This is a genomic window from Streptomyces sp. NPDC030183 (assembly GCF_055573455.1).
Map to the genome: position 1 here is coordinate 1 of NZ_JBVIBK010000014.1, position 56,321 is coordinate 56,321.

Annotated in this window: 45 protein-coding genes and 4 pseudogenes; 23 read left to right on the forward strand and 26 right to left on the reverse strand. The window is 72.8% G+C overall.

The annotated features are described in order from the left end of the window. Window positions 1–196: 196 nt before the first annotated feature. From ACZ4Z2_RS18195 to ACZ4Z2_RS18205, 3 genes are read right to left on the reverse strand one after another with little or no spacing between them, the layout of a single operon-like run. Window positions 197–1,375, reverse strand: a complete 1,179-nt coding sequence (locus ACZ4Z2_RS18195; RefSeq protein ID WP_468077115.1) for an ROK family transcriptional regulator — start codon at window positions 1,373–1,375, stop codon at window positions 197–199. 9 nt (window positions 1,376–1,384) lie between these two features. Continuing rightward, a complete protein-coding gene (locus tag ACZ4Z2_RS18200) occupies window positions 1,385–2,659 on the reverse strand; it encodes a phosphotransferase (protein WP_468077117.1) in 1,275 nt (424 codons plus the stop codon). Window positions 2,660–2,686: 27 nt separating this feature from the next. Then, window positions 2,687–4,021 carry an aspartate aminotransferase family protein gene (locus ACZ4Z2_RS18205; RefSeq protein ID WP_468077119.1) on the reverse strand — a complete coding sequence of 445 codons (1,335 nt, stop codon included), beginning with the start codon at window positions 4,019–4,021 and terminating at the stop codon, window positions 2,687–2,689. Between the two features lie 363 nt (window positions 4,022–4,384). Here ACZ4Z2_RS18205 and ACZ4Z2_RS18210 point away from each other — a divergent pair, with 363 nt between their 5' ends. Together ACZ4Z2_RS18210 and ACZ4Z2_RS18215 are read left to right on the forward strand one after the other, a co-directional pair. Continuing rightward, window positions 4,385–5,050, forward strand: coding sequence for a haloacid dehalogenase type II (locus ACZ4Z2_RS18210; RefSeq protein ID WP_468077121.1), 666 nt, complete (start codon window positions 4,385–4,387; stop codon window positions 5,048–5,050). A gap of 42 nt (window positions 5,051–5,092) precedes the next feature. Continuing rightward, window positions 5,093–6,385 carry an NAD(P)/FAD-dependent oxidoreductase gene (locus ACZ4Z2_RS18215; protein ID WP_468077123.1) on the forward strand — a complete coding sequence of 431 codons (1,293 nt, stop codon included), beginning with the start codon at window positions 5,093–5,095 and terminating at the stop codon, window positions 6,383–6,385. Window positions 6,386–6,407: 22 nt separating this feature from the next. On the opposite strand, the gene ACZ4Z2_RS18220 is transcribed toward ACZ4Z2_RS18215, so the two are convergent. Next, window positions 6,408–9,086, reverse strand: a complete 2,679-nt coding sequence (locus tag ACZ4Z2_RS18220; RefSeq protein ID WP_468077125.1) for a SpoIIE family protein phosphatase — start codon at window positions 9,084–9,086, stop codon at window positions 6,408–6,410. 193 nt (window positions 9,087–9,279) lie between these two features. Between ACZ4Z2_RS18220 and ACZ4Z2_RS18225 the strand changes: the two genes are divergently transcribed. Together ACZ4Z2_RS18225 and ACZ4Z2_RS18230 are read left to right on the forward strand one after the other, a co-directional pair. Beyond that, a complete protein-coding gene (locus ACZ4Z2_RS18225) occupies window positions 9,280–10,479 on the forward strand; it encodes a 4-hydroxybenzoate 3-monooxygenase (RefSeq protein WP_468077127.1) in 1,200 nt (399 codons plus the stop codon). Between the two features lie 226 nt (window positions 10,480–10,705). After that, window positions 10,706–12,403, forward strand: a complete 1,698-nt coding sequence (locus ACZ4Z2_RS18230; RefSeq protein WP_468077129.1) for a methyltransferase — start codon at window positions 10,706–10,708, stop codon at window positions 12,401–12,403. Window positions 12,404–12,436: 33 nt separating this feature from the next. Here ACZ4Z2_RS18230 and ACZ4Z2_RS18235 read toward each other — a convergent pair whose 3' ends face one another. Both ACZ4Z2_RS18235 and ACZ4Z2_RS18240 read right to left on the reverse strand, forming a co-directional pair. Continuing rightward, window positions 12,437–13,375 carry a DUF2207 domain-containing protein gene (locus tag ACZ4Z2_RS18235; protein ID WP_468077131.1) on the reverse strand — a complete coding sequence of 313 codons (939 nt, stop codon included), beginning with the start codon at window positions 13,373–13,375 and terminating at the stop codon, window positions 12,437–12,439. Window positions 13,376–13,695: 320 nt separating this feature from the next. Next, window positions 13,696–14,121, reverse strand: coding sequence for a DUF1707 SHOCT-like domain-containing protein (locus ACZ4Z2_RS18240; protein WP_468077133.1), 426 nt, complete (start codon window positions 14,119–14,121; stop codon window positions 13,696–13,698). Between the two features lie 92 nt (window positions 14,122–14,213). Here ACZ4Z2_RS18240 and ACZ4Z2_RS18245 point away from each other — a divergent pair, with 92 nt between their 5' ends. Further along, the gene (locus tag ACZ4Z2_RS18245; protein WP_468077135.1) at window positions 14,214–14,810 is read left to right on the forward strand and encodes a TetR/AcrR family transcriptional regulator; all 597 of its coding nucleotides are present in this window, start codon (window positions 14,214–14,216) and stop codon (window positions 14,808–14,810) included. 153 nt (window positions 14,811–14,963) lie between these two features. Next, a complete protein-coding gene (locus tag ACZ4Z2_RS18250; protein WP_468077137.1) occupies window positions 14,964–17,615 on the forward strand; it encodes an RICIN domain-containing protein in 2,652 nt (883 codons plus the stop codon). 79 nt (window positions 17,616–17,694) lie between these two features. On the opposite strand, the gene ACZ4Z2_RS18255 is transcribed toward ACZ4Z2_RS18250, so the two are convergent. Continuing rightward, the gene (locus tag ACZ4Z2_RS18255) at window positions 17,695–18,999 is read right to left on the reverse strand and encodes a DUF418 domain-containing protein (RefSeq protein WP_468077139.1); all 1,305 of its coding nucleotides are present in this window, start codon (window positions 18,997–18,999) and stop codon (window positions 17,695–17,697) included. 298 nt (window positions 19,000–19,297) lie between these two features. Between ACZ4Z2_RS18255 and ACZ4Z2_RS18260 the strand changes: the two genes are divergently transcribed. Continuing rightward, window positions 19,298–22,411 carry an FG-GAP repeat domain-containing protein gene (locus ACZ4Z2_RS18260; RefSeq protein WP_468077141.1) on the forward strand — a complete coding sequence of 1,038 codons (3,114 nt, stop codon included), beginning with the start codon at window positions 19,298–19,300 and terminating at the stop codon, window positions 22,409–22,411. Window positions 22,412–22,903: 492 nt separating this feature from the next. Here ACZ4Z2_RS18260 and ACZ4Z2_RS18265 read toward each other — a convergent pair whose 3' ends face one another. Next, entirely contained in the window at window positions 22,904–23,338 is a 435-nt protein-coding gene (locus ACZ4Z2_RS18265; protein WP_468077143.1) for a MarR family winged helix-turn-helix transcriptional regulator, read from the reverse strand. A 212-nt stretch (window positions 23,339–23,550) separates the two neighbouring features. On the opposite strand from ACZ4Z2_RS18265, the gene ACZ4Z2_RS18270 reads away from it, so the two are divergent. Next, complete coding sequence (locus ACZ4Z2_RS18270) at window positions 23,551–24,720, forward strand: PP2C family protein-serine/threonine phosphatase (protein ID WP_468077145.1); 1,170 nt, start codon at window positions 23,551–23,553, stop codon at window positions 24,718–24,720. Window positions 24,721–24,957: 237 nt separating this feature from the next. Continuing rightward, window positions 24,958–25,401, forward strand: coding sequence for an ATP-binding protein (locus ACZ4Z2_RS18275; RefSeq protein ID WP_468077147.1), 444 nt, complete (start codon window positions 24,958–24,960; stop codon window positions 25,399–25,401). Between the two features lie 543 nt (window positions 25,402–25,944). On the opposite strand, the pseudogene ACZ4Z2_RS18280 reads toward ACZ4Z2_RS18275, so the two are convergent. The 4 genes and pseudogenes from ACZ4Z2_RS18280 to ACZ4Z2_RS18295 form a co-directional block, all read right to left on the reverse strand. After that, a pseudogene (locus ACZ4Z2_RS18280) lies at window positions 25,945–26,409 on the reverse strand (MarR family winged helix-turn-helix transcriptional regulator); the annotation flags it as partial. Window positions 26,410–26,741: 332 nt separating this feature from the next. Further along, window positions 26,742–27,776: a hypothetical protein gene (locus tag ACZ4Z2_RS18285; protein WP_468077149.1), complete on the reverse strand. Its 1,035-nt coding sequence runs from the start codon at window positions 27,774–27,776 to the stop codon at window positions 26,742–26,744. 138 nt (window positions 27,777–27,914) lie between these two features. Then, a pseudogene (locus ACZ4Z2_RS18290) lies at window positions 27,915–28,340 on the reverse strand (RNA polymerase sigma factor); the annotation flags it as partial. Between the two features lie 192 nt (window positions 28,341–28,532). Continuing rightward, entirely contained in the window at window positions 28,533–29,249 is a 717-nt protein-coding gene (locus tag ACZ4Z2_RS18295) for a polysaccharide deacetylase family protein (RefSeq protein ID WP_468077151.1), read from the reverse strand. Window positions 29,250–29,493: 244 nt separating this feature from the next. Here ACZ4Z2_RS18295 and ACZ4Z2_RS18300 point away from each other — a divergent pair, with 244 nt between their 5' ends. From ACZ4Z2_RS18300 to ACZ4Z2_RS18320, 5 genes are all read left to right on the forward strand, one after another. After that, entirely contained in the window at window positions 29,494–30,213 is a 720-nt protein-coding gene (locus ACZ4Z2_RS18300; protein WP_468077153.1) for a DUF4232 domain-containing protein, read from the forward strand. 304 nt (window positions 30,214–30,517) lie between these two features. Further along, window positions 30,518–30,871, forward strand: a complete 354-nt coding sequence (locus ACZ4Z2_RS18305) for a hypothetical protein (RefSeq protein ID WP_468077155.1) — start codon at window positions 30,518–30,520, stop codon at window positions 30,869–30,871. A 733-nt stretch (window positions 30,872–31,604) separates the two neighbouring features. After that, a complete protein-coding gene (locus ACZ4Z2_RS18310; RefSeq protein ID WP_468077157.1) occupies window positions 31,605–31,943 on the forward strand; it encodes a helix-turn-helix domain-containing protein in 339 nt (112 codons plus the stop codon). Between the two features lie 229 nt (window positions 31,944–32,172). Next, window positions 32,173–32,376, forward strand: a complete 204-nt coding sequence (locus tag ACZ4Z2_RS18315; RefSeq protein WP_007383480.1) for a cold-shock protein — start codon at window positions 32,173–32,175, stop codon at window positions 32,374–32,376. Window positions 32,377–32,522: 146 nt separating this feature from the next. After that, window positions 32,523–34,208 carry a DEAD/DEAH box helicase gene (locus tag ACZ4Z2_RS18320; RefSeq protein ID WP_468077159.1) on the forward strand — a complete coding sequence of 562 codons (1,686 nt, stop codon included), beginning with the start codon at window positions 32,523–32,525 and terminating at the stop codon, window positions 34,206–34,208. Between the two features lie 357 nt (window positions 34,209–34,565). Here the strand turns inward: ACZ4Z2_RS18320 and ACZ4Z2_RS18325 are convergent, their stop codons facing one another. From ACZ4Z2_RS18325 to ACZ4Z2_RS18345, 5 genes are all read right to left on the reverse strand, one after another. Next, window positions 34,566–35,792: an NAD(P)/FAD-dependent oxidoreductase gene (locus ACZ4Z2_RS18325; protein WP_468077161.1), complete on the reverse strand. Its 1,227-nt coding sequence runs from the start codon at window positions 35,790–35,792 to the stop codon at window positions 34,566–34,568. 143 nt (window positions 35,793–35,935) lie between these two features. Next, entirely contained in the window at window positions 35,936–36,880 is a 945-nt protein-coding gene (locus ACZ4Z2_RS18330) for an RNA polymerase sigma-70 factor (protein ID WP_468077163.1), read from the reverse strand. A gap of 157 nt (window positions 36,881–37,037) precedes the next feature. Next, a complete protein-coding gene (locus ACZ4Z2_RS18335) occupies window positions 37,038–37,658 on the reverse strand; it encodes a hypothetical protein (protein WP_468077165.1) in 621 nt (206 codons plus the stop codon). A 130-nt stretch (window positions 37,659–37,788) separates the two neighbouring features. Further along, window positions 37,789–39,588: an ABC transporter permease subunit gene (locus tag ACZ4Z2_RS18340; protein ID WP_468077166.1), complete on the reverse strand. Its 1,800-nt coding sequence runs from the start codon at window positions 39,586–39,588 to the stop codon at window positions 37,789–37,791. Between the two features lie 6 nt (window positions 39,589–39,594). Beyond that, entirely contained in the window at window positions 39,595–41,115 is a 1,521-nt protein-coding gene (locus tag ACZ4Z2_RS18345; RefSeq protein ID WP_468077168.1) for an ABC transporter substrate-binding protein, read from the reverse strand. A gap of 264 nt (window positions 41,116–41,379) precedes the next feature. Between ACZ4Z2_RS18345 and ACZ4Z2_RS18350 the strand changes: the two are divergent. The 8 genes and pseudogenes from ACZ4Z2_RS18350 to ACZ4Z2_RS18385 form a co-directional block, all read left to right on the forward strand. Beyond that, window positions 41,380–41,607 (forward strand): annotated as a pseudogene (locus tag ACZ4Z2_RS18350) (DsbA family protein); the annotation flags it as partial. A gap of 172 nt (window positions 41,608–41,779) precedes the next feature. After that, window positions 41,780–41,883, forward strand: a pseudogene (locus ACZ4Z2_RS18355) (nuclear transport factor 2 family protein); the annotation flags it as partial. A 132-nt stretch (window positions 41,884–42,015) separates the two neighbouring features. Then, window positions 42,016–42,579, forward strand: coding sequence for an RNA polymerase sigma factor (locus ACZ4Z2_RS18360; protein WP_468077170.1), 564 nt, complete (start codon window positions 42,016–42,018; stop codon window positions 42,577–42,579). Continuing rightward, complete coding sequence (locus ACZ4Z2_RS18365; protein WP_468077172.1) at window positions 42,576–43,406, forward strand: zf-HC2 domain-containing protein; 831 nt, start codon at window positions 42,576–42,578, stop codon at window positions 43,404–43,406. The genes ACZ4Z2_RS18360 and ACZ4Z2_RS18365 overlap by 4 nt, the downstream gene beginning before the upstream one ends. Beyond that, window positions 43,403–44,233: an ABC transporter ATP-binding protein gene (locus tag ACZ4Z2_RS18370; protein WP_468077174.1), complete on the forward strand. Its 831-nt coding sequence runs from the start codon at window positions 43,403–43,405 to the stop codon at window positions 44,231–44,233. The genes ACZ4Z2_RS18365 and ACZ4Z2_RS18370 overlap by 4 nt, the downstream gene beginning before the upstream one ends. Then, a complete protein-coding gene (locus ACZ4Z2_RS18375) occupies window positions 44,230–45,609 on the forward strand; it encodes a hypothetical protein (RefSeq protein WP_468077176.1) in 1,380 nt (459 codons plus the stop codon). Before ACZ4Z2_RS18370 ends, ACZ4Z2_RS18375 begins: the two co-directional genes overlap by 4 nt. Beyond that, entirely contained in the window at window positions 45,606–46,178 is a 573-nt protein-coding gene (locus tag ACZ4Z2_RS18380) for a hypothetical protein (RefSeq protein WP_468077178.1), read from the forward strand. The genes ACZ4Z2_RS18375 and ACZ4Z2_RS18380 overlap by 4 nt, the downstream gene beginning before the upstream one ends. A gap of 112 nt (window positions 46,179–46,290) precedes the next feature. Next, complete coding sequence (locus ACZ4Z2_RS18385) at window positions 46,291–46,899, forward strand: tellurite resistance TerB family protein (protein ID WP_468077180.1); 609 nt, start codon at window positions 46,291–46,293, stop codon at window positions 46,897–46,899. 77 nt (window positions 46,900–46,976) lie between these two features. Here ACZ4Z2_RS18385 and ACZ4Z2_RS18390 read toward each other — a convergent pair whose 3' ends face one another. From ACZ4Z2_RS18390 to ACZ4Z2_RS18420, 7 genes are all read right to left on the reverse strand, one after another. Then, window positions 46,977–48,344, reverse strand: a complete 1,368-nt coding sequence (locus tag ACZ4Z2_RS18390; protein ID WP_468077182.1) for a tryptophanase — start codon at window positions 48,342–48,344, stop codon at window positions 46,977–46,979. Between the two features lie 30 nt (window positions 48,345–48,374). Further along, window positions 48,375–49,547, reverse strand: a complete 1,173-nt coding sequence (locus tag ACZ4Z2_RS18395; RefSeq protein ID WP_468077184.1) for a tryptophan dimethylallyltransferase family protein — start codon at window positions 49,545–49,547, stop codon at window positions 48,375–48,377. Window positions 49,548–49,836: 289 nt separating this feature from the next. Then, window positions 49,837–51,180 (reverse strand): cytochrome P450, encoded by a 1,344-nt coding sequence (locus ACZ4Z2_RS18400; protein ID WP_468077186.1) that lies wholly within the window; start codon window positions 51,178–51,180, stop codon window positions 49,837–49,839. A gap of 16 nt (window positions 51,181–51,196) precedes the next feature. After that, window positions 51,197–51,790 (reverse strand): GTP-binding protein, encoded by a 594-nt coding sequence (locus ACZ4Z2_RS18405; RefSeq protein ID WP_468077188.1) that lies wholly within the window; start codon window positions 51,788–51,790, stop codon window positions 51,197–51,199. Continuing rightward, on the reverse strand, window positions 51,765–52,142 hold the full coding sequence (locus tag ACZ4Z2_RS18410; protein WP_468077190.1) for a DUF742 domain-containing protein: 378 nt from the start codon (window positions 52,140–52,142) through the stop codon (window positions 51,765–51,767). Before ACZ4Z2_RS18410 ends, ACZ4Z2_RS18405 begins: the two co-directional genes overlap by 26 nt. Next, window positions 52,139–52,540 carry a roadblock/LC7 domain-containing protein gene (locus ACZ4Z2_RS18415; protein ID WP_468077192.1) on the reverse strand — a complete coding sequence of 134 codons (402 nt, stop codon included), beginning with the start codon at window positions 52,538–52,540 and terminating at the stop codon, window positions 52,139–52,141. The genes ACZ4Z2_RS18410 and ACZ4Z2_RS18415 overlap by 4 nt, the downstream gene beginning before the upstream one ends. Beyond that, on the reverse strand, window positions 52,537–53,745 hold the full coding sequence (locus ACZ4Z2_RS18420) for a sensor histidine kinase (RefSeq protein ID WP_468077194.1): 1,209 nt from the start codon (window positions 53,743–53,745) through the stop codon (window positions 52,537–52,539). The genes ACZ4Z2_RS18415 and ACZ4Z2_RS18420 overlap by 4 nt, the downstream gene beginning before the upstream one ends. A gap of 766 nt (window positions 53,746–54,511) precedes the next feature. On the opposite strand from ACZ4Z2_RS18420, the gene ACZ4Z2_RS18425 reads away from it, so the two are divergent. Further along, window positions 54,512–55,168 carry a maleylpyruvate isomerase N-terminal domain-containing protein gene (locus ACZ4Z2_RS18425; RefSeq protein ID WP_468077196.1) on the forward strand — a complete coding sequence of 219 codons (657 nt, stop codon included), beginning with the start codon at window positions 54,512–54,514 and terminating at the stop codon, window positions 55,166–55,168. 286 nt (window positions 55,169–55,454) lie between these two features. Here the strand turns inward: ACZ4Z2_RS18425 and ACZ4Z2_RS18430 are convergent, their stop codons facing one another. Then, window positions 55,455–55,859 (reverse strand): DUF6415 family natural product biosynthesis protein, encoded by a 405-nt coding sequence (locus ACZ4Z2_RS18430; protein WP_468077198.1) that lies wholly within the window; start codon window positions 55,857–55,859, stop codon window positions 55,455–55,457. Continuing rightward, window positions 55,856–56,080, reverse strand: coding sequence for a hypothetical protein (locus ACZ4Z2_RS18435; RefSeq protein ID WP_468077200.1), 225 nt, complete (start codon window positions 56,078–56,080; stop codon window positions 55,856–55,858). Before ACZ4Z2_RS18435 ends, ACZ4Z2_RS18430 begins: the two co-directional genes overlap by 4 nt. Window positions 56,081–56,321 lie beyond the last annotated feature (241 nt).

A 56,321-nucleotide genomic window follows, 5' to 3' on the forward strand; every position in this document is an offset into this window, starting at 1 on the left:
TCCCGCCGTCGCCCGAAGGGCGGCCCCGCGGCGTCAGGTGCGTGCTCTCGGCGTGCCGGGCCCTGACCCGTGTACTGGACGTACTCGGGTCAGGGCCCGGTGCGTCGAGAGCGCGTGCATGGCGTCGCGAGGTAGGTGGGAATTTGACGACAGGGCCTAGGCGCGAGCGCCCCTCCCCCGGCCGTACGACGTCCGCTCAGAACGCCGGCGCGGACTGCTCCTGTTGCCGTTGCCGGTCCTGGCTGCGGGCCCTGAGCAGCACGTCCCGCAGGTGGTTGTGCGTCATGGTCAGGGCCGCGGTCGCCGCGCCGCGCGCTGTCGACAGTCCCAGTACCTGGGGGGCGGTCGCGATCCGGGGGACGGTCGGCAAGGTGCGGTCGAGTCGTTTCCGTACCTCGGGGAGCACCTCTGCCACGAGGGGGCGCAGCCGTCCGACGAAGTAGACGGACTCGGGGTCGAGTGTCACGGCGACGACCTTCACGCCCGTGGTGATCGCCGTGGTGAACGCGTCGACCACCTCCGTCCGCGCTCGATCGTCCTGCGGCGTCCGCCACAAGTCCTCGACATGGGTGAGGTCCAGTCCGTGTGCGCGAGCGAACGTGAGGAGCCCCCGGGCGCTCAGCAGCCCGTCGAGGGTCTGGCCGTCGACGCCGGAGGAGAGAACACCGAAGTCGCCGAAGGCGGGAGTGCGGCCACGAGCCAGTTCGTGATCCGTGCAGGAGGCGAAGTTGAGGACGCTGCTGACGCTGAACAGAGCGGCGTTCCTGATGCTCGCGTCGTCCGCGAGCACCCCCAGCAGGGACGCGTTCGCGTCACTGTCGAAGGTCACCGGGGCACCGACGAGGTCCTCGACGGTTCGGTGGAGACCCGCGCCGGCGAAGGTCTTCATCGGGCCGGCGGGCCGGAAGACCTCGGTGCCGCCGCGGACCCGGGCGGGCAGGGCCGCGACGACCTGGCGCAGTGGCCCTCGTGCGGTCGCCCTGGCCTGGGAGATCAGGTCGACCAGCCACGCGCCGGCCGTGTCGGCGTCATCGTGCTCCACCGTCGGAACGGTCACCTGCCCGATCTCACGGCCCCGGAGATCGGTCACCAGCACACAGGTGGTCACGACGCCGAAGCTGATGCCCGCGACGTGCCCCGTCGTCGGGGGCAGATCGAGGTACGTCGACTTACGTCCGCGCCCGACGACGGCGTCCACTCCCCCGTCCACGACGAATCCGTCGGCGCGCAGTTCCTCGACCGCCCTCGACACCGTCGCCTTGCTCAGTCCCGTGAGCTCGATGAGTTCGTTCCGGGTCAACGGCGCGCGCGAGAGGACCACGTCGAGAACGCTCGCCTTGTTGTAGTCGCGTGGTGTGGGGTTGCTGCTGCTCACGTCTTGACCTTAGCGAGGCCCGCGGGCACCGCCGCGAGGCCCTTGGGCTCCGCCGCGAGGCCCCTGTTCGCTGCCGCGAAGACCTTGTTCGTCGGTTCGGCGGTCGTCGTGGCGGGCGTTCAGCATCGCGTCGACGACCTCGTCCCTGGCGACGGCCATGGCCCGCTCCACGTTGACCCAGTCGTCCTTGGCATGGTCGAGCAGGTAGTCGCGGCGCTCCGGAATCCGGTCCGCGCGCCAGTTGGTGATCAGCGCGCGCAAGGTGAGGCGCGCCAGGGCGGCGACCGGCAGGAGGGGCAGCTCGCTGTCCTTGATCGGCCGTACCTGCTCGTACCCCCTGACGAACGCGCGGGCCTCGCGCCAGGGATCCGACGGCGTGCGGCCCAGAAGATTCGCGAGCGGCACGGCGGGATCGAAGATCAGGGCGCTGCGCACGCAGTCCCCGAAGTCGATCACCCCCGTGACGTAGCCGTCCGCCCGGGGATCCACGACGACGTTGTAGGGGCTGTAGTCGCCGTGGATCACCTGGGTCTCCAGCTCGCCCAGCCTCGGTACGACGGCCTCGTCGAAGAGGTCGAAGACCTCCTGGGCCAGTCGACGGTGCGTGGCGTGGGGGGTGTACTCGACGAGTTCCCGCAGGTGGTGGAAGTGGCGGAGGTCCCAGACCAGGCGGCGTTCGTCCGCGGGGTGCCGGAACGTCCGCAGCGCCAGGTCCACCTGCCCGAGCATCCTGCCCGCCTCGGCGAGCTGCCGGGTGTCGAAGCTCGTTCGCGCCAGCACAGTGCCTTCGACGAAACCGAAGACGCGCAGGACTCTGACTCTGCCGTCCTCGGTCTCGATCGGTACGTGGTCGCCGCCGGCGGCGGTCGTCCTGACCCGCTGGACGGGGAGGTGCGGTGCTTCGGCTTCGAGGTGGCGCATCGCGGCCGTCTGCAGGGCCACGACGGCTTCCGCCTCGTCGGGAGGGGACACCTTGACCAGATGATCAGTGGTCCCCGCCGCAGCCCCCGCCCCCGTCCCGGTCCCCGCTTCCGTCCCTGCCCCTGCCCGTGCTCCTGCTCCTGCCCGTGCTCCTGCTCCTGCCCCTGCCCCCGTCCCCGTCCCCGGCCGGAGCCGGAAGGTGTCGTCCTTCTCGGTTGCCAGCCGCTCCAGATCTCCGCTCAGCCGGTAGTGCTGGGCGAGGAGTGTGTCCACCAGCGCCGGGTCGACGGGCTCATGGCCCGATGCCAGACCGCTCTCCTGGAACAGCTGCTGGACGACACGTGCGGAAGGTGAGGTGCTCATCGTCGGGTCCCTTCGGTTACCGGTCCGCTACAGGCGGGTCTTGGCGATCTCCGCGAAGGTCTCGAGGAATCGCGTCACATCGGCCGAGTCGAAGGCCAGCGGCGGCCGGATCTTGAGGACGTTGACCGCCTTCCCGGTGGAGCTGATGAGGATGCGGCGCTCGCGCATGTCGTTGACGACGTGCTCGGCGCGGGCGCGGTCCGGTTCCAGCGACTCCCGGTCCTTCACGAACTCGACGCCCAGGAACAGGCCACTGCCGCGGACCTCTGAGACGTAGGGGGAGTCGCGGGTGATCTCCTCCAGCCCGGCTCGCAGCGCCCGGCCGCTGTCGATGACCCGCTGCTGCACCTTCTCCGCCTCGAAGACGTCCAGTACCGCGGCTCCGGCGGCGATGGGTATCGAGCTGCCCGCGAAGGTGTTGAAGTAGCGGACGCTCTGGCCGAACTCGTCGCAGACCTCGGGCCGGAACACCACACCGGAGATCGGCATGCCGTTGCCCATGGGCTTGCCCATCGTGACGATGTCCGGCACCACCCCGTGGCGGCTGAAGCCCCACATCTCCCCGAGTCTGGCGAAGCCCGCCTGCACCTCGTCGGCGATGTAGAGGCCGCCCGCGGCGTGCACCTCCTCGGCCACGTCCCGCATGTACCCGACGGGGTCGGTGAAGATGCCGTCGCTGGAGTGCGCGCAGTCGGTGATGAGCGCCGCGAGCTTGTACCCGTGGCGCTCCAGGTCGTCGATCGCGCCGCGGACCTGGCCCCGCATGTACGCGGCCAGCGTCGAGCCGGCCGGGACGCGGCGTGGATCGGGGGCGTCGATGAGCCGGACGTTCGGCCCCAGCGGCGATCCGGTGCCCAGCGTCGGCGAGAAGCTCGCGACCTCCCGGGTGAGACCGTGGTAGGCCCAGCGGGTCACGATGATCCCCTCGCCGCCGGTGTGGAAGCGGGCCACGCGCACCGCCAGGTCGTTCGCCTCCGAGCCACTGCAGGCGAAGGTGATCCTGGACAGCTCTTCGGGGAACGTGGCGACAAGGCGCTCGGCGTAGTCGACGAGGGATTCCTGCACGTAGCGAGTATTGGTGTTGACCGCCCTCATCTGGCGGGACACGGCCTCGGCGACGTACGGGTGGGCGTGGCCGACGCACGGCACGTTGTTGTAGGCGTCGAGGTAGTCGTTGCCGTCCCGGTCGAACAGGTGAGCGCCTTGACCGGAGACGAACTCGACCGGCTCCCGGTAGACCAGGGTGTAGCCGGGACCCAGCACGTCCTGCCGCCGCTGGATGGTGGACCGCAACCGCTCAGGCAGTTCGCCGAGTACGGCCGGGTCGAACCGGCTGGGGTAGTTGACAAGCGCTCGACTCACTTCGGAAGTCATCGGCAGCTCTCACCTTCTGTCTCGCGGAGCGCGGGTCGTACCCGCTTGTGGTGCGGCAGCGTAGCACCCTTCCTTTCAGTTCCAAACTGAAACTTTTACGTTCCGAGCCTCTTGACTCACCTCCGCGCGACTGGCAATCTCGTGCCAGATTCCAGCATGACGTACCACAATGTGGCATGAAGGCTGGGCAGGCCGCAGTGGCGTCCGAGGGACGCGGCGACTCCCAGCCGGCCCCCGACGAGGCGCGCACCTTCGGCCGCCCCCTCTCCTCGGGACGCCCCTTCTCCTCGGGACGCCCTCTCCCCTCTCCCCTCCCGCTTCTTCGCAACGCCCGAATCGAGGCCGCACACCATGCGAGACATCGTCACCTTCGACGCCTACGGCACCCTGGTCGACTTCCAGATCGGCCCCACCGCCCTGAAGATCGTGGCCGACCGGCTCGACCTGGACAATCTGGATGTCGACGAGTTCCTCGACGACTTCCGCGTCATGCGCTTCCAGTCCGTCCTGGAGGCGTACCGCCCCTTCCACGAGGTCGTGCGCTCCAGCCTGCGGATGGCTATGCGTCTGCACGGTCTGGAGTACCGCCCGTCGGACGGCGACGCGCTCGTGGAGGCCGTCCCCGCCTTCGGCCCCCACCCGGAGGTCCCGGATGCGCTGCGTGCCCTGAAGAGCAAGTATGAGATCGCCATCATCTCCAACACGGACGACGACCTGATCGCCGGGAACATCGCGAAGATGGGCGTGGAGTGGGACTACGTCATCACCGCGCAGCAGGCGGGGGCGTACAAGCCGGACCTGCCGGCGTTCGAGCACGCGTTCAAGACGATAGGTGTCGAGCCGTCGCAGGTCATCCATGTCGCCCAGGGCTGGGAGTACGACCACATCCCGACCCGTGACCTCGGTCTGAAGCGCCGGGTGTGGATCAACCGCAGCGGCCGCCTCGGCAGCAGCGACTACATGCCGTACGACGAACTGCCCGACCTGTCGGGCCTGCCGGCCCTGCTCGGCTGCTGACCCGGCGTCACTCGGCCCGGAGAACACGGAGGACGTACGGCCATGAAGCAGATCCCCTACTGGCTCGACACCGCTCCCGCCCTGCCCGACCGGTCCGGAAAGGACCTGCCGGACGAGGCCGAGGTGGTGGTCATCGGCGGCGGCCTCACCGGACTGTCCACCGCCTACCACGCCGCCCGCAAGGGCGCCCGGGTCGTCCTCGTCGAGAAGGACAAGGTCGGCTCGGGCGCCTCAGGCCGCAACGGCAGCCACTGCAACCCCGGCATCACCATCAGCCCGGCCGAGGCGCGCAAACGCTACGGGACGGAGCGCGCCCGCGAGATCTACGACGCGTTCCGCGACGCGGTGGACCTCGTCGAGGAGCTCGCGGCCAAGGAGAAGATCGACTGCGACTTCCACCGTGCCGGGCGCCTCGGCGTCGCCTTCAAGCCCCGGCACTTCGACGCCATGCGGGCCAAGCAGCGGGAGCTGGCCGAGAACTTCGGCCACGACACGGTGCTGGTGCCCAAGAGCGAACTGCGTGCCGAGCTCGGTTCCGACTACTACCACGGCGCGCTGCTCGACCCGCTCGGCGCGGCCCTGCACGTCGGCAAGTTCGTCCATGGTCTGGCCGAGGCCGCCGAACGGGCCGGTGCGGAGATCCACGAACGGAACGCCGCCACGGGCCTGACGAAGGTCCCCGGCGGGGGCTTCCTCGTCGAGACCATGCGCGGCACCATCCGCGCGAAGCAGGTCATGGCGGCCACCGACGCCTACACCGACAAGGCGCTGCCCTGGTTCCGGAAGCGGTTGATCAACGTGGGCAGCTTCATCATCGTCACCGAACCGCTCGGCGAGGCGCGCGCTCGCGACGTCATTCCCCACGGACGTCTGGTGGTCGACTCCAAGAACGTCGGCCACTACATCCGCCTCACCCCCGACAACCGCCTCGCCTTCGGCGGCCGGGCCCGCTTCGCGCCCTCCAACCCGGCCTCCGACGCCAAGAGCGGGGACGTCCTGAAGCGGGAGATGACGGAGATCTTCCCGCAGCTGGCGGGGGTGCGTGTCGACTACGTGTGGGGCGGCATGGTCGGCTTCTCCTGGGACCGCCTCCCGCACGCGGGCGAGGCGCCGGGGGCCAAGGGCCTGTACTACTCCATGGGGTACTGCGGTCACGGAGTACAGATGGCCACCTACATGGGCCGGGCGGTCGCCGAGATGATGGACGGCCACCCGGAGGCCAACCCCCTGCGCGACCTCGGCTTCCCCAAGGTCCCCGTCCCCTTCTACAACGGCACCGCCTGGTTCCTGCCGTTCGGCGGCGCGTACTACAAGACCAAGGACCGCCTGCGCTGAACGACCGCCCGCGGCAGACCTCTCAGTGGGGCGGTAGCGGTTGTTCCGCCCAGATGACCTTCCCCTGGGGGGTGTACCTCGTGCCCCAGCGTTCTGTCAGCTGGGAGACCAGGAACAGGCCGCGGCCGCCCTCGTCGGTTGTTGCCGCGTAGCGCAGGTGGGGGGAGGTGCTGCTGCCGTCGGCGACCTCGCAGATCAGGGTGCGGTCGTGGATCAGCCGCAGGCGGATCGGCTCGCAGCCGTAGCGGACCGCGTTGGTGACGAGTTCACTCAGCACCAGTTCCATGCTGAAGCCCAGTTCCTCCAGCCCCCACTCGTCGAGCTTGTCGGTCGCCGCGGCGCGTACGCCGGCGACGGCGGCCGGGTCCGGTGGCACGTCCCACTCGGCGATCCGCTCCGCCGGCAGCGCGTGCGTGCGGGCGATGAGCAGCGCGACGTCGTCCGTGGGGCGTTCGGGCAGCAGGGAATCCAGCACCGCCCGGCAGCTCTCCTCCGGTGCGCGGTCGGGGTGGCCCGCCAGGGCCTTGCGCAGGAGTTCCATCCCCTCGTCGAGGTCGCGGCTGCGGTCCTCGACGAGGCCGTCGGTGTAGAGGACGAGCTGGGAGCCCTCGGCGATCTCCAGCTCCGCGGTCTGGAAGGGCATGCCGCCCAGGCCCAGTGGCGGTCCCGGCGGCAGATCGGGGAAGGTGACGTCTCCGTCGGGGTGGACCAGCGCCGGGGCCAGGTGCCCGGCGCGTGCCAGGGTGCAGCGGCGCGTCGTCGGATCGTAGATCGCGTAGAGGCAGGTGGCGCCCACGACGGCGGGGCTGTCCGTGCACGCCTCGTCCTGGTCGATGCGTCCGACCAGGTCGTCGAGATGGCTCAGCAGTTCGTCGGGCGGCAGGTCGAGCGTGGAGAAGTTGTGCACGGCGGTCCGCAGCCGTCCCATGGTCGCGGCGGCGTGCAGACCGTGGCCGACGACGTCGCCGACGACCAGCGCCACCCGGCTGCCCGGCAGGGGGATGACGTCGAACCAGTCCCCGCTGACCCCGGACTGCGCCGGGAGGTACCGGTAGCCGACGTCGAGGGCGCTCTGCTCGGGCAGGCCCCGCGGCAGCAGACTGCGCTGGAGGGTCACGGCGAGGGCGTGCTCGCGCGTGTACCGGCGGGCGTTGTCGATGCTGACCGCGGCACGCGCCACCAGCTCCTCCGCCAGGGACAGCTCCTCCTGGTCGAAGGGGTCGTGTTCCTTGGAGCGCCAGAAGTTGACCATGCCCAGGACGACACCGCGGGCCTGGATGGGGGCCGCGATGAGCGAGTGGATGCCGTAGTCGACGATCCGCTCGGTGCGTTCGGGGTCCTGCAGATGCCAGCCCGTCGCGGTCGACAGGTCGGCGACCAGTTCCGAGCGGCCGGAGCCGTAACCGCGGGCCTGGGGCGTGGAGGGCAGGAAGTCGATCAGCCGGCCCTTCTCGTAGAGCGGCTGGTCCTCGCGGATGCCGCACACGGCGACGCGTCGCATGTTCTTCGCCGTGGCCGCCGGTTCCTCGCCGTGCAGGACGGCGTCGGCGAGGTCCACGGTGACGAAGTCGGCGAAGCGGGGGACGGCGATCCGGGCGAGTTCCTCGGCGGTCCGGACCACGTCCAGGGTCGTGCCGATGCCCAGTCCGGCGTCGTAGAGCAGCTTCAGCCGCTCACCCGTGATCTCGGCCCGCCCGGAGACGGCCCTCAGCTCGGTGGAGTCGCGCAGTGTCACCACGGTGCCCCGGGGGCCTCCGCCGCGGTCGGTGGGCCGCTGGTTGACCACCAGCAGCCGGGGCCCGGCCAGGTGCACCTCGTCGGCGGCCTCGCGGCCGGAGCCGAGCAGCGACGCCATCTCGGGTTCCAGGGACGGCAGCTCGGCGACCTGCCTGCCCTCCGCGTCCGGGGGCAGTTCCAGGAGCCGCCGGGCCTCGTCGTTGGCCAGCAGCAGCCGGCCCTCGTCGCTGACGATGAGCACGCCTTCGCGCACGGAGTGCAGGACCGCGTCGTGGTGCTCGTACATGCGGGACATCTCGTTCGGGGCGAGGCTGTGGGTCTGCCGTCGCAGCCGTCTGCCGACGAGCGCCGTGGCGGCCGTGGCGACTCCGAGCGCGCCGGCCCCGGCGGTCAGGATGATCGGGATCTGGCGGTCCACCAGGCTGGAGACGTTCTTGACCTTCAGCCCGGCGGAGGCGAGGGCCACCACCTCGCCCCGGGTGTCCCGGATGGGCACGGTCGCCTGGACCTCGTCACCGAGGGGGCCGTGCACGCTCTCGGTGTAGACCTTGCCGGCCAGCGACGGGCCGATCTCTCCCACGAACCGCTTCCCGATGCGGTCCGGCATGGGATGGGTGTAGCGGATGCCCTGGGTGTCCATCACCACGACGAAGTCGACGCCCGCCGACTTGCGGCCCGCCTCGGTGAGCGGCTGGAGGATCTTCGCGGGGTCGGGGGCCTGGAGGGCGGACAGCACACCCGGGGAATGCGCGAACGTCTGCGCGACGGCTATGGATCTCCGTTTGGCCTCGGCGCTGGTGTGCCGCTGCGACTGCATGACGAGAGCGAAGACGGCGAATGCCACGAGGAGCACCACCAGCGCCACCTGGAGGAGGAAGATCTGCCCCGCGACACTCCGCGTGTTCCTCCGCACCAGCGACCACAGTGACGATATGTGACTCACCCGGACAAAACGGTCCTTCATCCGGCCTTTGTAACATCCCTCCCCCGGATAGTCACGGGCCCGCCCAGGAAGCGGACCGTACCGAACGGTGATCGGCCCACCTCGCCGGTCACCCCTCGTCAGCGGCCCTCTCTCCTACGTCACTGCCACCACCCTCCTCATTCAGGTGATTTTCGTTCAGTAGGGCACTTCACGGCATCTACTATCCCGTGTCGTGACAGACAGGAAGATCCGGAAAGCGACCGATGTGCTCATCCTCGGCGCCGGACCGGCCGGGCTCGTGCTCGGCAATCTCCTCCAGGACAGCGGCATCGACTGCGTCGTCCTGGAACGCGCCGAGCCCGCGCACCTCCGGACCCGGGCACGCGCCGGATTCCTGGCCGCCGGCACCGTACGGATCCTGGAGCGGCACGGGCTGGCCGACGGGCTGCACCGGCGCGGACAGGCGCACAGCACCTGCGAGTTCCGCACCATGGACGGCCGGTTCCGGCTGGACTACGGCCGGCTCGGGCGCGGTGAGCGGCACACCGTCTATCCCCAGCAGGAGCTGGTCACCGATCTGCTGACGCGGTTCACGGAGCGCGGCGGTCGGGTCGAGTGCGGCACCGAGGCCGTGGCCGTGCTCGACGCCGACACCGACCGGCCCTCGGTGACCGTGCGCGAGACGGACGGGCGGCCCGGCACCTGGCGGGCACGGTACGTGGCCGGGTGCGACGGACGGCACGGGGCGGCACGGCGGTCGCTGCCGGCCGGGTCGGTGCGCCGGCACCACCACGACCACGGCGTGACCTGGCTCGGACTGCTTGCCGAGGCCCCGCCCAGCCTGGACGCCGTCGGCTACGCCGTGCACGAGCGGGGCTTCGCCGGGCACATGGCCCGCACGAGCGAGATCACCCGCTACTACCTGCAGTGCGAGCGCGGCACCTCGGCCGGCGCCTGGCCGGAGGACCGGATCTGGGACGAGCTGGATCTGCGGATGCGGGCGACCGAGTACGGCCCGCTGCGCCGGGGGCGTGTCGCGCAGCGGGCCGTCGTCGACCTGGAGTCCGATGTGCTCGAACCCCTGCGGCACGGGGCGCTGTTCCTGGCGGGCGACGCCGCCGGTCTCATCAGCCCGTCGGCGGCGAAGGGCGCCAACCTCGCCGTCCTGGAGGCGTCGCTCCTCGCCCGCGCCCTCGCCGACGACCTCCTCCACGGCGACTCCGAAGGACTCGACACGTACTCCGCGCGGTGTCTGACGTACATCTGGCGGGCCCAGGAGTTCTCCCACTGGATGATCGGGCTGCTGCACGGCCCGTCCGGCTGGGACGGCGCCTCGCTGTTCCACAACGCCCTGCGGCGCTCCCGCCTCGCCTCACTGCGTACGTCGCGCACCCATCAGGACTGGTTCGCCGAGCGCTACGTCGGCGTGTGAGGGCGAGGCCCCGGCTTCCGGTCTCCGGCTTCCGGCTTCCGGCTTCCGGCTTCCGGCTTCCGAGTCGGCTCCCACGCCGGCCCGGCACCCTCGTCCGCTGACTCCCCTTTTCCGGCTTCCACCCCTCACTTCGGCTTCCACCCCTCACTTCGGCTTCCACCCCGTCCTTCGGCTTCCCCCTTCCGCTTTCGCCTCCGCCTCCCCGTATCTGAATGAGGACCCCGCAATGATCACGATGTTGTCGGGCGACACGTCCCGCCTGCTCGCGACCGTCGACTTCGTCAAGGAGCAGGACACCGCCACACTGCTCCCGCTCCTGCTGCCCGGGCTCGACGGCCCGGAGCTGCGCGTGCTCGTGGAGCACTGCCGCTTCTCCCATGCCGCGCTGCTCGTCTTCCCGTCGGACGAGGCGGAGCTGGCGGCCATGCTCACCGACTGCGGGCTCGTCGGGGTCGCGCCGCGGCAGCCGAGCGTGGTCGTCCGCGAGCGGCTGGCCCTGCGGCACCGGCGGCCGGCGGCCGAGCTGGACGTCGGCATCGTGCGGCGCGCCGTGGCCGGAGCCGACGGGGCGCACCGCATGGTCGAGGTGTTCGCGCTGACCGCGCCGCCGGGGTCGGGCCTGGACGCCGTCGCCGCGCACGAACGGGAGCGGCAGCACGAGACCCACGTCGGCTTCGACGTCGTGGCGCCGGACCCGCTGGTGCTGCGGGGCCTGTGCGCGACCTTCGCGCGCTACGGAGCCACCCCGGACGGCGGCGGCTACAACCCGCACGAGGACGGCACCGTCTTCTACTTCGGCGCGCCCGCCGAGGCCAAGGCCGGGTACCGGCGCGTGGAGCTGTACGTCCCCGGTGATCACCGCGACCTGCTCGCCGCCCATCTCGACGCGCATCGCCTCCGCCGGCCCGCTGAAACGCTCCTGCGCCTGCTGACCGGGGCGTGGACGACGCAGGCGCTGAGCACGTTCGCCCAGCTGCGGGTGCCCGACGCCATGGACGGCGAACGTGCGGTCGGCGTGGACGAACTGGCCCGGGAGGTCGGCGCGCGACCGCGGAACCTGGCGACGCTGCTGCGCTACCTCGTGATGCTGGGCGCGGTGGCGGAGGGCCGTGACGGCTTCCGGCTCACGGAGGTGGGCGCGCTGCTGCGCGCGGACGCCGCGGGGTCGATGCGGGCGCTGGCGCTGATGTACGGCGGACCGTTCTACGCGTCCTTCGCCGGGCTCGGGCACACCGTGCGCACCGGGGAGGTCGCCTTCGAGCACCTCTTCGGGGAGAACCACTTCGACCACTTCGCCCGCGACCCCCGGCTCGCGGAACTCTTCGACCAGTCGATGGCCGCGGGAGCCGCGATGTTCGACCCGGTGCCCGCGCATCCGGCGCTCACCGCCGCCGCCGAGGCGCCCGGCGGGGCCACCGTGGTCGATGTCGCCGGTGGCAACGGGGAGTTGCTGGGCCGTGTCCTGGCCGCGCACCCCCGTCTGAACGGGGTCCTGCTGGAGCGTCCGCACGCCGTCGATGCGGCCCGCGGCCGACTTGCCGAGGCGGGTCTCGGCGACCGGTGCGCCTTCGTGGCCGGTGACTTCGCGGACGTGCCCGGGGGCGGCGACGTCTACGTCCTGTCGCGTGTGCTGCACGACTGGGACGACGAGCGCTGCCGCGAGATCCTGCGCCACTGCGCCCGCGCGATGCCCGACCACGCCGATCTGCTCGTCGTCGAGCGGGTCCTGCCCTCCGACGGCTCGGTGTCGCTGGCCACCGCCTGGGACCTCCACATGATGTGCAACGTCGGCGGACGCGAACGGCGTGCCGATCACTACGGCCGGCTGTTCGCCGACGCGGGCCTCACCCTGGTGGACCTGTCCCCGCTGCCCCTGGACGGCCATGTGCTGCGCGTCCGGAAGGCCCGGCCGGACGCGGTGTGAGGTGTGCCGGGCCCCTCGGCCGCCCCGCCCTCCTCACCCGCTGAAGTCGGCCCGGAGGCGCATGCGTTGCCCGGCGGCCCTGTTCTCGGTGCGCAGGTCGGCGCCCGCGGCGACGGCGGCGGCGAAACCGGGCGTGTGCGCGGAGAAGTGGTGGTACGCCTCGTTCCCGAAGACGGCGAAGGCGACCGCGGCCTCGTCGGGGGCGTAGGGCTCCGACGCGGCCCGCCGCGCCGGGTCCAGGTGCGCGTGGCGGGCGCGCGCCTGGCGGACCACCTGCGCGCCGCGTTCCGTCAGGACCGGCAGCCGCAGCTCGGCGGGGCTGCCGGTCGCCGTCATGGTGAGCCCCCAGGCGACGACGACCATCGCGATCGTGGTCCATCCCGCCACCAGGGCGTACCGCCAGTCCAGGAACACGTACGTCTCCAGCGCGGCGAGCGGCAGGCTCAGTGCGGCGACCGCCCAACACCACACCGGGCGGGGCGGGGTGAAGTCGACGTACTCCCCCCTGCTCCGCAAGTACCCCTCGTTCAGGAGCTGTTGGGCCGTGGGGTGCATGACGCTCCGCGGGTCCGCGGAGGCGGGGTTCCGGTGGGCCGCACAGGTGCTGAGCTCGCGTTCCGCGTAGGTCGGGCCGGGCGGGCAGGCGCGTCGGCGGGGCGGGCACCGCAGGGTCGGTGTCCCGTCATGGTCGGTGGCCGGTTCCAGGACTCCGCGCGCGACCATGTCGACGAGGACGGTGCCGAAGGCGCGGAGGGTGCCGCCGTCCCCCTGGGCGAGGACGGCGACCGCGGCGATCCCCAGCCGGAGGTCCTCGTCCGGGACGGCGTCGTCCCCCTCCGGTCGCGCGGCGCGATGGCGGGCGAGGACCCGCGCGACCGCTCGTGCGTGGACCCGGTGGTCGAGCGACAGGGCGCCCACCACGAGGGCCGCGTACCCCACGACGGTGCCGGCCCACGCCAACCAAACGATCATCCCGACAGTGTCGAGGACATGACCAGTCAGCGACAAGACATCGACACGTGCCTCGTCGAAACGGGATGGATGGTCAACGCCCCTGCTCAGCCTGCCGGTTGAGGGTGCGCGTCCCCCACCTCGAACCGAAGGCGACGGCGCCACGGGACAGGCCGGCCACCGTCGCGTACGCCCGCGCACCGCCGGGAGGTCGAGCCACCGTCGCGTACGCCCGCGCACCGCCGGGAGGTCGAGCCGCCGCCCCATACGCCCGCGCACCGCCCCGAAGGCCGGCCGCCGCCCATTCGCCCGCGTACCGCCGGGCGGCGGCCGTCACGGTTTCACTCGTCCCTGTTCCCCGTCTCGCCACGCGGCCAGACCGCGATGGCGATCAGGACGGCCGCCCACACCCCCAGCGGCGTGACCGGCCAGTAGTACGTCAGCTCTCCCTCCCGCGCGCACTCCGCGCCCCAGATCGCGGACATGATCACCGCGCCGCCGAGCCAGTAGCGCCATTCGGCCAGCCACTGCCGGAGATCCTTGCGGTCCTGCTCGGCGCGGGTCGGCGCGGACTCGGGCAAGTCGGCCACCAGCGGGGCGAGTTCGGCGGCCGTGCGTGCCCTCAGGGCGACTTCCGCGCGGGCGGCGTGCTCGTGCGGATCGAGCCGCCCCTCGGCCAACGCCGTGGCCAGCACGGCGAGCGTCTCGTCACGGTCCCGGTCCGAGACCCGCACGGCCGGCACCGCGTGCTCCTGTCGGTCGTCCACCACCGTCCCCCTTCTTCACCGTTCCGCATCCGACCGGATGACCGGACGAGGCTTTAGAATACGACTGTATTCCAATGAGGGGAGCCCGAGCGATGCCCAGGACGGTCGACAGGGAGGAGCAGCGCCGGCACATCGGCGCGGCCCTGCTCCGGCTGGTTACCGAGCGCGGTCTCGACGAGGTGAGCGTGCGCACCGTGGCCGCCGCCGCGGGCCGCTCCCCCGGGGCCGTGCAGAAGTACTTCCGCACCAAGGAGGAGATGCTCGTCTTCGCCGCCGAACTGGCCGGTGAGCGCGTCGAACGCCGGATGGCCGGCGTGGACGCCGCCCTGCCCCTGCGCCGCGCGCTGCGCGAACTGATCCTGACGGCGCTGCCCGTGGACGAGGAGCGGCGCGCCGAGGCCACCGCGCAGCTCGCCTTCGCCGTCCACGCGGCCCACCACCCCCGGCTGGCCGCGATCCGGCGCCGGGTCGACGAGGACATCCGGCAGGCACTGGCCGCCTGGCTGGAATCGGCGGGGCACGGGGCCCGGGCGACGGCCGTCGCCGACGCCGTGATCGCCCTGTCCGACGGCCTCGCCCTGCGCATGCTGTACGCCCCGCGGGAGCACGAGCTCCTGCTCACCGCCCTGGACCACGCCCTGGACGCCCTGCTCCCGGAAGACCCGTCCACGAGGTGCCCCGAGGAGTGATCCGAGAAGCGATCCGAGAAGTGATCCGAAAAAAGTTTTTGGATCATGGCAACCCTTCGCGACGCCGGTGACCACAAGGGAGCGGATCCGGTCGGTTCCGGTGCCCGGGTCCGCCCTTCTCTCGTGAACGGCATGCAAGGAGATCCTCCCCCCATGAACACCCCCAAGCACGGCGGACGCCGCGGGCGTCACCGCCGTCGCTGGACCGCGACCGCACTCTTCGTCGGCGCGCCCCTCGCCGTCGTGCCGTACCTCCTGTTCACGCAGGAGGACTCGCAGGCCGCGACGGTCGACGGCAACGCCTTCTACAAGCTCGTCTCCGTGGGCAGCGGCAAGGTGCTGGACGTCAACGGCTTCTCCACCGCCACCGGCACCCGTATCCAGCAGTGGACCGACCAGGGCACCGCCAACCAGCAGTGGCGGCTGAAGCCCGCCGGGGGCGGCTACTACGAGCTGGTGAACCGCAACAGCGGCAAGGTGCTGGGCATCAAGGGCAACTCGACCGCCCAGTCGGCCGCCGCCGAACAGCAGACCGACAGCTCCGCCACCTCCCAGGAGTGGCGGATCGACGACGTGAGCGGCTCCGACGCCGTCACCTTCACCTCCCGCCGGAGCGGCAAGGTCCTGGACGTCTCCGGGGGCGCCCGGAGCGACGGCGCGGCGGTCATCCAGTATTCCGGCGCGGGCGGCGCCAACCAGCAGTGGAAGCTGGTGAAGGTGGGCGGGACCGGGGCGTCCGGGACCGACGGCACACAGGCCAAGGCCAAGGCCGGACCGTACTCGTGGAAGAACGCCCAGGTGGTGGGCGGCGGTTACGTCACCGGTCTGGTGTTCAACCAGAAGGAGAAGGGCCTGCTGTACGCGCGCACCGACATGGGTGGCGCCTACCGCTGGGACACCGGGGCCGAGCAGTGGATCCCGCTGACCGACTGGCTCGGCGAGAAGGACTGGAACCTGCTGGGCATCGACTCGCTGGCCACGGACCCCGTCGACCCCGACCGGCTCTACCTCGGGGCGGGCACCTACACCAACGACTGGGCGGGCAACGGCGCGATCCTGCGCTCCACCGACCGGGGCCGCACCTTCAAGCGCACCGCGCTGCCCTTCAAGCTGGGCGGCAACGAGGACGGCCGCGGCGCGGGCGAACGCCTGGTGGTGGACCCCGCCGACAACGGCAACCTGCTGCTGGGCACCCGGAAGAACGGGTTGTGGCGCAGCACCGACCACGGCGCGACCTGGAAGCAGGTCTCCTCGTTCCCCGTCAAGGACGGGGCGGGCACCGGCGCCGGCATCTCCTTCGTGACGTACGGCAAGGCCGGCAGCGGGACGATCTACGTCGGCGTCAACGACAAGTCCACCTCCCTCTACCGCTCCACCGACGGCGGCGCCACCTGGCAGGCCGTGTCCGGGCAGCCCACCGGCCAGCTCCCGCAGCACGGTGTGCTCTCCGGTGACGGCTCGCTGTACCTGACGTACACCAACGCCCTCGGACCCAACGGCGTGACCGGCGGCTCGGTGTGGAAGTACACGCCGGGCGGCGGGACCTGGAAGAACATCTCCCCCTCCCAGGGCAGTTACGGCTTCTCGGGTCTGGCCGTCGACCCGCGCAAGCCGTCCACGGTGATGGTCACCACCCTCGGCCGCTGGTGGCCCGAGGACGAGATCTACCGGAGCACCGACGGCGGCGCCACCTGGAAGGCGCTGGCCGACAAGTCGAAGCGCAGCGCCTCCGCCGCCCCTTACGTCGGCACCCACACCGGGCACTGGATGACCGCCCTGGCCATCGACCCCTTCGACTCCGGGCACGCGCTGTACGGCACCGGCAACGGCATCCTGCGCAGCAAGGACGCCAACGCCTCCGACAGCGGCGGCACCAGCCACTGGGCCATGGGCGCCCGGGGGCTGGAGGAGACCGCGCTGCTGGACGCGATCGCCCCGCCCGGCGGCGCCGCCGTCATCACCGCCATGGGCGACCAGGGAGGCTTCCGGCACGACTCCCTGACCAAGGTGCCCTCCGGTCGGCTGAAGAACCCGATGATGACCAACAGCACCGACATCGACTTCGCGCAGTCGAAGCCGTCGATGATGGTCCGCGTGGGCCGTGGCGGCGCGCAGGACGGCGCCTACTCCACCGACGGCGGCGCCAGCTGGAAGGGCTTCAAGTCGGAGCCGGTGCCCTCTGCCCAGGACGGCCACATCGCGCTCTCGGCGGACGGCTCCACCATCGTCTGGACCGAGGCCGGTGAGGCCCCGTACCGCTCGACCGACAACGGGGCCGGCTGGTCGAGGGTCGGCGGCCTGGGCAACGGCGCCGTGGTCGTCGCCGACCGCTCCTCCGCGAAGACCTTCTACTCGCTGTCCGGCGGCACGCTCTACGCCAGCACCGACGGCGGTGCCACCTTCTCCGCCCGCGCCGGCGGTCTGCCCTCGGGCCGGCTCACGGCCGTTCCCGGGGTCGCCGGGGACCTGTGGATCTCCGGCAACGGCAAGGGGCTGCTGCACTCCACGGACGGCGGTCGCACCTTCACCACGCTCAAGTCGGTGCAGTCGGCGTCCGCCCTCGGCTTCGGCAAGGCCAAGCCGGGCACCGACTACCAGGCGCTCTACCTGATCGGCACGGTCAAGGACGTCACCGGCGTCTTCCGCTCCACCGACAAGGGCGCCTCGTGGGTCCGCGTCAACGACGACGCCCACCAGTGGGGCGCGATCGGCGGCGTCGGCGTCATCACCGGCGACCCCGACACCTTCGGCCGTGTCTACGTCGGCACCAACGGACGCGGCCTCCAGTACGGCGACCCGTCCTGATCCGGCACCCCGGCGGGGCCGTGGGCGCACGCGCCCGCCGCCCCGCCGGGGGTCGGCCCCCGGGCACCCGCCCGGGGGTTCACCGGACGCGACGCGCCGGCCCGGTGGCGTGGTTGAGCAGGTGCTCCAGCGGCCCGCGGCGGAAGAAGCGCGACCAGAGCGCCGCGAACAGGGTGGCGCCGAGGACGAACGCGAGCAGCAGTCCGGCCGAGGCGGACCGCGGTGGCGTGGCCGCCTCCCCGGGCAGGGCGAGGATCACCAGGATGTGGCCCACGTAGAGGGTCAGGGACATGGTGCCGACGGCGATGACCGGCGCCGCCGCCCGGCGCAGCACCGGCAGCCGGTCCAACGCGACCGTCAGGCACAGCAGTACGGTGATCGCGATCCCGATGCTGCCGATGAGGTCGAACGTGGAACCGGTGTGCGGCTCGGCCGCCAGCAGCCCCCAGGCGTCGGGGCCCCACAGCCCGCCGCCGACCGGCATGTCGAAGGCGTCCGCCGCGGCGCCGGCGTCCTTCAGGGCGTCGAAGTCCTCCAGGTCGGGCATCCGGGCCGCGATCTCCTCGTCGCCGCCGGTCAGCCGCAGCACCAGCCACGACACGCCGTACCCGAAGGCGATCAGCGCGGGACCGACCACGGCCAGCCGCCGCCGCACCGCGCCGGACGACAGATCCAGCCGGCCCAGCGCCATGCCGGTGACCACGAAGGTCATCCAGGTGATCGCCGGGTAGAGACCGGTGAGGAAGAGGTCGAGCACGCCCACCCCGGAGAGCCGGGCGAGCGGGTCGTACGCGTCGATGGTCTCCACCGTGGACGGGCTGAGCAGCGCCCGCAGACCGTGGGCGAGTTGCGGGGTGACGAACGCGAGCGCGACGGCGACGACCGCGAGCGTCCTGGCCCGCAGCCGCAGCAGGGGCAGGGCCAGCAGGAAGTACACGGCGTAGAAGTTGAGGATGCCGGCGCCGCCGAAGGCGGTCATGGCCAGCGCGGTGCCCAGCACCAGCAGGATCGCGGCACGGATGACGATCCTGGCCCGCGCCTGTCGGCCCGCCGTTCCGGTCTTCGGCTCCGGGCGGCCGGCGATCAGCGTCAGCGAGAACCCGGCGAGGGTGGCGAACAGGGCCGACGCCCGGCCGCTCGCCAGGCCCAGGAACCAGTCGCCGACCCCGCCGCCGGGCGTGGGGAAGGGGCCGACGTGCACGGCGAACATGCCGAACACGGCCAGGGCGCGGGCGAGGTCCACCCCGACGAGCCGCGCGAGCGGCGCGGCCCCCGCCGAGGCCCCGGCGGCCCCCGTCGCCGCTGGGCCGCCCTCCGGCGCGGCGGCTCCGGGGGTGGACACGTGTCGTGAGCGCGCCTTCTCGGCGCTGTCGGTCTCGGTCACCGGGGCAACGTTGCCGAGCGCCGGGAGCGGCCGACCACCCGACGGGGCACGGGAGTTCCCCCGCCGACCGACCCCTTTCACCCCGCCGGCCGGCGGGGGCGGGACCCGCGTGGGCCTCCGGCCAGGGGTGCGGCACTTCCCAACTGGAGCGAGCGGCCGGGACCGCGAGGCCGCCGAGCGCGCCCGGACGAGCGGGTCCCCTTCCCACCTGCGGGAACCCCCTTCCGCTGTCCTCTCCCCCTGATAGGATCCGGCCATTTGTGCGAGGGTACGAGCCCTCGCCGGGGAGGGAACCTACGTGGGCAGACACGCCCCGGGACGGGGCGGGCCGGCCGCCGCCGTCTCCTCGTTGGCGGTCCTCGTGGCCGCGACCGCCGTCGCCCTGTCGACCGGCGGCGGCTCCGCCGAAGCGACCGACGGCGACACCACCGCGATCACCCTGGTCGACCCGAGCACCACCACACCGCGCACCGACCGGCCGTACGTGGCCGGCGACAGCGGCTTCCTGCACCGGCAGACCGGCCGGGAGGGGATGCTGTGGACGGACTACGCCACGGGCCGCACGGTCACGGTCAAGAGGGGCGACGGCAGCGTGTACGTCCCCGTCTCGACCTGCTCCCTCACCGCCGAGTGCCGCACCTCGTGGTTCGGGTCGGACAGTGACGTGGTCGCGCTGGGGCCGGCCTCGCTGACGTACTCGTCGACCGTGACCCTCTGGGACCCGGCCACCCGCACCACCCGGAGCCTGAGCTGGAACGGCTCCACCACCGACGGCTACTACCGCGGCATGGCCGGGGACACGGTCGTCACCGGCCGCGCCCTGATCGACGTCGTCGACGGCGTCAAGCGCGTGCGCAAGGTGACCGGTGAGCCGACGAACCTCCAGGACAAGGAGGTCGTCGCCACGGACGCCGAGGGTGTGCTGTGGACGCGCGGCGGCACGATCGACTACATCGACGTCGAGTCGGCCGTGAACGCCCACGCGTTCACCGACACGACCGCCGCCGATTTCCACGTCATGAGCGAGGACCACGTCGGCTGGTACGACAAGGACACCGCCGTACTGCATCTGAAGTCCCGCGCCGACCTCTCCGCCGCCGAGCGGGTCGTCACGCTGCCCTCCCACCCGGGCGCGCTCGACGGCGCCCCGGTGCTGGTCGGCCACTGGCTGCTGCTCCCGCTGGCCTCCGACGCGCTCGGCTCCCGGCTGGTCGCCGTCGACGTGGACGACCCCTCGGTGCAGCAGACCGTGCTGGCGAGCGCCGGCGCGTACACCCTGGCGGCGGGTGACAGGAGCGCCCTGGTCAGCGGCGGCACCGACGCCAACGACTGGTGGGTGCAGCGGGTGACCCAGGCCGAGGACGGCTCGCTGAAGGTGACGAAGGTCCGGCAGGCCCCCGCGCTGGAGCACACCAAGACGGGCATCGCGCTCAGCCGCGGCAGCCTGCGCGTCGCCGAGGACGACCCCGCCGCCGTCGCGGACACCACGTCCGTACGTACCCTCACCACCGACAACGCCGCGACGCTGACGGCGTCCGAGGCCACGGCGAGCGGTTCCGTCCGCTCCGCCCTCTGCCCCTATGAGGGCGTCACCTGCTCGGCGCTGTGGGGCAACCTCGACGCCCACGACGTGTACCTCGACTCGGGCGGCGGCACCGACGAGGGCGAGTCCCTCGGCGACGACCGGCTGGTGGAGATCGGCGGCCACAACCTGGACTTCGGCGGGCAGGGCGGCCGCATCGTCGACGTCTCCGACGACTACGCCGTGTTCGACTCCGGCGGCGCCACCCCGCAGCAGTACGTCGGCGAGTTCGGCCAGGGCCAGAAGCTGAAGCGTTCGGTGCGCGCGGCGGCCCTGAACGGCTCCACCCTCTGGAGCGCCACCACCACCGCGGGCAGGCTCACCTCGTACAGCGTCCCGCTGGGGAAGACGCTCTCCACGGTGACCGTGCCGGGTCTGGCCTGCGTGCCGAGCGAACTCCAGGCGGCGGGCCGCTGGGTGTACTGGGCCTGCGGGACGGACTCGGCGGGCGTGTACGACACCGGGGCGGGGACGTCGAACGCGGTCACCCCCGGTGACGTGCTCCTCGGTGACGGCTTCACCGTCCGCCACGACCACGGCGCGGGCACGCTGGTCCTCACCGAGGCGGCCACCGGCACCACCCGCACCATCGCCTCGGACCTGGCCGACCGGGGCCTGAGCGCGGACCGCCGCTACCGGTGGACGGTCGACGAGTACACCGGGCTGGTCGCCTGGTTCGACGACTACGAGCGCACCCACGTCACCACCACGGGCATCGCCCCGTCCGCGGTGACGGCCTTCGAGTCGTCGGCCGGCAGCCATGTCGGCCCCGGTATGCCCTTCGAGGGCCAGTGGGTGCTGTCCCGTCCGGTCACCTCCTGGTCGCTCACCTTCGCCTCGGTGCAGAGCGGCCCGAACGGCAAGGCCACCCGCACCCTCACCGGCGGCGCGACCCCGGGCCGGGTCGCGGCCACCTGGGACGGCAGGACCGCGAGCGGGGCCCACTTCCCCAACGGCCACTTCACCTGGACCCTCGCGGCGACCGGCCTCGGCACGGCGGCGGCGGTCACGGTGAACACCGGCGAGGGCTTTCTCCAGCGCGGGGCCGCCGTGCGCCGCGACTTCGTCAGCCCCGAGGGCCCCGACGGCCGCGGCGACCTGCTCACCCTCAACTCCTCCGGCGGGCTGACCTTCCACAGCGGCACCGGCACGGGCAGGCTCGGCGACAAGTACACGGGCACCGGCTGGCCGACGACCGTCAAGGCGGTCCCCTTCGGCGATCTGAGCGGTGACCGCTGCAACGACGTCCTCGTGCGTTACAGCAGCGGCGCGCTGCGGCTCTACAAGCCGGGCTGCGGGGCGGCGGTCAAGCCGTCGACGTCGTACACGACCCTCGCGACCAGCGGCTGGACGCAGTACGACGTCCTGACGTCGCCCGGCGACGTGAGCGGCGACGGCCGCCCGGACCTGATCACGAGGAACTCCTCCACCGGAGCGGTCTACCTCATGAAGGGCACCGGCGACGGCAAGCTCGCCTCCCGGGTGAAGCTCTACGACAACTGGAAGGGCTACAAGAAGATCGTCGGCGCCGGCGACCTCACCGGCGACGGCAGGGCGGACCTGCTGGCCCAGGACGCGTCGAACACCCTGTACCGCTACGACGGCAAGGGCGACGGCACGTTCGCGGCCCGCGTCAAGGTGCTGTCGAACTGGGGTGGCTCGTACAACGCGATCGTCGGTGTCGGCGACCTCACGGACGACGGACGCCCGGACCTGGTCGCCCGCGACACCAACGGCGACCTGTGGCGCAACAGCGGCGACGGCAAGGGCTCGTTCGGGGCCCGGACCCGGATCGCGACCGGGTGGAGCGGCTACAAGTCCCTCTCCTAGGCCCTGTCGTCACATTCCCGCCGTCGCCCGAAGGGCGGCCCCGCGGCGTCAGGTGCGTGCTCTCGGCGTGCCGGGCCCTGACCCGTGTACTGGACGTACTCGGGTCGGGGCCCGGTGCGTCGAGAGCGCGTGCATGGCGTCGCGGGGTAGGTGGGAATTTGACGACAGGGCCTAGGCCGAGCGGGCGGACGACGGCCGGGGCCGGCGGGTGGACGGAGACGTTCCGTCACCGCCGGCCCCGGCCGTTCGTCGCTCGTTCGGGAGACAAGGCCCACAGGCACGGCAGAACACGTCCTTCTCGGGGTACCCGTACGGCTGCGAGCGACGACGGACCCAAACTGTTGTCGTTTGACAATAATAGCCGTGAGACAACAAAGTAACCGTGTCGGACGTGCACGGGGAAGGACATGGGATGCTCCGGTGGACGGAGACCGCTCCGTGCGCTCGGCGTCGCAGACAGGCGACGGTGCCGACGGCCTCGCACAGGACCGCTCAGGCGGTCCGGCTGCCGGCGTCCGGGGCGTCGTCGTGGATCTGCGTGGCCGCGGTGGCGCAGAAGGACTCCAGCCCCTCCAGCAAGGCGGTCCGCTTCGCGGCGGGCATGTCCGCCAGCACCTTCCGCAGCTCCCGCTCCCTGCGTGCCCTCAGGTCGGCGAGGAAGGCGCGGCCCCGGCCGCTGAGGTGCAGCCGCACCTCGCGCCGGTCCTCCGGGCTCACCACCCGCTCGATGAACCCCGCCGCGTGCAACCGGTCGCACAGCCGGCTCGTGGACGGCGGCGTCGACGCCAGTGTCTCGGCGAGGGTGCGCAGGTTGATGCCGTCCTGGTGCTCGAGTATGTGGAGGACACGCAGCTGGGACGCCGAAGTGGGCGCGGTGGAGGCACGGCCCCACACGACTTCCAGCAGCTCGACGGCCGTCGTGGTCACACGCGCGACCTCGTCAGGCTCTGGGCGGCGGCGGAAGGCAGTCACGGTCACACTCTCGCAGGCGCTGGGCTGACTGTCAGCGTACTAGGCCCGCACGCGGCCATGGAGGAGGCCGTGAAGGCCCCGAGCACCCCGTGCGCGACCCCGTCCGGAATCCCGGCCTCGTCGCGGAGGCACGCACCCCGCGGAGAAAGATTGGTGTATCGCCCGTCATGAAGAGATTCCTGGCCGCCGAGCGCGCGCTGCGCACCGCGGCTCCCCACGATTTGCTCGCCGCCGTGCGTTCCGTACTGGCCGAGCAGTACGGGGCGGAGGAGACCGAGCTGCTGCTGGCCGACTACAGCCTGACCGTGCTCCAGCCGGTGTCGGCCCTGCCGCACACCCTGGAGCCGGTGTCGGTGCACAACACCACGGTCGGCCGGGCCTTCGGTTCGCAGAAGCCGTACCGCGAGGAGCGGCCCGACGGACGCACGCGCCTCCATCTGCCGGTGAGCGTGCGCGGTGACCGGCTCGGCGTCCTGTCCGTCACACTGCCCGGCGACGCCGCGCGGGAATGGGAGGCGGAGCTCGCCGAGATCGCCGACGTCCTCGGACACGAGGTGCTCGTCGCCGAGCGGGACACCGACCTCTATCTGCAGACGCGCCGCAAGGACCGGCTGACCCTCGCCGCCGAGATGCAGTGGCAGCTGCTGCCCGGCCGCTCCTGCTCCCGCCCCGAGTACGACCTCGGAGCGCAGCTGGAGCCCGCGTACGCCATCTTCGGCGACAACTTCGACTGGTCCGCCACCGCCGACCGGCTGACGCTGTACGTCACCAACGGCATGGGCGAGGGCATAGAGGCGTCGCTGCTGACGAACCTGGCCATCAACGCCCTGCGCAACGCCCGGCGGGCCGGCATCTCCATCGCCGACCAGGCCGCCCTGGCGGACCAGGCCGTCTACGCCCACTACCGGGGGCGCTGCTATCTGTCCGTCCTGATGTTCGACTTCGACCTGGTCACGGGGCACGCGAGCGTCGTGGACGCGGGCTCGCCGCAGCTGCTGCGGCTGCGCTCCGGCACGGTGGAGCGTGTCACGTTCGACGCGCAGCTCCCGCTCGGCATGTTCGAGGAGACCGACTACGTGGCCCAGGACTTCCACGTCCGGCCCGGCGACCGGCTCGTCTTCGTCAGCGACGGCGTCCACGAGGTGGCCTCGCCCAAGGGGGAGGCCTACGGGGACACGGCCCTCGCGCGCGCCATCCACTCCACCCGGCTGCTGCCCGCGGCGGAGGTGCCTCGCGCCATCCTGCGGGAACTGACCGGCCACCGCGGCGAGGCACTGCCGGACGACGACGCGCTCGTCGTCTGCCTGGACTGGCGCGGGCGGCAGGCGGCCCCCTGACCAGCGGAACAACCTCCTTGCGACGCGACCGCGTTGTCCCCTCCCCGGCCCCGCGCTACTGTTGCCAGGCGGCAATAATTGCCTGATGGCTTGCCTTCCGGTCGGCCGCGGGGCGCGCGGCAGGAGAGACGCACGTGACGGAGAAGACGACGTTCCGCACGGAGGCCGCCGACACCGGCTGCCCCCGTGCCGTCGCCGGGGCGAGTCCTCGGTGACCGGCGCCTCCCGGGGCGCGTGATGTCGGCACCGCGCACCCCGGCCACGCGCCTTCCCATCGCCTCGGACGCCGATCTGGCCTGGGTGCGCCGGCAGGTGCGCCACTCCGCGGCCGCCGTGGGGTTCGGGCTGGTCCAGCAGACGAAACTGGTGACGGTGGCCAGCGAACTCGCCCGGAACACCCTCGTCCACGGGGGCGGCGGGCACGCGGAGATCACGACGCTGGACGAGGGCGGCCGACGCGGGCTGCGGCTGTCCTTCGTCGACACCGGCCAGGGCATCCGCGACGTCGACCTGGCCATGAGCGACGGCTACACCACCGGCGGCGGCCTGGGCATGGGCCTGAGCGGCGCCAGACGCCTGGTCCAGGACTTCACCCTGCACAGCCACCCCGACACAGGCACCACGGTCACGGTGACGGAATGGCTCCCGGCCCTCCCGCCCCCTCGCCCAAGCCCACCCTGACCAACGCCCGCGGCTCCGGACGAGGCGGGGCGGGTGAAGCGCGGGGGCGCGGGTTGCCGGGGGCGGGGTTGCGGGGGGCGGGCTTGCCGGTGGGCGGAGTTGCCGGAGGCGGAGTTGCCGGAGGCGGAGTTGCCGGGGGCGGGATTGCCGGGGGGCAGGAGGCCGCGGCAGGACGGTCGGTTCGTCGGCGCTGGGCGTCAGGCAGTGGGCCGTCGGTGTCCCGAGCTGCGTCGCCCGCGCCGACGGCGCCCTGCGATGCGCCCCGGGGCGGCGCCTGACGCTCCACCGGCCGGGTCGTCGGCGCTCGGGTCGGCCGGGCGGCCGGGGCGGCCGCGAGGCCGGGGCGTTGCGGTCGGGTCGACGGGGGCGTCAGGTCAGGGGGCCGTCGGTGTCGGGGGTTTCCTCGGCCGGGGCGACGGCGTCCGGGGCGGTGCTCCGCCGGGCGGCGTCCGGGGCGATGCCTTCGGGGGGCGAGGCGCGCGGGGCTTCACGGGCCGGGGTGATGTTCCGCCGGGCGGCGGGCGGGTCGGTGGACGAGGTGGTGTCCTGGGCCGAGAGGAAGGCTCGCATTCCTCGGGTCAGGGCTTCGCGTTCGGTGGGGCGCATCGCTGCCAGGACCTCGGCCAGGGCGTGGGAGCGGTTCGAGGCGACCTCGTCCAGGATCTGCCGCCCGTGTCCCGTGAGGTTCAGCTGCACCTCGCGCCGCCGGTGCGGATGCATCACCCGCTCGACCAGCCCCGCCGCCTCCAGCCGGTCGCAGAGGCGGCTGGCGGTCGGCAGTCCTATCTCCATCCCCTCCGCGAGAGCCGTGAGGTTGAGCCCCGGCCCGGACTCCAGGATGCGCAGCGCCCGCAGCTGATGGGGCGACAGACGCAGACTCGCCCCCTGACCGGCCGTCGCCCACAGGTGGGCCAGGCTGTCCACGGCATCGGCGATCTGCAGCGCGAGGGGCAGAGCATCGCCCGTTCCCCTCACCCCGTCGTCCCCGAAGCCGCTGAGACGAGTCACGAACCCATCGCTTTCAGCAATCGCCTGACCATACGGACACCACCCTCCTGGAACGCGGTACCCGAACGGCCGCCGGGCAAGCACGGCGAATCCCCGGCCGGGCGGCGGGCGCAGGGGCCGTCCGCCGGAGCAGCCGCACCGGCGCGGCGGCCCCGCGCGCGAGGCCGACCGGTCGGGCACCGCCCCGGCATTGTCGCCCCAGCCACCGCCCCAGGCTCAGTAACCGGCAGCCATCAGACCCTCGGTCGGCGTCCCAAGTTCGGTAACCGGCAGGCACCGGCCCCTCGGTCGCCCCGGGGTCAGGCCTCGTCCTCCCAGTGGCGCCCCCAGGCTCAGTCGCCGCCCCCGCCTCCGCCGTCGCCGCCGCCGTCCCCTCCGCCGTCCGAGCCCCAGCCGTCGCCGCCGCCGGACTCGTTGTCGTCGCCGCCCGTGCCCAGGTTGCTGAACCACGGGCGGTCCCAGTCCTCGTCGAGGGCGACGGGCTCCCGGTCGTCCGCCGTACGCCGCGCCGGGCGGAACCGCGCGAGCCCCGTCGTGTCGCCGAGCCCGAAGGCGACGGCGAACGCCTGCGCCATCACGGCGTCCAGCGGGTCCCGGCTCTCGTAGCGCACCGGGGACAGCGGCAGCAGCACCGCGTCCGGGTCCGGCGCCGGCCGGCGCGGGGGACGCGACAGCAGGGCGACCCGCCGTTCGTCGCACAGCAGCCACGAGCTCAGCGCGTCCTCGCGCCGCAGCACCCACCGCCGCCCGGCCAGCCGCACCTCCACGGAACTCCTCGACCGGCGCAGCTTCTTGTGCAACGCGGGCGCCGCGGTGTCCTCGCCGACCGTCAGACGCAGTCCCTTCGACGGGTCGGACGCGTCGGGCCGGTACCCGTACGGGGCACGGATCCGTACGACCGGGGCGTGCGGCCCCCAGACGTCCACCCGCACCAGACGCCGGTCCACGGCGACGACGACGGGTCCGGCCGGCCCCGGCGCGACCCGCCGCGCGATCCACAGCGGTACGCCCTCGGCCCGGGCCCGCTCCGCCAGGACGGCCACCCCGCCCGGCCCACCGCACCGGCGCAGCGCCAACTCCCCCAACTGCCGCGCGAACTCGGCGGCCTGCCGCACCCGCACCGGCGCGGCGGTCCCGGTGACGCGGGTCACCGGGACGACCCCGGGCCCCTCCGCGAGCCGCGCCAGCGGCCGCTCCGTACCGCCGCCCCCGAGCCAGCACCCGCGCTGGTACGCCTCCGCCATGGCCCCGAGGTTCAGCTCGGTCAACGGCGTGGTCCTGCCGCCCCTCCGCAGCAGGTCCTCGGTCAACTCCACGGTCCGCGCGAGCGGATTCCACGACCGCTCGCTGTACAGAACCCCGCTCACACTTCCCCCGTACCCATCCGTCCGTCCGGCGGAGCCAGCCTCACACACCCGGGCGCGCGTCCTGTCACCGTCCGGTCAGGACGACGTCACGAGTCCGACCGTGTGCCCGCCGGAGGCCGGACGCAGCCCGCTCAGCGGAACGCAGAGCGCGATGACCTCGCGCTCCGGGCGGCGCAGTGACGCGAGGGCGGTGAGCGCCGTCGCGAGGCGCCGCCGGCCGTCGAGCCGGTCGGCCACCTCCTCGGCGTGGTCGGGGACGGAGAGTTCGGCCGCCGCGGCGGCCTGGGCAGCCGCCCGGTAGCGCCGGTTGCTCCGGTACTGGTTGCGCGCGGTGTTGGTGGCGATGCCCAGCAGCCAGGGCCGCAGGAAACCGCCCTCCGGTTCCACCTTGTCGCGCAGCCGCCACGCCTCCATGAACGTCGCGGCCATCACGTCCTCGGCGGTGGACCAGTCGGCGGTCAGCCGGAAGGCGTGGTTGTAGACCGCGCGGGCGCAGGCGTCGAAGAGCTCGGCGAACGCGCTCGGATCCCCGGCCCGTATCCGGGTACGCAAATGAGTGCTCACCTCAATGAGCTGTCCGGCGCCCCGCACCGACTTCCCGTGACCCGCGCCACACTCGTCCGTCGGCGGCGGTATCGGCCCGACACCGCGCGACGCAGCATCGCACACGGCTGACACACCCACGGCTGAGACGCCGGGAGTCGCCGCGCCGACGGCTGCGTCGCTCGGCCGCGCGGTGAGGGCAGGGACGTCAGGTCACGGGCGGTAGGCGGCGCGGTTGTGGTACGTGACCTTGCTCGCGGCGAGCTTGGTCGGGGCGAAGAGTTGGTCGACGGTGACGAAGTGGAAGCCGCGCGCCCTGAGGGCCCGGATGATGCCCGGGACGGCGTCCACCGTCGTCCGGTGGATGTCGTGCAGGAGGACGATGTCGCCGGGCCGGGTCTCGGCGTTGACCGTCCTGACCAGACGGGCACTGTCGCGGTACTTCCAGTCCAGGGTGTCGACGCTCCAGTGCACCAGCGGCCGGGCCGCGGCGCCGCGGACGGTCGCGTTGTGGGCGCCGTAGGGCGCGCGGACGGTGGTGGGCTTCTTGCCGGTGGCCTGCTTGATCGCGGCGTCGGTACGGGAGAACTGCGACGCGACCTTCGCGGCGCTCAGCTTGGTCAGATCGGCGTGGTCCCAGCTGTGGTTGCCTATCTGGTGGCCGGCCAGCGACGTGTCGCGCAGCGTCGTCGGGTATCTCTGGGCGTTCTTGCCGACGACGTAGAAGGTGGCTCTGACGTCCCGCTCCTTCAGGATGTCCAGCAGACGCCGGGTGTCGGTGACGGGGCCGTCGTCGAAGGTGAGCGCGACGCACTTCACCTTGCGGCAGTCGACGGCCGGGGGTGCGGCGGAGGCGGTCGTGACGGTGCCGGCCAGTGTGGTGCCGCACAGGGCGGCGGTGACGGCCGAGGTGACGAGGCGTCGGTGCATCGGGTCCCCCAAGGGCAGTGAGTTGCCCTGTAGGACCAGCCCGCCTGGGCCGTGGATGCACGGGTGTGCGATTTCGGCTGAATGTGGTGTGCGCCGGGCCAAAGGGGGCACCATTTCCGGCCATTGGCGCTGTCACACTGTCACAGACCTGTTCGAGGACGGCCCTCTCTCGCTACGCGGGGGCGGAAACATGTCCCCCATGGGGCACCATCACCGGAACGTTCCGACTCTTGGGGGGCTTCCGATGGTTCACGCAGTTCGCGCACGACGCACCACCGCCGCACTCGCCGCTCTCTCGCTGGGCGTCCTCGCGCTGACCGCGTGCAAGGGGGACGGCGACCAGGACGCGGCCGCCCCGAGCGCGACGGCGAGCGCGTCCGTCCCGGCCAAGGACAAGGGCAAGGGCAAGGGCAAGGGCTCGGGCGGGGGCGCCGGCAAGGACAAGGACACCGACGCGCCCGCCACGGACACCCCCGGCGGTGGTGGCAGCGGCAGTGGCGGTTCCTCCGGGGGCGACGGCACCCCCGAGGCGTCGGAGCCCGCCGGTGACGACGACCAGGACGGCGGTGTCGGCATGTGCGAGACGACCGACCTGAGTTACAAGGTCACGGTCGCCTCCAAGCCGGTCAACCACGCGCTGCTGACCGCCACCAACAACAGCGGCGACCCCTGTCTGCTGCCGGCCGACGAACTGGTCGTCACGATCCCGGGGCTCGACGGCGCCGCCGAGCACATGGGCCCCGCCGGGGAGGACTGGCTCCTGAAGGCCGGCGAGAAGGCGTACGCCGGGATCCTGTTCTCCCGCGCGGACACCGCGGGCGGCAAGAGCGCGGACAAGGTGGAGATCGCCCTCACCGCCGCCGAGAGCCCGGCCACCGTGCCGATCGCCGGCGGCCCCGTCACGGTCAACGACGGCCAGGTCACCAGCTTCTTCGGCACGGCCGAGGACGCGCTGACGTACTGACCCCACCGCCCCCCTCCCACCGCCTGACGATCACAGCGGCTGGCTGGGCCGACTGGTGAAGATGCGAGGGAGGCCGCGGCGACCGGCCAGACGTGGGCTCGGGGGGCGGGGGCCACGGCCGTGGGACGGGCCGGGGGCGTCCGGTGGGCGGCGGCCCGGGGCCGGGCCCGGCCGACGGCTGCGCGGCGGGCCGGATGTCGTGGTCGGGCGGGCGGACGGGGTTCCGGGGCTTCGGTCGGGTGAGGGGCTCAGGGGTACCTTGGACGTACTGGCAGGGGGGCGGTAGTGGAGGGCGGTGGCGTCCATGCGTATGAGGGACGGCCGCGTCGATGACGTCGACAGCACCCCCGAGGTCCGGTGGGCCCCGCACGTGGGTGCCGGGCTCGCCGAGGTGCGGGTCGTCGCGGCGGACCCCGCCACGGCCCAGCGGGTCGCCCGTGTCCTGCGCCGGGTGTTCCCCTGCGACGAACCCCGCAGCTACCCCACGGGCGCGGACGGACGCGGCACCCTGCTCCACCTGACCGTCGACACCCGCCCCGCCACCGGCTCCCCGCACGAGGCCGCACCGTGGCTGTACAGCAGCCGCTCCCAGGGCGAACGCACCCACGTCGACGAGCCCTGCTGCACGGACGCCGCACGAGCCACGCCGGACACGTAGCCGCCCGGCGAGCGCCGGACCGTGGGCACGGACGGCGAGTCCGGACCGACGGGCAACGGACGGCGGGAAACGGACCGGCGCGCAGCCGCCCGGCGGGCACCGGACCGGCGGGCAACGGACGGCGAGTCCGGACCGACGGGCAACGGACGGCGGGAAACGGACCGGCGCGCAGCCGCCCGGCGGGCACCGGACCGACGGGCAACGGACGGCGAGTACCGGACCGGCGGGCAGCCGCCCGGCGGGCAACGGACCGGCGGGCAACGGACCGGCGGGCACCGGACCGGCGGGCACCGGACCGGCCGGCAGCCGCCCGGCGGGTACCGGACCGACGGGTGACGGACGGCGGGCACCGGACCGACGGGCAGCCGCCCGGCGGGTACCGGACCGACGGGTGCCGGACGGCGGGCACCGGACCGACGGGCAGCCGCCCGGCGAGTACCGGACCGACGGGTGCCGGACGGGGAGGCCGGTCGGGGTTGGGCGGCGGGGCTGGGCGGCGGGCTGGGCCGTTCGGGGTGTTGTGTGTCTCGGGGCGGGGTGGGGGCGGCGGGACGCGGCGTCGTGAAAGTCTGTTGTCGCGGGGACACATCTGTGGGGTTGCCGGAGCTAGGGTTGTCGCACGAGGCAGCCGGTGGACGACCCCGGTGCCGGAGCGCGCGCGGAGCACGGGTGCCGCGTCGTCGCCCCGGGCCCGCGTCAGGGCCCCTCCCCGCGTCCCCGAAACGAAGGTGCCATGCCCGCTGAGAACGCCCGCGCCGCCGGGAATCTCGACGACGACGACTACCCCGCCTACACCATGGGGCGTGCCGCCGACGTTCTCGGCACCACCCCCGCCTTCCTCCGCGCCCTCGGCGAGGCCGAGCTGATCACCCCGCTGCGTTCGGAGGGCGGTCACCGCCGCTACTCCCGCCGTCAGTTGCGCGTCGCCGCCCGCGCCCGCGAACTCGTCGACCAGGGCACGCCCATCGAGGCCGCCTGCCGCATCATCTCCCTGGAGGACCAGCTCGACACTGCCCTCCGCCTCAACCGGGACATGCACCGGAGGCTGGGCGAACACGGCGCGGATACCTAGTCCCGCCGATACAGAATTACGGGCCACGGCCGGTCGAGAATTCCCGCGCGTCGCCAAAAACACACGGGGTGCTGCGGCCCTGCCTGTGTTAGCGTGATAGCAGTTGCGTTTTGGTTGCCGGAGATTTGTTTCTTTGCAGAGCTTTCCGGATCTTTCCGGAGGGGTGATCATCGCGGCGACTCGGATCCGTAAAGTGCGGATCCGGCACTGCCCCCGAGGGAGATTCAATATGGCATCTGGCACCGTGAAGTGGTTCAACGCGGAAAAGGGCTTCGGCTTCATCGAGCAGGACGGCGGCGGCGCTGACGTGTTCGCCCACTACTCGAACATCGCCACCAGCGGCTTCCGCGAGCTTCAGGAAGGCCAGAAGGTTACCTTCGACGTCACGCAGGGCCAGAAGGGCCCCCAGGCCGAGAACATCGTTCCCGCCTGACGCTGACGCGAACTGAACGACTGAGGCCCGCACTCTTGGGGGTGCGGGCCTTTTCGCATTTTCTTCGGCTCATTCTTGCGAATCCTCGCGCGGCCCCTGCCGCCGGACGGAATTCCTCGATACGCCGCATCGAGGAGGGTTCCTTCATGAACCGCACCCGTCGGGGTCATGGCGGCTCCGGCCGCCTCCGCACGGAGACCGACACCAACCGATCCACCGGCGGCGGCCGCGGCCGCCGCTTCCGCGCGCAGGACGCGGGCCGGAAGCAGGCCCGCCCCTCCGGTACGCGCAAGAGCGGCGCGGCAGCGCGCTCCGCCGCCCGCCCGCAGGAGTTCACCCTGCCGGTCACCCTCACCGAGCCGCTGCCCGCGGTCGACTCCTTCACCGAACTCGACCTGCCGGCCCGTCTGCTGACCGCGCTCGGCGCCGAAGGCGTCACCACGCCGTTCCCCATCCAGGCGGCCACCCTGCCGAACGCGCTGGCCGGCCGCGACGTGCTCGGCCGGGGCCGTACGGGCTCGGGCAAGACGCTCGCCTTCGGTCTGGCCGTCCTGGCCCGGCTGAACGGACAGCGGGCCCAGCCCCGGCAGCCGCTCGCCCTGGTCCTCGTCCCGACCCGGGAACTGGCCCAGCAGGTCACCGACGCGCTCACCCCCTACGCCCGCGCGCTGCGGCTGCGGCTCGCCACCGTGGTGGGCGGCATGTCCATCGGCCGCCAGGCGAGCGCGCTGCGGGGCGGCGCCGAGGTCGTCATCGCCACGCCCGGCCGTCTCAAGGACCTCATAGAACGCGGCGACTGCCAGCTCGACCAGGTCACGGTCACCGTCCTCGACGAGGCCGACCAGATGGCCGACATGGGCTTCATGCCGCAGGTCACCGCGCTGCTCGACCAGGTCGACGCCGACGGCCAGCGGCTGCTGTTCTCGGCCACCCTGGACCGCAACATCGACCTCCTGGTCCGCCGCTACCTGCACGACCCCGTGGTCCACTCGGTCGACCCGTCCGCGGGCGCCGTCAGCACCATGGAGCACCATCTGCTCCACGTCCAGGACGACGACAAGCACGCCACCGCCACCGAGATCGCCGCGCGCGACGGGCGAGTGATCATGTTCCTGGACACCAAGCGGGCCGCCGACCGGCTGGCCAAGCACCTGCTCTCCGTCGGGGTCCGCGCCTCGGCGCTGCACGGCGGGAAGTCCCAGCCCCAGCGCAACCGGACACTCGCGGGCTTCAAGGACGGGCAGGTCACGGTGCTGGTGGCCACGAACGTCGCCGCCCGCGGCATCCATGTCGACGACCTCGACCTCGTCGTGAACGTCGACCCGCCCGGCGACCACAAGGACTATCTGCACCGCGGCGGCCGTACCGCGCGCGCCGGCGAGTCGGGCACCGTCGTCACCCTCGTCCTGCCGCACCAGCGCCGCGAGATGGACCGGCTGATGGCCGACGCCGGCATCACGCCGCGCTCCGCGCGGGTCCGCCCCGGCGAGCCCGAACTGCACCGCATCACCGGCGCCCGCACCCCGTCCGGCGTGCCCGTCACCCTCGCGCTCACCGTCCCGGCACCGGCCGCCGCACCGAGCGGCCGTAAGGGCACGTCCGGCCGCGCCGGCACCCGCCGGACCGGCGGACGCGGCAGAACCGACCGCTCGGCGACCAGCCCCGGCACCGCCTCCGGCACCGGCACCGGCGGGGGCAAGGGAACTGCCCGGACCGGCGGTGGCCGAGACGGAACCGCCCGGAGCGGGAGCGGCCGCGAGGGAACGGCGCGGAGCCGTGGCGGGCGGGGTGCCGGACGCGGTCGGCGGCCGGCATCCGGGAACGACTCGTAGCCCGGCCACTTCCGGAGGCGTGCGCCCACAGCCGTGGGCTGCCCCGTGATGCGGTCGGGGAAGTGATCACCGGGCGGGAGCCGGCTTGACGTCACCACCGGTGAGATGCGCCGGGCACTGACCCGGCTCGCTTCGCCCGGCTCGGGTTCGCCCGCCACGACGCCTCCCGCCGCTCCCGCCGCTCCCGCCGCTCCCGCCGCTCCCGCCGCTCCCGCCACAACGCCGCCCCCGTCGCTTCCGCAACGAGTCCCCCGCCCCCTCCGCCGGCGGACGACGGCCCGCCCGCTGACCGGCCCCGCGCCCCGAGAACCGCTGGCGCCGGGGCCGCGTCGTCCGGGGCCGGCCGTGCCGTGCGGCTCAGGCCGCTGCCTCGGTGGTTCGCTCCGTCTGGGCCGCCCTGTCGACCCGCACGGTTCCGGTCGGCTGCTGCGCCGTCCGGCGGCGGCGGACCGGCATGCCGACGGTCGGGTGGGCGACGCCCCAGGCCGCGCCCTTGCAGATGAGCTCCTTGTAGAGGGCGGCGAGGCGGCCGGTGAGGGCCTTGGGCAGGGCCTGGTCGTCCGCCGTGACGAACTGGATCAGGCCCTCCTTCCGGCCGAGCGAGACGCACTGCTGGAAGTAGCGGATGCCCACCTTCGGGGGCTCGGCGCCGGTCAGCCGGGCCGCGATGGCGTCGGCGGCCTGCCACGCGGCGGGGACGCCCGAGGCGCACGACATCCGCAGCGGCTTGTCGCCGGGCCCCATCGCCAGGGCCGCGTCACCGATGGCGTACACCTCGGGGTGCGACACCGAGCGCATGGTCGAGTCGACGACGATCTGGCCCGTGTCCGACACCTCCAACGCGGTGGCCCGCGCGATCGGGTGGACGGCGAAGCCGGTGGCCCACACGGTGACCGCGGCCGGGACGGACGCGCCGTCGGTCAGGACGCGGTCGGCCTCGACGGCGGTGACGGCGGCGTGCTCGTGCACGGTGATGCCCAGCTTGCCGAAGACCTTCCGCAGATGGCCGCGGCCCTTCTCGGAGAGCCAGTCGCCGAAGCCGCCGCGGGCCACGAGGGCGACGTCGAGGTCCGGGCGGCTCTCGGCGATCTCGGTCGCCGCCTCCAGGCCGGTGAGTCCGCCGCCGACGACGACCACGGGCTGTCCCGCGTCCAGCCGGGCCAGCCGCTCGCGCAGCCGGAGCGCACCGGCGCGGCCGGAGATGTCGTGGGCGTGCTCGGCGGTGCCGGGGACGCCCTGCGGGTTCCAGCCGCTGCCGAGGGCGTACACGAGGGTGTCGTACTCCAGTTCCCGCTCGCCGGCGCCGTTCGCGTCGACGACGGCGACGGTCCTGCGGTCCACGTCGACGGCGGCGACCTTCCCGAGCCGCACCTCGACGCCGGTGCCCGCGAACATCTCGTCGAAGGGACGGGGCCTGAGCTCCTGGCCGACCGCCAGCTGGTGCAGGCGGACCCGCTCGACGAAGTCGGGCTCGGCGTTGACGAGGGTGATGGCGACGTCGTCGCGGTGCAGTCGCTTGGCGAGGCGCCCTGCGGCGGTGGCTCCGGTGTAGCCGGCTCCGAGAACGATGATGCGGTGCTGCATGTCCTGCTCCTGTCTGCGCGGGTCCGACGCTCTGCCTTGCTCGGTCACGCCCCTTGAACCGGGCGGCCCGCGGTTTCCTGACAGGAATGGGATGTGAACCAGGTCACACCAGATCGCACCAGGTCACACCCTCATGGCGCGCCTCAGAACGCGTGGAACAGGGGCTCCCCGTGCTCGGTCGTCGCCCAGACCTCCGTCGCGCGTTCCAGCTTGTCGGGGTTGACCTGGCTGCGGAACGCGACGATGCCCTCCGCGTCGATCTCCAGGCAGATCACGCCGACGACCCGGCCGTCCACGACCGCCAGGATCGCGGGGCCGCCGTTGGCCGTCGTGACGTGGATCGCGGGCGAACCGCCGACCATGGCCCGCTTGACGGGGGCCGGCTTGAACAGGCCGCGCATGAACTTCGCGACCGCGAGGGCGCCCTCGAACGCCTTGGCGCGGGCCGGGACCTTCCCGCCGCCGTCGCCGACCGCGATGGCGTCCGCGGTGAGCAGCTTGACCAGCGGCTCGGTCTTCCCGCTGGTGGCGGCCGCGAGGAACTCCTCGACGATCCGCCGGGCCGCCGCCTCGTCGATCTCCGTACGGGTCTTGCCGGCCGCGACGTGCTTCTTGGCTCGGTGGAAGATCTGCTGGCTGGCGGCCTCACTGAGGTCGAGGATCTCGGCGATCTCCCGGTGCGGGTAGTCGAACGCCTCCTTCAGCACGTACACCGCCCGCTCGTTGGGGGTGAGGCGCTCCAGCAGGGTGAGGACCGCGAACGAGACGGACTCGCGCTGTTCGGCGGTGTCCGCGGGGCCGAGCATCGGGTCCCCGGCGAGCAGCGGCTCCGGCAGCCACTGGCCCACGTAGGTCTCCCGGCGGGCGCGGGCGGAGGTGAGCTGGTTGAGGCACAGGTTGGTGAGCACCTTCGTCAGCCATGCCTCGGGGACCTCGATCCGGTCGATGTCGGCCTCCTGCCAGCGCAGGAACGTCTCCTGCACGGCGTCCTCGGCCTCGCTCGCCGAGCCGAGCAGCCGATAGGCGATCGCCTCCAGACGGGGCCTCGCCGCCTCGAACCGGTCCACGTCGTCCATCGTCAACGCCATGTCCCGGATCCTAGGCGGTGTCCGGCGCCCGGCGCGCGTGACGGACGCCTCAGGGCCGCTCACGCGCGGGAGTGGACCGGACGTCCCGTCAGGGCGAGTGGCTGCGCGCGGTGTGCCACGACAACGGAGCGGACCTGTTCGGACTGTGAGCGGCGGGTCAGGCGCGGCGCCGGGTGCCCATCGCGTACGCGAGTCCGTACGCGGCGGCCGCGGCGAGGACGAGGCCGAGGGGCGAGAACAGGTCGACCCCGCCGCCGGCTTCGTCGGTCCACCACGCCTTGGCCGGGAAGAACGGCTCGTAGGTCAGCAGGTCCCAGGCGGCGGTGGGCGTCGACTCGACCGCGTGGATCAGGGGCAGGGAGTTGGTGTAGCCGAAGAAGGCGCCGAGCACGGCGATGACGGCCGCGCCGGTCCGCGCGCCGTTGGAGCGGCCGCCCACCAGCCCCGCGAGGAGGCCGACGACGGCCCCGTTGAGCAGGGCGTGCCCGAGGTAGAGGGCATTGGCGGTGGTGAGCGTCTGGTCCCTGTAGGTGGCGATGTTGAGGACGGTGTAGAGCAGCGCCACGACGAACGAGGCGAGCAGCCCGAGGAGGACGGCGCCCACCGGGTGGCCCCCGCCGTTCGGGCGCGGTCCGAGGGGTTGCGGCGCGAACGGCGGTGCCTGGTAGGGCCCGTTGACCGGCTGCGGCCCGTACCCGGGCGGCACCGGCGGCTGCTGCGGCGGTACGGGCTGCCCGTACGGCTGGTAGGGGTGCTGCGGCGGCGGTGGCTGGTTCATGGTGGTCCCCCGGTGCGAACTGGCTGGAACCGCAAGCTATCAACGGGATCGGTGGGGACCCGTCGGAGCCGCGGGCGGACCTTGTGAAGGACAGCCCGCGGACTGCGGGAGAACTTGCTTGTGGGGTGGGTCAGTTCGGCTTGTTGTCGGTCTTGGGGGGTCGTGCCGGGCGGCGGGCGGGGGTGCGGTGGCCCGTGGCCGTGCCGGCGACCGTGAGGACCGCGAAGAGGACCAGGGCGGCGGCGGGGGCGAGGACGGTCCAGGGGGCCAGTTCGGCGTAGGGCTGGTTCTCGGACAGCAGGCGGCCCCACTCCGGGGTGGGCGGTTGTTCGCCGAGGCCGAGGAAGCCCAGGGAGGCCAGGACCAGGACCGTCGTCGGCAGGCGCAGCAGGGCGTTGCGCAGCAGGGCGGGCAGGACCGCCGGGAGCAGGTGGTGGCGCAGGAGGTAGCCGGGTCCGGCGCCGAAGGAGACGGAGGCGAGCAGGTGGCCGCTGGCCCGTTCCTGTTCGAGGAGGGCGGAGGTCTGGGCGGCGTAGGGGGTCCAGCCCACGAGGCACACGGCGCAGGCGGCGCCCCACACGGAGGGGCCGGTGACCGCCGTCGTGAGGAGGCCCGCGAGAACGGCCGGCAGGGTCGACACCACTTCGGTGAGGCCCGCGCCCACCTGGGTGGCCGTGCCGATCAGCAGGCCGAGGAGGGCGCTGACGGCGGTGACGGCGAGGGCGACGGAGGCGGTGCGCAGCGCGCCGTGGCCGAGGCGGGCCAGCAGGTCCCGGCCGAGCGAGTCGGTGCCCAGGGGGTGGTCGGGGGACGGGGGCAGCAGCCGGGCGGCGGTGTCCACGTGGAGGGGGTCGCGCAGCAGCCCGGCCACGACCAGGGTGAGCAGGGCGAGCGCGCAGCAGCCGATGATCCAGGGCAGGGAGCGGGGGCGGGGCAGCGCGGGCGGGTGCAGCGCGGGCAGGGCGCCGTCGCGCAGGGCCGGGCCGAGCAGGGCGCGGCGCAGCGCCTGGATCAGCAGGCCCGCGCCGACGCCGAGGAGGACCAGGGCCAGGGTCGCCGTCTGCAGGGGCGGCAGGTCCTGGGCGATGGCGGCCTCCAGGGCGAGCCGGCCGAGACCCGGGATGTCGAAGATCTTCTCCACGGCGACGGCGCCGCCGACCAGGGCGACCACGGTCGGCAGCAGCTGCGGGAGCACCCCGGACAGCGCGCGGCGCAGTGCCGTGCGGGCGATCCGGCCGGGCGGGAGGCCGTAGGCGCGCCAGGTGCGGGCCCAGGACTCGTGGAACGCGGCGGGCAGCGACTGGTCGAGCAGTCCCCCGATCATCGCGCCGGAGGGCACGCCGAGGGCGAGGGCGGGCAGCACCATCGACGACGGGCCGGTCCAGCCCTGCGACGGGAACCAGCCCAGCCACACCCCGCAGACCATGGCGAGCAGGGAGGCGAGGAGGAACTTGGGCAGTGCGGCGAGGACGGCCGCCGCGGTGCCCGACGGGCCCCGGCGCAGCCGCTGCCGTGACCCGAGGTACAGGGTGCGGGCGCTGACCAGGGCGGCCACCGCGACGGTGACCGCCAGCGCGCCCAGCGTCAGGGTGAGCGAGACCGCGAAGGCGGTGGTGACCTGCGGCAGGACGGGTTCGCCGGACACCCACGACGTGCCCGCGTCGCCGCGCGCCAGCCCCTCCAGCCATTGTCCGAGGTGGACGAACGGCCCCTCGTCGAAGCCGAGTCGATCCCGTACGGCGGCCAACTGGGCCGGGGTGGGGTCCTGATCGGCGGAGCGGGCGCGCAGGACGGTCAGCGCGGGGTCGTTGCCGGACAGCCAGGGAAGGAAGGCGACGGCGGTCAGCAGGGCGGTGGCGGCGGCGATCCGGCCGGCCCCCGCCCGCCACCGGGTCGGCAGGCCCCGGTCGCCGGCCGGAGTGACGCTCATCGGCGGCTACTTGAGCCGGGTGTCGAGGTCGACGAGGGACCGCTCGCGGGGGTCGAGGAGGACGCCCTCGACGTCGTCGGCGATGCCCAGCACGGCCTTCTCGTGGACCAGCGGGACGACGGCGTCGGTGCGCAGGATCTCCGCCTCGGCCCGCATGACCTTCTTGTGCCGCTCGGCGGTGTCGCCCTCCTCGGCGGCCGCCTCGATGGCCCGGTCGACCTTCGGGTCCTTCAGGCCGGCGATGTTGTAGACGCCGTCGCTGGTGAAGTCGCTGGCGAGGTAGGCGACCGGGTCGCCGGTGTCGAGGAGCGTGACCCGGGAGAAGACGAGCGCGTCGTACTTGCCGGCGAGGAGGTCGGCCTCCATCTGTGTGTACTCGCGGACGTCCTGCTTCACGGTGAACCCGGCCTTCTCCAGCTGCTGCTGGAGGACGGTCGCGGCCTCGGGGAGTTCGGCGCGGTTGGTGTAGGCGGCCAGTCGCAGGGTCCTGCCCTTCGTCTCCTTCCGCACCTGCGCGGTGGTCGCGGCCTTCGCCCGGCCGGTGACCTCCACACGGTCGGCGGCGGCCCAGGGCACGGCGGGCCCGAACAGGCCCTCGGCCTGGTCGGCGTAGCCGCCGAAGACGGAGTCGACGAGGACGCCGCCGTCCACGGCCTCGCGGGCGGCGGCGCGCAGGGAGGCGTCGGTGAACAGGCCGCTCGCGGTGTTGAGGACCAGGCTGTCGGTGCGCACGGACGGCACCTCGTGGCGGGTGCTCTTGTCGAGGAGTTTCGCCTGGGCGGTGGGGATCCACTCGGCGATGTCGACGTCGCCGCCGCGCAGGGCGCTCGCGCGGGCGGTGCCGTCGGCTATCCAGCTGACGTCGAGGCCGGGCGCCTTGGCCTTGCCGCCCCAGTAGCCGTCGTAGCGGTCGAGGGTGGCCTTGGTCTTGCCGGTGAGCTTGGTGATCTCGAACGGGCCGGTGCCGGTCCCGATCGGGCTGACGGTGCCGTCCTTCTTGTACGCCTTCGGGGAGAGGATGCCGAGGGCGGGGCTGGCGAGCCGCAGCGGGAGGACGGGGTCGGCGGTCTTCGTGGTGAGGGTGAGGGTGTCGGCGTCGTCGGCCTTCGCGGTCAGGGTGACGTCGCTGAGGACGCGGGGCTTGGTCTCCGCCTCGTTCGCGTGGTCGAGGGCGTTGACCACGTTGTCGGCGGTGACCTCGGTGCCGTCCTGGAAGGTGGCCCTGCGCAGCTGGAAGGTCCAGGTGGTGGCGTTCTTCCGGGTCCAGGACCTGGCGAGGGCGGGGGTGGCGGCGCCGTTCTTGTCGAGCGCGGTGAGGCCCTCGGCGACGGAGAGCTTGCTGAGGACGGTGGCGTCGTTGCTGTACGGCGACAGGGCCTGCACCGGCGGCACGGCGAGGGCGATGCGCAACCGGCCGCCCGATCCGGCCCCGTCCGCCTCCGGGCCGCCGTCGCCCGGTGCGAAGCATCCGGCCAGCAGGGGGCTGAGGGCGAGCGCCGCGATGAAGCCGCGGGAGGTGGTGCGCATGCTGGGTCCTGTCGTGCGAGGGGGCGGGCGCGCCCCGCCGCGGGCGGGCCGACGACAGGGCCGGGCCAGCTTATAAGGCAAGGCTTACCGAATCCCCAACGGGTGGGTGAATTCTCAACGATCGAGACCGACATGGCCTGCGGCCGGCTTCGGCGGACTCCGACCCTGCCGGGCGGGCGGGACAGTGCCGGGCGTTCGCGGTGGGGCCCTCCTGACGCGGACGGCGTCCGTGCCGCGACCAGGTAGTCCGGCGCCGGCCCGGGGCTGGCCGCCGCGGCCGGGCTCGACGCCGACGCCGTGGTCACCGCGTTCGAGGCGCCAGAAGCGGCTGCCGCCGCCGAGGCCGACTTCCGCCGGACGGCCGCACTCGGCGTCACCGGCTTCCCCACCCTGCTCGCGGTCGACGGCCGTGAGGTCACCGTCCTGGCCCACGGCCGCGCCACCGCCGACCAGATCGACCACCGTCTGACGCCCCTGACGGCCGGGCGCTGATCCCCGGGGCCGGGCCCCAGCGGTCCAGGCCCCGCCCCCACCTCACGACCGAACGGGCTCGACGCCCACCCCACCGAAATCGACACGCATCCGCCAGGTCCGATGCCCACCTGCCTGAACCCCCGCCGACGGCCCGACGAATCGCCGTCGGTCGCTCGCCGTTCCGTACCCGGTCGACGTCCGCGTGCCCCATCACTCGTCGTACGCGGCGGCCTCGTCGTCCGCTTCGAGCAGTTCGTCGACACGGCCCTCGTCCGCGCGGCCATGACCGGCTGAGACCACCACCATCCACCAGCCCCGCGGGGTGTTCGTCGGCCGCGCCCTCCCCCGAGGGTGCGGCCGCTCGCGTGTGTGACGGGGATCACTCCGCAGGGAAAACCCGTCGCCGGGGGCGGGCGTCTGAGGGGTGTGAGATCAGTCAGGAAGGCACGGGGCGGCGAGCCGGACGAGGAACGTCTCGTGCGGCTGGTGGCCCGTGGTGATCGCGCGGCGTTCGAGGAGCTGTACCGCCGTACCGCGCCGTGGCTCGCGGTACGGCTGCGGCGGCGCTGCGCGGACGAGCAGATCGTCGCCGAGGTCATGCAGGAGACGTATCTGGCGGTGTGGCGCGCGGCGGGCGCGTTCGCCGGGTCGGCGGTCGGCGGCACCGCCGTCGGCTGGCTGTGGACGATCGCGGCGCGCCGCCTCGTCGACGCGTTCCGGCGCCGGGCCCACCACGCGCAGCCGCCGCCGACCGCCGCCCTCCCCCACGCGGCGCCCGCCGCCGAGGAGGAGGCGCTCGCGGCCACCGTCGGCGGCGACGTCGGGGACGCGCTGCGGCTCCTCGCCCCGGAGCTGCGACAGGTACTGCAGGCGATGGTGCTCGACGGGCTGTCCGTCCGGGAGACCGCCGTCCTGCTCGGGCTGCCCGAGGGCACCGTCAAGACCCGGGCCCGCCGGGCCCGGATCGCGATGCGGAAGGCACTGGCATGAGCGTGGAACACGCGTCGGCGCGGATCATCGAGTCCTACGCGCACGGCGGCACCGGCCTCGCCGCCGACGAGGTGTGGGCCGTGGAGGCCCACCTGGAGGCGTGCCCGGTCTGCCGGAACCGGTTGTCCGCCGCCGTCGGCGCCGGGGTGCCCGCGGTGGCGTCCCTGGTCGACACGGTGTGGTCCGGCCTCGAACCGCGGGTGGCGGTCACCGCCGCGATGCCCCGCCGCCGGCGTCGGCCGGCGTGGCTGTCCCGGTGGGCCACACCCGCGATGGTGCCGTGGCTCGCCATGGTCGTGGCCGTGACCCTCGCGGCCCTGCTGCTCGACCGTCTCGCGGGCGGCCCCGGCCCCGGGTCCGGTGAGGTGAACCCGGTGCTGGTGCTCGCCCCGGTGCTGCCCGTGCTCGGTGTCGCCGCGTCCTGGGCACGCGGCCTGGACCCCGCCTGGGAGCTGACCGCCTCGGTTCCCCGGGCCGGGCTCCAGCTGGTGCTGCGGCGGACCGTGTCCGTGCTCGCGGTGGTGGTGCCCGCGCTGCTGGTGGGCGGCTGGGCGACCGGGGTGATGGTGGCCCAGTGGCTGCTGCCCTGTCTGGCCTTCACCTCGGCGACCCTGGCGCTCGGCGGTGTCGTCGGCGTGACCCGCGCCGCCGTCTCGCTGGTGGCGGTGTGGGCCGCCGTGATCGTGGCGCCGACCCTCGCCGACGGCCGTACGGCGGCCGCGCTGCGGACGGACGGACTGCCCGTGTGGGGACTGATCCTCGCCCTCGGCCTCGGAGTCGTGATCGCCCGCAGGGGCGCGTACTCGGTGCTGGGAGCCCATCGATGACCATCGGAAAGGACCATCGCATGTCCACGGTGAGCGCGGCCGACATCGCGCCGACGGCCTACGCCTGGGAGATCCGGGCCGACGGGCTGAAGGTCAGAGCCGGAAGGAGACGCATGGCCGTCGACGGGCTCGACCTGTCCCTCGGCACCGGCGTCCACGGCCTCCTGGGGCCCAACGGCGCGGGCAAGACCACCCTGATCCGGGCGCTGGCGACGGTGCTGCGCCCCGCCGGGGGCACCCTGGAGCTGCTCGGCGAGTCCGTCGGCGGCCGGGGCGAGCACCGCGCGCTGCGCCGCAGAATCGGTTACCTGCCGCAGGAGTTCGGCTACTACAAGCGCTTCACGGTCCGCGAGTTCGTCGAGTACATGGCGTGGCTGAAGGAGGTGCCCAAGGCGGACATCCCGGCCGCGGTGCAGCGCGCCGTGGAACGGGTGGGGCTCGCCGACCGCGCCGACGAGCGGATGAAGGCGCTGTCGGGCGGCATGGTGCGCCGGGCCGGTATCGCCCAGGCCATCGTCAACGACCCGACGCTCCTGCTCCTCGACGAGCCCACGGCCGGTCTGGACCCGGCGCAGCGCGTGCGGTTCCGGCAGCTGCTGCAGGAGCTGGGCACGGACACCTGTGTCGTCGTCTCCACGCATCTGGTGGAGGACGTCGCCGCCGCCTGCACGGACGTGGTGCTGTTCGCGGAGGGCCGGCTGGTCTTCCAGGGCACCCCCGACGAGCTGGCCGCCGCGGGCACCCCCGACCAGGTGGGCGACAGCCCGCTTGAGCGCGGCTACACGGCGCTGCTCCAGGGCACCGCCGGGGAGAGGGGCAGCTGGTGAACGCCCGTGTCCTGCGCACCGAGCTGAAGCGGTCCGTGGCCCCGTGGGCCGGCGCCGTGACCTTGGTGACCGCGCTGGGGTTCCTGTACCTGCTGAGCGGGCCGTGGTGGAAGGGCACCGCGCTGTGGACGGCCCAGTGGACGTCCATGGCCATGTGGACCCGCACGCTGCTGATCTTCCTGTGGCCGCTGGCCGTGGCCCTCGGGGCGCTCCAGGGGCTGCGCGACCCCCGTTCGAGGATGGCGGAGTTGCTGGCGAGCACTCCGCGGCCCGCCCGGCACCGCGCCGGGATGACGGCGGGCGTGACCGCGCTCGCCCTGGCCCTGGCCTTCGGGCTGTTCGTCCTCCAGGGCGCGTTCCAGGTCCTCGGCCAGGCCCGGTACCACCACCTGGGCTGGCTGCCGATCTCGCTGGTCGGGGGGTTCGCGCTGGTCGCGGGGGCCGTACTGGGCATGGGGATCGCGCGGGCCCTGCCGTCGGCGCTCACCCCGCCCGCGCTGGCCGTGGCCGCGTTCCTGTTCACCGGTTTCGTACGGCAGTGGTCGGACACGGCGGTGCCGTCGTCCAACATGCCGAACCGGCTGGTGCTGCTGTCGCCGACGGTGGCGGACGTACGGGAGATCCTGCTGACCCTCTCCGCCCGGGCGCACCTTGGCCAGACGGTGTGGCTGCTCGGGATGGCCCTGACGGGCTTCGCGCTGCTGGTCGCCGTGACCCCGCGCACCCGGTTGTTCGCCCTGGCCCCGCTGGTCGCCGGCGCGCTGATCGCCCTGGCCGTGCTGCCCTCCGACCCGCGCCGGACGTATGTCGTCGACGAGGCGGCGGCCGCCCAGGTGTGCGACGGGCCGGTGTGTGTGGCCCGCGTCCACGAGGCACGTCTGGAGGGGCTCGCGGGCCCGGGCCGCAAGGCGCTCGGCCTGCTGCACGACGCCCTCGGCGACCGGGCACCCACGACCATCCGGGAGACCACCACCCCTCGCGGGCTCATCGAGCGGCCCCAGCGGTCCCGTACGGCCGTGCTCGTCGACTTCGACGACGACGCCTTCACCCGCGCCGGGGGCGAGGACCTGACCCGGGCGCTGGTCGCCCAGGGCATCGCGCCGCCGTGCTTCGCGCGCAGCCAGCAGGAGAGCGGCACGCTGGGCGAGACCGCCGCGCAGAGCGTCGTGGCGGGCTGGGTGCTGGGCAGGCTGGAGCCGATCCGCGGCACCGTGCACCCCGCGGAGGAGCAGCTCGCCACGGCCCGCCCGGTGCTCCGGGAGCTGGAGGGGCTGCGCTGGTCCGAGCAGGTCGCGCGGATCAGGGCGGCGCACGCCGCCGCGGTCTCCTGCGAGGGCGACGCGCTGACGGTGCTGGACGGCGGTGCGTCCGGGTGAGGTGGCTGACGCTGTACGCGCGGTCCCGTCAGGTGCCCGCCTCGCTCGCGGCGCTGCTGACCGGCACGGTGGCGGTGTGGGCGCTCACCGGGAGCGGCGACGGGCGGGGCGCTCCCCTGCTGCCGGTGCTCGCGCTCGCCGCCGGGGCGACGGCCGCCTCCGTCGGGCTCGCCGGGCAGGACCCGGCGCTGGACCGGACGGCCGCGATCCGCTGGAGGCTCCGGCGGGCCGCGCACGTCCTGCTGATCGGCACGATCGTCTGCGCGGTGCCGCTGGCCCTGGGAGTGCTCGGCGAGGACCTGGCGACCGCCGGGTTCCTCGTCCGGGACGCGGCAGGGCTGACGGGGCTGGTCGCCGTCGGGGCGGCACTGTTCGGGGCACGGTACGCGTGGACGCCGCCGATCGCCTGGCTGTCCTTCTCGGTCGTCGCCCCGCCTGCCGAGAGCGTGCCCGGGCAGGTGGCCTCCTGGCTGCTGCTTCCCCCCGGCACCACCGCCGCCACCTGGACGGCCCTGGTCCTCGCCGCCCTCGGCACCGCGGTCTACGCGCTCGCGGGGCCGAGGCGGTGAACCGCCCGGCGACGGGCCCAGGAACTTCACGGGGTGCGGCAGCCGTTGGCAGGGTGACGCGTGGAACGTGCGCGGACGCTGGACGACATGGGCTGAAGCCGAGGTGGCACGGATGGCGATGTGGGATCGGATCAAGGACCAGGCCAAGGGGCTGCAGCAGCAGGCACAGTCACGGGGCCTCGGCGCACCGGGCCAGGGGCACGGCCAAGGGCACGGCCACGCCCCGGGCCAGGCGTACGGGCAGGGCCACGGGCACGGCCGGCCGGGCGGGTCCGGCGGTTCGAAGGCCCAGCTGGTCAGCGCCCTCAAGTCCCAGCTGACATCGCTGAAGACGGAGCTGAAGAGCGGTGCCTACCGTGACGCGAGCATGGCCATGTGTGCCCTGGTCGCCGCCGCCGACGGCACGGTGGACCCGGCCGAGCGGCAGCACGTGGAGTCGCTGATCCTGAACAACGACGTGCTGCAGAACTTCCCGGCGGACCAGCTGCGGCAGCGGTTCAACCAGCATGTGGACCAGCTGTCGTTCAACTTCCAGCAGGGCAAGGCGGCCGTTCTCCAGGAGATCGCCAAGGCGGCGAAGAAGCCGCAGGAGGCCCGTGCGGTCGTCCAGACCGGCTTCGTCGTCGCGGGCGCCGACGGGTACATCGCGCCGGCCGAGGAGCAGGTCCTGCGCGAGGCGTGCGGTGTGCTCGGGCTGCCCACGCAGGAGTTCGGGCTCTGACGGTCCGCCCGTCACGCCTCTGCGTACGGCAACCCCGAGTCGTCGACCCGGGGTTGCCGTAGGACCGGGCCCGTCCGTCAGCCGGTCACCGGCCGCAGCTTCGCGCGGAAGTGCCGCAGGATCGGGGACTGCTCCACGATCCGGAAGCCGTGCACCGAACCGGCGTCCTTGGCGATCTTCTCCAGGGTCCGGCCGACGTGGTCGTAGTGGCTGCGGGTGTACACGCGGCGCGGCAGCGCCAGCCGCACCAGCTCGTACGGCGCGCTCTTGACGGGGTTGCCGTCCTCGTCCTCCTCGCCGAGGTAGAGCGACCCGAGCTCCGCCGAACGGATCCCGCCTTCGAGGTAGAGGCGGCAGGCGAGGGCGTGGCCCGGATAGTTGTGCGGCGGTATGTGGGGCAGCAACCGCCCGGCGTTGAGGTAGAGGGCGTGCAGGCCCGGCGGTTCGAGGATGTCGACGCCCGCCGCGCGGACCCGTCCGGCGAGATGGGCGGCTACCTCGGCACGCTCGGCGAGATAGCTGGGCTCGGTCACCTCCAGCAGGCCCACGGCCATCATGTCGAGGTCGCGGCCGGCGAGTCCGCCGTAGGTGGCGAAGCCCTCGGTGGCGATGAGGAGCCGTTCGCACTTCTCGGCGAGCACCGGGTCGTTCAGGCCGATGAAGCCGCCGATGTGGACGATGGCGTCCTTCTTGGCGCTCATCACACAGCCGTCGGCGAGGCGGAACGCCTCCTCGGCGACCTGGCGCGGGGTGCGGCCGGCGTAGGCGGCCTCGTGGCGGGTCACCAGCCAGGCGTTCTCGGCGAACCGGGCGGCGTCCAGGATCATGGGGACGCCGTGGCGGCGGGAGAGTTCGGCGGTGGCCTTGAGGTTCTCCATGGAGACGGGCTGCCCGCCGCCGCCGTTGTTGGTGATCGTCATGACGACCACGCGCACCCGGGAGGCGTCCGGCCCCTCCAGCCAGGTCCGCAGCGCGTCGAGGTCGATGTTGCCCTTGAACGGCTGCTCGCTGTCGAGGTCCTTTGCCTCCGGGCACGGCAGGTCGTGCGCCTCGCACCCGGAGAGTTCGACGTTGGCGCGGGTGGTGTCGAAGTGGGTGTTGGCCAGCACGACACCGCCCGGTTCGAGGAGCGTCGAGAACAGGATGCGTTCGGCGGCGCGCCCCTGGTGGGCGGGGAGGATGTGCCGGAAGCCGGTCAGCTCCGTCACCGTCTCGTGGAAGCGGTAGAAGGAGCGCGAGCCGGCGTAGGACTCGTCGCCCTCCATGCCGGCGGCGAGCTGGGCGGCGGAGATCGCGCCGGTGCCCGAGTCGCTGAGCAGATCGATGGTCACCTCGTCGGCCCGCAGGTCGAACAGGTTGTAGTCGACCCGTTTCAGCGCCTCCTCGCGCTGCTCACGTGTGGTGAGGGCGAGCGGCTCGACGACTTTGATGCGGTAGGGCTCCACTGTGGTCTGTGCTCCTGTTGCTCTGTGGGCTCAACTGATGGCTGATGTGCCGGGGACCGGCTCGCGCGCGGTGCCGGGAGACGCCCGTTGCAGGGGCGGCGGGGACGCCGGCGGCAGGACCTCGTACGCCTCCGAGGAGACGTACGTCGTCACGCGGGGCGGCCTGCCCTGTTCATGGGCCAGTGCCACGTACGCGATGAGGCCCCGCCCGTCCCTCGGCGGGCGCGGGGTGACGGCGGTCAGCGCCCGTTCGAGTACGGCGGGGTCGATGCCGTGGCGGGCGAGGACGGCCGTGGCCCGGTCGAGCGCCACCCCGTCGTGCGGCACATAGGACCGGATCGGGACGTGCAGGGTGAAGCCGGTGGGCCCGCCCGTCGTCCGGGTGAAGGAGTGGCAGGTCAGCACGGGCCGCCGGTCGAACCGCGCCTCGGGGCCCGGTGTCCCGTCGTCGTAGCCGCCCGTCTGCCGGAGGAAACCTTCCAGCACCTCGGCGTCGGGGCCGGGGCTCATCCGGGACAGCCCGCCCGCGTCGGTCGCGGTCAGCTCGCGATGGGTGACGTACACCTTCACGCGGGGCGCTGCCCAGTCGCCGAGGTCGAGGGCGAGGAAGGGGTAGCCGTCACCGGGCGGCAGCGTGTCGAAGGCCGCCCGGTGGCCGAGTCTGTCCAGCGCCTCCCGTACGGTCCCGGCGGCCCGGTCCGCGCCCCGTGCCGCCGGGTTCAGATACACCTTGACCTTGGGGACACCGCCGGGGCGCAGCTCCAGCGCGATCCACAGGGCCAGTGGTCCCTGGGGGTCGTCCGGGAGGAACAGGTCCTCCAGCAGGTCGAGTTGCCCGGTGGCGAAGCCCCAGCGCCGTGCCATCGACCGGACGACCGCCAGCCCGGCCCGGCCGTTCTCCCGCAGGTTCTCCGCGCCGCTGCCCGGTTCCAGCAGCACCCGCAGGGACGGGGGTCCGTCCGGGAGGAACGACAGCGAGAACTCCACCGGTGTGGAGTCGTCGGAGAGGAACGTCCAGGCGGGGGGCGGCAGGTCAAGGGGTCGTTCGGCCACCCCGGCCAGCGCGTCGGTCAGAACCCGCGCGTAGCTCTCGGCGTCGGCCTCGTCGATCCCCGACACCTGGCACAACCGCAGCAACTGGCCCGTCACGAGCCCGCCGAGCGTCTCCGTCGTCCGCGTCAGCGCGGATCCGGGCCCGCTCACGACCGTCCCCCCGGGGTCCGGGGGGACACAGAAAGATACCCGCCGACCTGGGCGGGTATCTCGTCATGCCGTAACCGACGGCCGGTCACGCCCCCGGGGGAGCCTTCGGTCCCCCGGGGGTCGTGCCGTCGGGAGCGGTGGTGTGCGGCGGAAGGTCGAGCAGCGGCGTCGTCGGAAACGTTGTCCACGACACCTCCCTTGTTTCGTTAGTCACCACGAATGCCGCCGCGTTACTACCCCTTAGGTTGAATCTTCATGCAGTGTCGGGAAGTTGCTCCTGTTGCGTGCATCACCCCTTCAACCAGGACAGGAAGGAACTCCAGACACCCGCCCGCTCCGCCTTCCGGCCGGTGGTCGTGTGGTGGTCGACCCGGGCGGTCTCCTGCGCGCGCGGCGGCGCGGGCCGGTGCACGACCTGCGGGGTGAAGCGGCAGGGCAGCACGGCGAGTGCCCGGTGGAACGGGCCCGGCCGCCAGGTCAGGCTGTCCTCGGGCACCGCCAGCTCGATGTCGTGCAGCCGGTTCAGCAGGTTCTCGATGGCCGTCATGGTGACCAGCCGGGCGAGGTCCTTGGACGGGCAGGCGTGCGGGCCCGCGCTCCACGCGAGGTGGGCGCGCCGGCCACCGGTCCGCCGGGCCGCCGCCAGCGCCGGGTCGGTGTTGGCGGCGGTGATGCTGACCAGCACCAGGTCGCCGGCCCGCATCTTCGTCCCGGCGAACTCCAGGTCGGAGGCCGGGTAGTGCGGCGCGTAGTTCGCCATGGGCGGGTTCTCCCACAGCGTGTCGTCGATGGCCTCCTCGATGAGGCCGCCGTCGGCGTACCGGTCGTGGGTGAGCAGCCGGTGCAGGGTGTTGCCGATGAGGTTGCGCAGCGGCTCCGCGCCCGCGCCGAGCAGCAGGATCAGCTGGTGGACGAGTTCCTCGTCGCTCAGCCGCGCCTCGTGCCGCATCAGGTGCGAGGTGACGTCGTCGGCGGGCCTGGCCCGCTTCAGCGCCACCAGCTCGCCGACGGCCTGGCCCAGCACCATGTTGGCCTTCTCGGCGTTGACGCCCTCGAAGACACCGGAGATCCCGAAGACGACCCGGTCGCCGACGTCCGCCGGGCAGCCGAACAGCTCGTTGAACACGAGCAGCGGCAACTGCTTGACGTAGTCGTTCATCAGGTCGACCGAGCCGCGCGAGGCGACCTGGGCTATCAGGTAGTCGGAGGCGCGCTTGGTCATCTCCGTCAGCTGCCGGGAGTCCACCCGGGCCAGGCTGTCGGTGATCGCCTGACGCAGCCGGGCGTGCTCGGCGCCGTCGGTGAACATGGCGTTGGGCCGGTAGCCCAGCATCGGCACGACGGGGTTGTCCGGGCCGATCCTGCCCTCGGCGACGTCCCGCCAGCGCCGGGCGTCCTTGCGGAAGTTGCTCGAGTCCTGGAGCAGGTGGAGCGCCGTCGCGTGGTCGGTGACGAGGGTCGCGTCCACACCGGGCGCGATCTCGACCGGCGCGGTCGCCCCGAAGTGCCGCAGGTACGCGTAGTACGCCTGGGGGTCGGCGGCGTACTCGTTGGTGTACAGCGGCACCGGCAGTCCGCTGCCGTGGGCGGGGCACCCGGGTGGCGGAACGGGGGAATGGGGTTCGGGGGTCATGTCTTTCGTCTTGCTCCTAACGGGCGCGGTCCATCAAGTAGCGGACGAGCGTGATCAGCGCTTCGGCGGACGATCTCTCGTCGCGCGCGTCGCAGGTGACGACGGGGGTGTCGTCGAGCAGATCGAGCGCCTCGCGCAGCGCCCTCTCGTCCCGCAGGGGTGAACCGTCGAAGTGGTTGACGGCGATCGCGTAGTCGAGCCCGTACTGCTCGATCAGGTCGATCACCGCGAAGGAGTCCGCCAGCCGCTCGGGGTCGACCAGCACCAGCGCGCCGAGCGCGCCGCGTGCCATGTCCTCCCACATCTGCACGAAGCGCTGCTGTCCGGGGGTACCGAACAGGTACAGCACGACGCGTTCGCTGACGGTCAGCCGGCCGAAGTCCATGGCGACCGTGGTGGTGGTCTTGCCCTGGACCCCCTTGAGGTCGTCGATGGCCTCGCCCGCGCGGGTCATCGTCTCCTCGGTGGACAGCGGCGAGATCTCGGAGATCGACCCGATGAACGTGGTCTTGCCCACCGCGAAGTGCCCGACCACCAGGATCTTCACGGCGGTCTGGGTCTCCCCGCCACGGACGTACGCCCGCTCATCCAAACTTGGCCCGGAGACCATTCAGCACCTCCTCGAGGATCTGCAGGTTGGCCACGGGGGCCCGCTGCTCGGGCGGGCGGGTGACGAGGTAGCCGCCTTCGGAGAGGGCGGCGAGCAGGATCTTCACCACGCCCACCGGGAGCTGCATGTGCCCCGCGATCTCGGCGACGGAGAGATAGCCGCCGACGCACATCCGCAGCACCTCCTGCTCCTCCGGGGAGAGGCGGGCGGGCCGCTGCTGGTGGTCGGCCGCCGCCGTGACCAGCGTGATCAGCGAGAACTGACCCTCGCCGGGCAGATGGCGGCCGCCCGTGATGACGTACGGCCGCACTAACTCGGCGGCCTCGTGCTCCTGCTTGTCGGAATCGCTCATGGCCGTACCACGCTGCTCTCGCGAGGCGGAGCAGTCAGAACCTTGCCCAACTGCCCGACAAGCTGCTGCATCCGGAAGGTGATGTCCGCCATGTCGACGTCGGAGGACGCGGACACGGCGAGGTAGGCGCCGGCGCCGGCGGAGATCAGGAAGATCCAGCCGCCGTCGAACTCGACCAGGGTCTGCTGCCAGCGCAGATCGGTCCCGTCACAGAAGAACGCCAGCGAGCGGCTCAGCGACTGCAGACCGCTCATGGCGGCGGCGGCCTTGTCCGCGTCGTCCTTGCTCACGTCCTTGGAGCGGGCCCGCTGGAGCCCGTCGGCGGAGATGAGCACGGCGTGCAGAGCCCCGGGGATCTCCAGGGCGCTGTCCAGCATCCAGGAAAGATCGTTGTTCATGAGACCTCGTGCCCTTCACTGCTCGCGTCACCGGTGCCGCTCGGCCGCTCGCCGTCCGGATGCGTGGCGCGACCCTTGTCCGTGCCCTGCTTGAAGGCGGCCATGATCGCCGCCGTGTCCTCACTGCGCCGCCTCGGGGCGGGCGGGGCCGTCGGACCGCTGTTGGAGACGAGCGCCATGGGCCGCTTGCGCCGGCGCCGGGGCAGACCGTCGTCGGTGGTCGGCAGGGGCAGCGAGGGCTCGGGGCCGGTCTCGTGCGCCACGGCGACCGTGTCGACGACCGGCGCCCGCTCCCGGGTCTCCTGAACGACCACGACGGGCTCCTGCGGCTCCTGCGGGGTCGGCATGTCGGTGAGCAGCTCGTCGGGCAGCAGCACGACGGCCCGCACACCGCCGTACGGCGACGTGGAGTCCACGGAGACCGTGAAGCCGAACCGCTCGCAGAGCACACCGATCACGGCGAAGCCGAACTGCGGCGGGTTGCCGAGCCCGGACACACCGGAGGCGCGCTCGCTCGTCAGGAGCTTCTCGGCCCTGGCCTTCTCCTCCTCGTTCATACCGACACCGGCGTCGTCGACGACGATGCAGACGCCCTTGGGGACGGTACGGACGTTGATCTCCACCACGGTGTCGGGGCTGGAGTAGCTGGTCGCGTTGTCGAGGAGCTCGGCGAGCGCGAGAGCCACCGGCTCCACGGCGCGGCTGGTGACCCCGAAGTCCACCTTCGACAGGATCTGCACACGCTGGAAGTGGCGGATCCTGCCCTGGGCGCTGCGGACCACGTCGTAGACCGACGCCACGTCGCGGTGGCGGCCGAGCCAGCCCTCGCAGAGCACGGCGATGGACTGGGCGCGGCGACCGAACTGCGCGTTCATGTGGTCGATCTCCAGGAGGTCCTGGAGCATGACGGAATCGCCGTACTTGCGCTGCAGTCCCGAGATGATGCGCTGCTGTTCGGCGGCGAGACCCTGGAGTGTCCTCATCGCGGACTTCAGGGCCGTGCGCGTTTCCGCCTCGGCCTCCTGCTGCGCCTCTCGGACGGACTGGGAGTAATGAGTCTCCAACTCACGGTAGTGATTCTTGAGCCCTGCGATCTCCTGTCGTAACCCCCGGGCCGCCCGTCGCTGGCGAACAACGAGGGCGGCTGCGAGAAGGGTTAGGACAAGAAGAACCCAAAGCACCGGATTCTGTATGTATGGCGTCATGAGACCCTCTTCAGGCGGCTGAAGGCCAGCTACTGAATTCCCGTCAATTCGCGCAGACCGGAGGTCGCCCGTACCAGGGTCGCCGCCCAGGCTGCCCCCTTGGCGAGAGGTGCCGCTTTTGCACCTATCCGTCCGTTCAGCAAGTGCGGTGATCGTATCACCGCATTGAGTCATGACGAGACGTCAAGATGCGGAATCCTTATGAAACTTCAACGACAACCGGAAGTGACTGGCCCTGCGCGATTCGTGGTTGAGGAACCACCGTGCGCATCCATACTGCCGGACCGGCATTTCCCCACCGCCACGGGGTTCCGATCCCACGTCTCGCACCGAATTGGTCGCACGCCCTCCGAAGAGCCCGCGCCACAGGAACCGCCCCACGGGTCCCGCTGCGCGGGGACGACGGAGGCGTAAACGGAAGCGGATGCCGCGGCGGCTCGGGGCCCGACGGGGAGGGGGGAGGGGGCTCCCGGCGCTCTCCCTGCCGCCCCGGGCGCGTGCGGCGCTCATGGTGGTCCTGTCGCTTTCGGCGTTGTGCGCCATACGATCACGCCGGCGACGGGCGGCAGCCCGCTCCAGGTGCCGGTAAGAGTGGCCCCCGGCGGTCCGGCCCGTCGTGCCGCGCCGCCGTCACGGGGCCTCGGTGACGCGACGGCTACGGGGGCGGGGGCGGCGTCTTGGTCACCGGATCGGCGGTGTTGGGGTGTTGGGGGTCGGGGTGTCGGGGAAGCCGGCACGGGGGGCCGGGTTCGCGTAGCGTGTTTGGGTGGATCTCTTCTCGCGTTCCTGGGCGGCGCTGCGTGCGGTGGTCGCCGATCTGCCCGACGACGCCTTCGGGCGACCGTCCGGTTGCGCGGGCTGGCTCGTCCGGGACCTGGTCTGCCACCTGGTCATCGACGCGCAGGACGTGCTGATCACCCTGGTGACCCCGTCGGACGCCGAGCCGACCGCCGACGCGGTGACCTACTGGACCGTGACGGACGAACCCCCGTCCGGCGACGACCCGTTGGACGCGCTGATCGTCCGGCTGGCCGGGGCCTACGAGGAGCCGCACCTGCTCAAGTTCCACCTCGACGACGTCGGCTCCGCGGCGGGCCGCGCGGCGGGACTCGCCGACCCCGGCCTCCGGGTGAGCACCCAGGACAAGGTGCTCACCGCCGGCGACTACCTCACCGCGTACGTCCTGGAGTGGACCCTGCACCACCTGGACCTGACGGCCCACCTGCCCGGCACCCCGGGCCCGTCCGCCGAGGCCCTGGCCCACTCCCGCGCGATGCTGGAGCGGATCACCGGCGCCTCGTTCCCGGCGTCGTTCACGGACACGGACGCGCTGCTGGTGGGGACGGGACGGCGGAGCCCGACAGGGGCGGAGCCGGCGCAACTGGGGCCGCTGGGCGCGCGGTTGCCCTTCGTGATCGGCTGACGGGTCTCTGGGGTCACCGTGCCGACGCCCGGCACCCAGGCATCTGGGCGCAGCTGGAGGGAGACCTCGGCCGGGTCCAGCCCCGGTCACGGACGAGCAGGGTCGCCGTGGGGGAGGACGGCCTGCTCGACGCCGATGGCGGCGCGGTCGTGCTGGGCAAGGCCGGCGCGGGAGAGCGCTTCCAGACCGACCCGTTCGCCGGGGCTCAAGAACACCAACCAGTCGTGTCGCCTCGGAAGGGAGAACATCGTGAGGCGCTCTGGGCTCCCTGGGCCGCGGTGCCCGCTCACGGCTTGGGCTGTAGGGCGTCGCAGGATGTGGCCACTGGGCTGAGGGCGTCCAGAATCTCCAGGTGCCCGCAGAGGCGGCGTACCGAGCCGGCCAGTTTCCCTACGACCGATCTACGGACGAGCCGCGTGTCCCCCGGCCCCAGCCGGAGCGTCGCGTGGGCCACGTAGACGCATGCCTCACCGCGGGCCCGCGGGATGTTGCCGACAGGGAGGCGGGCGACCGCCGCCTCGACGAGTGGGATGAGCACCCGGATGTGGCCCCGCAGCTGAATACCCAGTGTCTCCAGCTCGTGGTCAGAGAGGCTGCCGCATGCCTCGGTGACGAGTCGGTGCGCCGCTGCCAGCATGGTGCCGATGTCCGGCGGTAGCGCCTGGAACTCGGCCTCCGTGATGACCCTCATGAGCGCCGCTTGCGTGACCTCGCGTTGGCCACCCTCACGCCGGCGCTCAGGCGCTCGTCGCGCGTGGCCGGACGGAGAGCTTCCGGGCGCGCGTCCCACTCGCGACCGCCACCCACCGGGCGCAGCTGCACGTACGGCCCTTCCCTGCCCATGACCTCGCCGACCCTGGCGCTGCCGGTGTCCATGACCGTCTCACCCACGGCCCACTCGGAGGTCTCCATGGTCGCCCTCCCCTCGTGCGGGGCCGGCGGGCCGGCGACGAGGTAGTCCCCGACCATGGGCGGTTCCGGCGGCTGGGCCTGGCGTCGGGCTCTTTGCAGGCGGGCTCCGGCAAGGAGGGCGGTTCCCGCTTCGGGCGAGGCATGCGCGCTCGTCGGCTTCCGGGCATCCATCTGTGCACCGTCCCTATACGCTCAGTTCCGAGGTGACTACTCAGACGCTAGGAGGCCCCTGGCGTGGTCT

What these genes read in the sequence shown, in the direction of transcription:
- ACZ4Z2_RS18305 (WP_468077155.1), top strand. Translation starts at nt 30,518, where the DNA reads ATGCGTATGAGGGACGGCCGCGTCGATGACGTCGACAGCACCCCCGAG.
- ACZ4Z2_RS18410 (WP_468077190.1), bottom strand. Translation starts at nt 52,142, where the DNA reads ATGAGCGATTCCGACAAGCAGGAGCACGAGGCCGCCGAGTTAGTGCGG.
- ACZ4Z2_RS18330 (WP_468077163.1), bottom strand. Translation starts at nt 36,880, where the DNA reads ATGGCGTTGACGATGGACGACGTGGACCGGTTCGAGGCGGCGAGGCCC.
- ACZ4Z2_RS18370 (WP_468077174.1), top strand. Translation starts at nt 43,403, where the DNA reads ATGACCATCGGAAAGGACCATCGCATGTCCACGGTGAGCGCGGCCGAC.
- ACZ4Z2_RS18340 (WP_468077166.1), bottom strand. Translation starts at nt 39,588, where the DNA reads ATGAGCGTCACTCCGGCCGGCGACCGGGGCCTGCCGACCCGGTGGCGG.
- ACZ4Z2_RS18400 (WP_468077186.1), bottom strand. Translation starts at nt 51,180, where the DNA reads ATGACCCCCGAACCCCATTCCCCCGTTCCGCCACCCGGGTGCCCCGCC.
- ACZ4Z2_RS18200 (WP_468077117.1), bottom strand. Translation starts at nt 2,659, where the DNA reads ATGAGCACCTCACCTTCCGCACGTGTCGTCCAGCAGCTGTTCCAGGAG.
- ACZ4Z2_RS18300 (WP_468077153.1), top strand. Translation starts at nt 29,494, where the DNA reads ATGGTTCACGCAGTTCGCGCACGACGCACCACCGCCGCACTCGCCGCT.
- ACZ4Z2_RS18275 (WP_468077147.1), top strand. Translation starts at nt 24,958, where the DNA reads ATGTCGGCACCGCGCACCCCGGCCACGCGCCTTCCCATCGCCTCGGAC.
- ACZ4Z2_RS18405 (WP_468077188.1), bottom strand. Translation starts at nt 51,790, where the DNA reads ATGGTCTCCGGGCCAAGTTTGGATGAGCGGGCGTACGTCCGTGGCGGG.
- ACZ4Z2_RS18365 (WP_468077172.1), top strand. Translation starts at nt 42,576, where the DNA reads ATGAGCGTGGAACACGCGTCGGCGCGGATCATCGAGTCCTACGCGCAC.
- ACZ4Z2_RS18435 (WP_468077200.1), bottom strand. Translation starts at nt 56,080, where the DNA reads ATGGAGACCTCCGAGTGGGCCGTGGGTGAGACGGTCATGGACACCGGC.
- ACZ4Z2_RS18430 (WP_468077198.1), bottom strand. Translation starts at nt 55,859, where the DNA reads ATGAGGGTCATCACGGAGGCCGAGTTCCAGGCGCTACCGCCGGACATC.
- ACZ4Z2_RS18325 (WP_468077161.1), bottom strand. Translation starts at nt 35,792, where the DNA reads ATGCAGCACCGCATCATCGTTCTCGGAGCCGGCTACACCGGAGCCACC.
- ACZ4Z2_RS18345 (WP_468077168.1), bottom strand. Translation starts at nt 41,115, where the DNA reads ATGCGCACCACCTCCCGCGGCTTCATCGCGGCGCTCGCCCTCAGCCCC.
- ACZ4Z2_RS18315 (WP_007383480.1), top strand. Translation starts at nt 32,173, where the DNA reads ATGGCATCTGGCACCGTGAAGTGGTTCAACGCGGAAAAGGGCTTCGGC.
- ACZ4Z2_RS18210 (WP_468077121.1), top strand. Translation starts at nt 4,385, where the DNA reads ATGCGAGACATCGTCACCTTCGACGCCTACGGCACCCTGGTCGACTTC.
- ACZ4Z2_RS18270 (WP_468077145.1), top strand. Translation starts at nt 23,551, where the DNA reads ATGAAGAGATTCCTGGCCGCCGAGCGCGCGCTGCGCACCGCGGCTCCC.
- ACZ4Z2_RS18420 (WP_468077194.1), bottom strand. Translation starts at nt 53,745, where the DNA reads ATGACGCCATACATACAGAATCCGGTGCTTTGGGTTCTTCTTGTCCTA.
- ACZ4Z2_RS18230 (WP_468077129.1), top strand. Translation starts at nt 10,706, where the DNA reads ATGATCACGATGTTGTCGGGCGACACGTCCCGCCTGCTCGCGACCGTC.
- ACZ4Z2_RS18245 (WP_468077135.1), top strand. Translation starts at nt 14,214, where the DNA reads ATGCCCAGGACGGTCGACAGGGAGGAGCAGCGCCGGCACATCGGCGCG.
- ACZ4Z2_RS18220 (WP_468077125.1), bottom strand. Translation starts at nt 9,086, where the DNA reads ATGAAGGACCGTTTTGTCCGGGTGAGTCACATATCGTCACTGTGGTCG.
- ACZ4Z2_RS18250 (WP_468077137.1), top strand. Translation starts at nt 14,964, where the DNA reads ATGAACACCCCCAAGCACGGCGGACGCCGCGGGCGTCACCGCCGTCGC.
- ACZ4Z2_RS18295 (WP_468077151.1), bottom strand. Translation starts at nt 29,249, where the DNA reads ATGCACCGACGCCTCGTCACCTCGGCCGTCACCGCCGCCCTGTGCGGC.
- ACZ4Z2_RS18310 (WP_468077157.1), top strand. Translation starts at nt 31,605, where the DNA reads ATGCCCGCTGAGAACGCCCGCGCCGCCGGGAATCTCGACGACGACGAC.
- ACZ4Z2_RS18385 (WP_468077180.1), top strand. Translation starts at nt 46,291, where the DNA reads ATGGCGATGTGGGATCGGATCAAGGACCAGGCCAAGGGGCTGCAGCAG.
- ACZ4Z2_RS18235 (WP_468077131.1), bottom strand. Translation starts at nt 13,375, where the DNA reads ATGATCGTTTGGTTGGCGTGGGCCGGCACCGTCGTGGGGTACGCGGCC.
- ACZ4Z2_RS18415 (WP_468077192.1), bottom strand. Translation starts at nt 52,540, where the DNA reads ATGAACAACGATCTTTCCTGGATGCTGGACAGCGCCCTGGAGATCCCC.
- ACZ4Z2_RS18335 (WP_468077165.1), bottom strand. Translation starts at nt 37,658, where the DNA reads ATGAACCAGCCACCGCCGCCGCAGCACCCCTACCAGCCGTACGGGCAG.
- ACZ4Z2_RS18320 (WP_468077159.1), top strand. Translation starts at nt 32,523, where the DNA reads ATGAACCGCACCCGTCGGGGTCATGGCGGCTCCGGCCGCCTCCGCACG.
- ACZ4Z2_RS18215 (WP_468077123.1), top strand. Translation starts at nt 5,093, where the DNA reads ATGAAGCAGATCCCCTACTGGCTCGACACCGCTCCCGCCCTGCCCGAC.